The sequence below is a fragment of the Streptomyces clavifer genome (assembly GCF_036345975.1).
Taxonomy (GTDB): domain Bacteria; phylum Actinomycetota; class Actinomycetes; order Streptomycetales; family Streptomycetaceae; genus Streptomyces; species Streptomyces clavifer.
Genome location: NZ_CP107794.1, coordinates 344,620 through 402,290, shown reverse-complemented (window position 1 = coordinate 402,290; position 57,671 = coordinate 344,620). Strand labels below are relative to the sequence as shown.

Sequence of the window (57,671 nt, the reverse complement as noted above, 5' to 3'; positions counted from 1 at the left end):
GGCATGTTCGGCGCAGCCAGGCCGTGGATCTTGTCGAGGAAGAGACTCAGGGCCATGGCCTTGTCGGCCGGGTAACCGTTGTTCATGGCCATGTCGATGGGGGTGCCGGGAGCGGAGCCGTCGTGGGTGCGGACGGCGCCGGGAGCGAGGTAGCGGGCGTTCAGACCGATGGGCGCCACGTCGCCTGCGTTGGGGCCGGAGCGGTGCAGCAGCGCGACGCCCGGAAGAACGGCGTCGCCTGCCGCGACCGGGACGGGAACAGCGTTGCCATGCCAGAACCCGTCCTCGGCCAGGACGGCTTGGTCCGCGCGGCCACGTCGCTGTCCGTGCTCGGTCTCCAGTTCATGCGACAGGTAGCCGAGTTCGTTGGAGCCGGGGCGATGTGCAGGCAGCCGTTCACCACGGTGGTTTCGGTGAGGGCGAGTCAGGCCGGCACCGACGCTGCGGGCTCAACGAGTCACCCCGCCAGATCGCAACACCGGGTTGCGGCACTAGCCTGCGGTGGTGGCCGGGATTGAGTTGAATGAGTTGATCGTTGCTGACGGCGCGGCGCTGCGTGCGTGGCTGCTGGACAACCACACCGCCTCTCCTGGCGTGTGGCTTGTCCTGACGAGGAAGGGCGGCTGCGTTACCACGTTGACCTGGCAGCAGGCGGTCGACGAGGCACTGTGCTTCGGCTGGATCGACGGGCAGGCCCGCAAGCGCGACGAGGAGAGTTCCTGGCGGCGGTTCACCCCGCGTCGGCCCCGCAGCGTCTGGTCCCAGCGCAACGTTGCCAACGTGGCCCGGTTGGAGGCGGCCGGCCTGATGCTGCCCGCCGGCCGGGCCGCTGTGGACGCTGCGAAGGCCGACGGGCGGTGGACGGCCGCCTATGCGCCGTCATCGGAAGCGGAGGTACCGGCCGACCTACGAGCCGCGATCGCCGCCGACCCGGCGGCGCAGGCGATGTTCGAGGTGCTCACCAAGAGCAACCGCTTCGCCCTCATCAGCCGGGTCAATGCCGTCAAGCGGGCCGAGACGCGCACCCGGAAGATCGCCGAGTGCGTGGCGATGCTGGTCCGGCACGAGACAGTCCACCCGCAGCGAGCCAAGCCGACGGACCCGCCGACGTCGTGACCGGGCGTCTGCCGGAACGGACAAAACCGCACTCCGGATCATGGAACCGGGCGTGCTGGAGCGGCGGCTGCGCTGCGAAACGGAGGGCTCCCGGCGTACGCACGACGAAGGCCACCCTCCATGCCCGCAGGAGTGGCCGTCGTTGGGTCAGCATCTTCTAGAGCCGACGCAGCTCGTTTCCCTCCGCATCGAGCGTGACCACGGGGCCGGGCGACCAGATGGAGATGCCACCTTCCAGTACACAATCTCCAGTTCTTGGGCGTCGGCCTCCTCGACACGTGCGGATACGGTCTCGGAGGGCCCGAGCTCATAGAGCTCGTAACACGATCTTGTTGATGTTGGCTGGTGGGGCGTTACCGGTGTGACGATTCGGCCGTTCGTGAGGGTGTGGGTACTCGACCGTGGATCGTGGACGATGAGTTGTGGGCTCTGATCGAGCCGTTACTGCCGCCGTGGCCGGAGCGGTCGCCGGGGCCGAGGCCGGTGTCGGACCGGCTCTGCCTCCAGGGCATCCTGTTCGTCCTCTACAACGACATATCCTGGCAACTTCTGCCCTCCGAGCTGGGGTTCGGCTCGGGGCAGACGTGCTGGCGCCGGCTGGACCGGTGGCAGAAGGCAGGGGTCTTCGACCAGCTGCACCGGGTCCTGCTCGCTGAGCTGAATGCGGCTGGTGAACTCGACTGGTCACGTGCGTGTGTGGACGGTTCCCACATCCGTGCGAAAAAGGGGGAGCCGACACCGGTCCGTCGCCGGTCGACCGGCGGAAGACGGGCAGCAAACACCACCTGATCTGCGACGGACGCGGCGTCCCGCTCAAGGTCATCACGACCGCGGCCAACGTCAACGACGTCACCCAGACCCTCGCCCTGGTCGACGGGATCCCTCCCGTCTCGGGCCGTCCCGGCCGCCCCCGCCGACGGCCCGACGCCCTGCTCGGCGACTCCAACGCACACCGCGACGAGCTCCGTCACCGGCGGATCCTGCCCGTCATCTCCCGCAAGGGATCACCCAACATCAAGGGCATCGGCAAGCTCCGCTACGTCGTGGAGCAGACCTTCGCCCTGCTCCACCACTCACTTCAAACGCCTTGCAGTCCGCTGGGAACGCCGGACTGAACTCCACGACGCCTTCGTTTCCCTCGCCTGCAACCTCATCTGCTGGAGACGACTCAAGAAGGCCCGATCATGATCGTGTTACGAGCTCATAGGTCTCCCCATTTGGCCGGCACCTCCGAGACCTGTCGCGAGGTTTTCCGACTCGCAGGGGCATCAATTTGGAAAAGGATCCTTGAAGGCTTATTTCCTCGTACGTAACCTCCGCTGTAGCACGAACCGGATCATCACATCCTTAATCATCCCCTTGCGCCCATACCTCACCTGAGTTAGGAAAAGGCTTACTAAGCGTAGTTTCATTGACGGCAATGCGTGCGAAAACTGGACCGCACCCCGCTTGTTCAAGCCAAAGTTTCCATGCGCACTCATGCACTGTGGGATGCGTCACAGACATGATCGTCGACTGTGAATAACTTGTTCCTTCTGGCCGACAATTGCGTGAGGGTCTCGAGGTTCTGGTTGCACGTCCATAGAAAGGCTACCTATCTCCATGAGTGCAACGATCTGAAACGGGCTGTCAGTTGTCGTCATAACTTGAATAGCAAATTCTGCACCGACGGCTGCGGCTTCGGATGACGGATCGCCCTTGACAAAAGGAGCCCCTGTAACCGCATATGTGGCGGGCGTGGACGTCACCGGAAGGGTGCCCGCCGAAACGATAAAAACCATCGCGGTCGCCTGCGGCAACAGCATGGGTGCCGACGGCATCGGCATACGGGAAAAATTCCGAGGACACCAATCCGGTAATCCGATCAATCCCGCACTGCAAAGCCGTCCTTGCAATCTGATTCGCATCGTCCGGTCCAGTAGGTTGCTGTGAATGCTGACAAATCGTTCGTCGTGACCGGTTCGATTCCCCATTTCCCGCACATATCGAAGAATCGAAGGAGCGGATTGCCACCATGGTTGACGAAATGGTACTTCAAGCCCAAAAGTGGGTTAACGCGACGTACAAGAGTGTCGCCGGCTACAACGCCGTGACGGAGGACGGGAAGACCGGATGGAGCACCATGTACTCCCTGACACGGGCGTTGCAGCATGAACTCGGAATCACAGTGCTCTCCAACGCCTTTGGTCCCACGACTTTGTCTACGTTAGCCGCTAGGGGGGATATCAAGGTCGGCGAGCCGAACAAGAACATAGTCAAGATCATCCAGTGTGGCCTTTGGTGTAAGGGTTACACCGGCGGTGCCATCGACGGGGAGATGTCCAACGCCACTCTGTTCGGCTTCAAGACAATGATGGAAGACATCGATCTTCCGCCGGAAAAAATCGGACCCTTCCTTCCGGCCAAGGTCTTCAAGGCCCTGCTCACCATGGATGCCTATAAATTCCAGTCCGGCGGATTGGAGCAGATCCGCCTCATGCAGCGGTGGCTCAACCGCATGTACTGGGAGAAGTCGACCTTTTTTATCGGGCCGTGTGATGGGTTCTTCTCCCGTGACGTGCAGCAGGCCCTGATGAAGGGAATCCAGTATGAGTCAGGAATTCCCGAGGGCTCGGCCAATGGCGTTTTTGGTCCCGCCACTGAAGCGAGCCTACGAAACCATGTGCTCGCCGAAGGAGACTCTGGGACCTGGGTGCAGCTTTTCTCCGCCGCTTGTGTGGGAAATGGTCCCTCCAACACAAGTGGCGACATCGCTAGCTTCAGCTACGAATTCGGCCCGAAGCTCGCTAGCTGGGTGAGGAAATTCCAAAGCTTCTCCGCGATTGGCGAGACGGGCAAGGCGGACTTTGACACATGGGCTCAATTGCTGGTTTCTTACGGCAACCCCGACAGGTTTGCCGACTGCTGTGACACCCGCTTCACCATCACCTCCTCCCGGGCGAAGGCTCTCTACGCTGCTAAATTCCGCGCAGTAGGTCGCTACCTTGACGAGCCGGCCGGGAGCACCCTGAACAAGGAGATACAGCCCGGAGAGCTGGACGCGATCTTCTCCGCCGGCCTGAACGTCATCCCGATCTGGCAGTACGATGCGCGGAAACTTGCAGACTTCTCGTATCCCAATGGGTTCTCGCACGGGCGCAAAGCTCACGAGCGGGCCGAAGGCTATGGATTCAATCGGAGTACTGTGATCTACTTCGCGGTTGACTACGATGCCACGCAAGCGGATATGGATAAGATCGTCGACTACTTCATCGGCGTGAACGACGCCCTGAAGAGCAACGGCAGCAAGTACATCACTGGCGTGTACGGTTCGCGGAACGTTTGCGCAAGCGTGTCCGCGGGCGCCTATGTTCCGTACGCGTACGTCTCTGGTATGTCCTACGGGTTCTCCGGCAACCTCGGATTCCCGCTCCCGCAAAACTGGACGTTCAACCAGATCAAGGAGTTCGACTTTTCTGCGGGTGCTGACACCTTCGCGCTTGACCGTGTGGCACGTCGCCCCGGCTCCGACTTCGGGCAGAGCTCAGTCAACCAGTCGGGAAGTGCATCAGTCGATGAGTTCATGACGTACGTCCAGAAGGTCTATGACGCCGCCGTCGCGTATGGAAAAGGCAACGCGAATGAACTGTCCCTGCAGTTCATGCGCTGGGACAAGTACACCGACTCTCGCTGGGCGGCGCTTTTCGGTGATGTGGACAGTGCGTTCTTTCAGTTCGCGCGCGACCGGGGACTCGGCCGCTCGCGGGATCTGGCGTACCTCGACCCGTCGATGGGTGGCACTATCAACCCGGACCACCTGATTGCCAGTGCCGCAGGATATTTCCTCAAGGGGAATGTGGGAGTCGGCAATGCGAATCGCGCCGATCTCGCCAGTTGGGGTGGGGACCTGCTCACGTTCTACGGCGAATGGAGTCGTTCGGACAATGCATCCCCGCTGGACTTCTGCCAAAAGACGCTGGCTAGGCCCGACGTTGCGTCCACGTTCTCACTCGAGGACCTGATCGAGGACATTGACGGGTTCACGGTAGCGACAGCGCTGAAGGCGGGCAGCACAAACATCGTCACCGAACTTAGGAAAATTTTGCTCGGTGGTGGTCACATGACGCGTTTCAGTGACTTCAAAGCGACCAGGTTCGGCAACACCACCGACGGCGTCAAGAAGACGGCAAAGGCATTTCTCGAGGACCAGATCGACGATACTTTGCTGTCAAAGACGCGTACACTGCTGATTCAGCGGAACTGCCCGCTCCTCAAAGAGCCCTGGAACGAGCCCGACTCTATAATGGACGAGTTCTACCGAGGATTCGCAGAAGTTCTGCAGCGTCTCATCGACCAGGAAGTGACCCGCTGAAGCAGGTGTCTCGGGCGGCGGGCTGCAGCTGTTGTCCAGACTCTAACGGAAGCGTATTTACGCCAAGCATGCGCATTCTGCACCACAGCTAGGATGACAGTAGAGGCACACGGTCGTACCCGTCGAAAACGGCAGGCCGGGTGACTTTCCCTGCCATGGTGAAGCACATGGCGCGGGAGACCGAAAAACTACTTTGCTCCGCGTGTCTGCGGAAGCGGATCAGGAGAATGGGACGCAATGCCGACGCCTTTGATGGGCCTGCTCCTACTCATTAGTGTGGCGGCTGTGCCGGCCTGCATCCTGGTGATCGTTCTCATGCTGAGAAACCCGCCCCGCTCGCTGTCCAGGATCTGTGCGGTTCTCGCCCTGATCTTTGGTTTTTCGGCTACGGCCGTGTACTGCTACGGCTGGTTCTCCGTCACCCTGGGGGGGCCGTTCCCGGAGCTGTGCGAGGACAGGCACACGTCCGGCGCCCAGTTGGCGAGCCTGAAGCAGGATTTCTGGCCCCTCCGCAACGCCTGTATCTATGCCGACGGCTCGACGGTGGAGCACGTTTCCTCATCGATCAACGTGTTCGTCTACGTGCTGGCCGGTCTTGCCGTCGCCATGGCCTGTGCCGCGTTCCTGTACCGGCGGGCACGAAACATTCCCGAAGGGACCTCATGACCACCGAACTTTCGCGTCGCACCATACTCAAGCAACTCACAGGCGTCGTCGCTGGAGTCGCCCTGATCTCCGGCGGCGACGCACTCTTGGCTCCCGCCACCGCTGTCGCCGCGGATACCACGTGGCGCCAATCGTATTCTGCGAACGGCTGGAGCATCTCGACCGCCCGCGCTTCGTTCACCAGTAACTGCGACATCCAGGGAACCGGCCTGACCGTCGTCCTGCGTGAAGGAGACACCGCAACGGTCCTGGCCTACCTGGCACAGCGCTTCCACTACGACGTCGCCCGGCTGGAGAGCGAGCGCGGCGAGATCGTCGGATACCGCGCCCGTCACGAGGTCAGGGCGGAATTCGAGTCCAACCACCTGTCAGGAACCGCTCTCGCGCTGTATCCGGAAAGCTTCCCGCTGGGAGCCACGGGCAACTTCTACCCGTACCAGGTGACGGCGATCCGCGACATCCTGGCGGAACTCAGAGGCGTCGTGAAGTGGGGCGGTGACATGAGGCCGGCCATGGAATCCATGTTCTACATCGACGTGCCGCCGGAGTCGCAGCAACTTAAGCAGGTCGCAGCGACGCTCCGAGAATGGCAAATCACTCCGAGTAAGGGCGCTGGGACTCAAAACGTCGAGGACCCCAAGCGCATCAAGGCGTCGAAGGCACTCACGAAGAGGCAGAAAAGCTAGGCGTTCTGTCCACAGAAGTTGGTTGCGGTGACAGTGAGCTGTTTCCAACCCTCCCCCGTCAGGTTGGAAACAGCTCAGTTGGGGCGCACCGGATGAACCGCGCGGCGCTGTCCTACCTAAGAGCTCGTAACACGATCTTGTTGATGTTGGCTGGTGGGGCGTTACCGGTGTGACGATTCGGCCGTTCGTGAGGGTGTGGGTACTCGACCGTGGATCGTGGACGATGAGTTGTGGGCTCTGATCGAGCCGTTACTGCCGCCGTGGCCGGAGCGGTCGCCGGGGCCGAGGCCGGTGTCGGACCGGCTCTGCCTCCAGGGCATCCTGTTCGTCCTCTACAACGACATAGCCTGGCAACTTCTGCCCTCCGAGCTGGTTCGGCTCGGGGCAGACGTGCTGGCGCCGGCTGGACCGGTGGCAGAAGGCAGGGGTCTTCGACCAGCTGCACCGGGTCCTGCTCGCTGAGCTGAATGCGGCTGGTGAACTCGACTGGTCACGTGCGTGTGTGGACGGTTCCCACATCCGCGCGAAAAAGGGGGAGCCGACACCGGTCCGTCGCCGGTCGACCGGCGGAAGACGGGCAGCAAACACCACCTGATCTGCGACGGACGCGGCGTCCCGCTCAAGGTCATCACGACCGCGGCCAACGTCAACGACGTCACCCAGACCCTCGCCCTGGTCGACGGGATCCCTCCCGTCTCGGGCCGTCCCGGCCGCCCCCGGAGAGGCGCGTCCCGCCGCACCTATTTCAATTACGCGAACAGTCGATCCACTTCTTTTCCGCCTTGATCAATAACGATGACATCCCCGTATATCCAAACCGAAACGCCTCCAACCCAGTAGGTGATCTCTATTTCATCAATCCTGGATGAGGAGAATTCAAGGAACATGAATTCTTCTGGCTCTAGCTCATAGCTAACCCCAAGCGGCTCGACCATCAGCGTGAAGCCGACCGTCCGGTCAGCTGCGACCTTGATCCTGCTCATGCGTCATCCCTCGATCTAGCCGTCATGACCGTACGCGTCAATAATTCGCTGGAGCAGCTTGACGCGACCTGCAGCACTCGGGTTCTGAGGACGGAGTGCATCAGCATTTACATAGAACTTGCGAAGCCTAAGCGCGTCGGAAAGTGAGGCTTGACCACGAAGCGTCTCCGCACTCGGAGACTCACTCAGGGCTTTCGTGACGCCGTCCGGCGAACCTCCCCAGATATTCCTGCCAACACTCGCGGCCGTCGGACCTCCATCCAACGGCCTAGTGCCATTTGTCCCGGGCATTGGCACGGATCCGTCAGAATTTACGTCGGGCTTAAAGCAGTTCGCATTGTGAACGAGTACCGGGGTCTCGCCCGCCAGCACATAGTACGTATGCAGGTCCGCGACCGTCAGGTTGTGCACCGTGGCGGGCTGGCGAACGTGCGCGACGTCCGTGATGCGGACGCTCTTCCCTGCGGCCGTGCGCAGCTTCTGGCCGGCCGTCAGCTCGCCCGCGTCGACCCAGCGGTCGAGGTCGGGGACCCAGAACGGGTGGCCGTCGGTCGCGGTTACCTGCACCGGCTCGTCGTCGAGCGTGACGGTCACCAGGTCCTTCAGGCCGTCGCCCGTGATCTCGGCGGTGACCTTCCTGGCCACGGTCCGGCCGGTTGCCGGGTCAGTCGCCAGGACTTCGTCGCCGATCCGGACGTCCTCGATGGCCCTGGTGGTGCCGTCCGATCGGCACCGCGCCCAGGCCGCCACCCGCCTAGCCGCTGGGCTGTTGATATCAGTGGCGGCCTCGTCGCTGCAGCCAGCACATCTACGAGCCGCTGCCGGACCACCTTGCTGAACGGGCTGCGGCTTGTGTTCCGTCGGACCTACGATGGATATTCGTTCTGTTCCGGGAGGCACCCGTGGCACCGCACCGCCCCGACTATCCCCCGAAGACCCCACCGCCGCCAAAGAAGCCGGTTGAAGCTCCCCGCCCAGCCCCGACGACTCAGCCAGAACCGACGAATGCCGTGGAGTCTCTGTGTTCGAAGCAGGAGGATGAGCAGGGCGCGACGAGCCCGGTCGCTATCCGCGGCCGCCGCGCCCGCAACTGGCCTTATGAGGCCAGTGAAACCGTCGCCGGCCGCGCGGGGCGCGTAGCCGAGGACGCCGTGACCCGATGGGGATACAAGGTCACGGGGCATCAGGTTCAGGCGGTAGTGGAGCTTCTGTTCCGTGCGGCAGCGGAGGACGGAGGCCGACGGCTTTCCGTGCACTTGGCGGACGACGAGGATCATGGCCAGGTTCTCATGCTCGTGATCAGCCACCTGCAGGGCATGCCTGCTGGCGACGACGACCAAGTCCTGAGAGAAGCACAGCATATGCGTGCGCTGGCCTCTCTCGGGCCCCGCGACGTGGGTGTCGAGACCACAAGCGAGAGTCGGCGTTGGTGGGCCGGGCTCGATCTGCCTCGTCCTGGTGTCCCGTGTTCACTGGGCAGCATGCCAGCTCGGGCGATCTCCCGAGGGCCCCGAAAGATGGAACGGCCCCCCGTCAGCACCTGATCCCAGCCCTGCTACGGCGTATCCACTTCGGTACCTCTCGTTCCTGCTGTTTCGTCCTGGCCGCCCGCCATGGCGACGGGCACCTTGCCGAAGGGGTCTCGCTGCGCGTCCCGGGCCGGACGTACGTACACCTTTCGCGAAATCGGTGACTCCTTGACCCAGCCGCCGTGAGCGACCTTCACGCTCGGAGCGACCTCGGGCGGCGGAACAGCGTCAGGATTGGGCCCTGGTGATCGCACTGGTAAGCGCCACGCGAAAGACGCCATTTAGCTCGCGCGCCGATGCCCACGCGCCCCGTAGGGTGGTCTGATGTTCGACCGCCTGGAGATCAAGGTGTTGCCACCGGGGACCCGGTTCCCTGCTCAGTTGCGGTTCTTGGTCGACGGCGAGGACGTGGTCGAGGAAGCGGTCGGCGAGGGTGGCCACGGGCCATACGCGGCTGATGCGCTACAAGCCGACTGCCCCAGCTCTCTTCGGGCGACCGGCGAAGCTCGGCGTCTGGAGCTGGGGGAACCGGACTGCACCGGAGGCTGCTGCGGATCTCTGACAGTGGTCGTCCAGCGGGTCGGGGAGATCGTGCGTTGGTCGGACTGGGAAGTTCCGTGGGCTGCGCACACCCCTGTGCCCCGCCCTCCGCCGGAGCTCCACTTCGACGCGTGTCAGTACGACGCCGAAGTGGCTCGCGCTGAGTCGGACCACGGTTGGCAGATGCACTCGTAGCCCATCGCGTGGTCGATGTGCTCCCGCCGCGTGAAGCTGGGCCGCCGGCCGAGTGGCTGATCCGTCACCGAGGCGTGGAGGTCATCTGCCGGGCCCCAGCCGGTGCATACGCCGAGGGTGGCAGGCGCAGGTCCCCCCAACGCCCTGCAGGTCGCTGACCGGTTCCATCTGTGCCAGGGCCTCGGCCGCCCGCCGCGACTGCCTACGCAGCCGTCACCCAGCGGAACACTACTGGAGTCAGTGGCTGTTGTTGCTCCGATCTTGAGCGGTGTCGCTCTAACGGAAGTCTCAGTATCGGGTGACCATGGTGGGTGCCGGGTATGAGAAATCGGCGTATATGGTCGTCTCGACACAGATCGTCGCTTGAGATTCGCTGTGGTCCCCAAGAGTGTCGCCCCTACTCGGATCGTCGACGCGCGAGATGGACAATGATGTCGGCGGCGATCTCGACTGTCTTGGGAAGAACCCCCGTGATCGCGTCGTACGCCTGCTGTCGCCTCGATTGCGGAAGTTGGAGATACGCCGAGACCGTCGACAGGTAGCCCACGTAGCCAGAGGCGCTCGTCGTCAAGCGCCGCTTGACGACGGACTGCTGAACGTCGAGGAACAACAAAGACCGCTGCAGTTCCGTGCCCGGCCACTGCATTTCCTCGTCAGGATCAGTCCCGTCGGGAGACGGAACCTCGTCGCTTTCCAGGAACGGCGCCCGCGCCGCACGCACACGCTCCGCAACAGCTGGGTCAGCCGGGTGAACCTGGCCACCGAATGAGGCGAACACGCCCTCCGGATTCAGTAGCGCGGCCGCTCTTGACCACCGACCCTCTAGGCGTGTCCAGTGCAGGGCTGCCGCCGCATAGATCAATTCATAGATCTCACCTGGCCGCAGGTCCTCGAACGCGGCCCGCACGGTCGTCACGTTCGCGGGCACGGTCTTGTTCAGCTCGGCGAGCATGGCAGCGTCGGGCTCCGTCGCCGTGACCGCGACGCCATGGTCAGCGAACAGGCGGGTTGCTTTACCTGTCCCCGCACCGATCTCCAGGGCCGTCCGGACCGGCCGGCCCGCGTACGTCATCACCAAGTCGAAGAGCTCCTTGGGATACCCCGGCCGGTACCTTTCGTAGGCTTTTGCGGTTGCGCCGAAGCTCAGTGCACGAGCAGACATGCCGACCATCCTCACACGAGCGGGGCAGACAGCGCTTGGCAGCGCTCAGCGGCTTGGCCGTCCGATCTTGAGGAGCGCCGGTCGAACGGGAGCCTCGATCGGGTGAGTGCAGCGGCCGCCGTGCATGAAAGCAGGGCCTCTTGGTAGCTCGAAGGGTGTCTATCTACGCCAAAGAGCGGTCCGGAGGCCCTGTTCTCGCAGTTCTACGGCATCGCGGGAGCGGGGTCCACTTCGGTCACTCTCGCGTGTGAATGCCTGGCACACCGGTTCGGGAACGCCGCCGACCACAGGGTCCGTGCACGCCGCTACCCGACGGACATGTCCGATGCGAAGTGGACGGTGGCGCGGCTGCTGCTGCCGGTGCCGGGCTGGCTGCGCGGGCGGGGCGGGCAGCCGGAGGCATACTGCCACCGCGCGATACTGGACGCGATCCGCTACCTCGTCGACAACGGAACGAAGTGGCGGGCCATGCCGGCCGACTTCTCGCCGTGGGACCGGGTCTACGCCTTCTTCCGCCGCTGGCGCGACCACGATCTGGTCAAGGAGTTCCACGACCGGCTCCGTCGCAAGGTCCGCGAGCAGGCCGGGCCAGACCCAGAGCCGAGCGCGGGCGTGAGCGACTCTCCCAGTCCATCAAGGCGGACGCCGTCGTCGGCCATGACAGCCGAAGCTTCGACGGCGGCAAACTGATTAACGGCCGCAAGCGGCACGCCGTGGTCGACACCCTCGGCCTGTTGCTGGGGGTGATGGTCACCGCCGCGGACATCGGCGACCGCGCCGCCGGGCAGGACCTGCTCGCCCAGGTCGCCGCCGCGCACCACCGGCTCGCTCTAGTCTGGGCCGACGGCGGCTACACCGGCAGCCTCGTCGAGTACAGCCCCGCCGCCCTCGCCCTGGTCCTCGCCATCGCAAACGCAGTGACGACATGCGCGGCTTCGTCGTGCTGCCCAAGCGGTGGATCGTGGAGCGGTTCTTCGCCCACCTGATGCGAAGCCGCCGCCTCGTGCGCGACTTCGAACGGTCCACCGGTAGCGCGGAAGCGATGGTCTACTGGTCGATGACCCTGCTCATGACCCGCCGCCTGGCCCGGCCACGGGGCTCGTGTGCGTCTGGTAATGCGCGATCCGCGCCGCCGCCTGGATGTCATTCACGAGCGCAGTTCCTGCCGTTCGGGGAGCCGGGGCGCAGTCGAGTTGCCCTCGCGCGGTGGTGCGTCGACTCCGGTGGTGGATTCGTCCGCGACGAGAACGTTGATCTCGTCGGCGAAGTCGGGCCCCGGCAGCGGGAGGTCTACGTCCGGTTCGTCAGTGACGTAGCCGACGGCAACGGCAGTTGGCACGTAGTGCATCAGCGCGTCGACGATCTCAGTTCGTGGACGGCTGGTCCTGCGCAGGAGGTGCCTGAAGACGCGAAGGACGGTTGAGGTGCTGGTGTCGAGGTTCCTGATCGTCTCCGGGGTGGTCAGGGAGTGCTGAATCCGCTTAGTCGTCGTTTTTCCGGGCCCTCTGTCGCCCGGGTGGTGGCCGGCTTCCGGGGCGGCATCGACCTCTGTCTGTTGGTGCCACCAGGCGGCTACCTCGCTCTCCCCCAGGGACAGGTGGTGCAGGTAGAGGCAGTAGGAGGCGGCTCTGTCCCCGGCCCCAGCGGCGTACTGCCACCAGGAGCGGGCCCCGTCGTCGGCGTCTGCGAGCTGGAGAATGCAGCCAAGCACACGGGCCCCGTCCGGTTCCGGAACCTGTTCGGTAAGGAACTCGCGCAGCGCCGTAGCCGGCGCACTGGAGACGAGCGCCTCGCACAGGGCCTGGAGGTCGCGATCAGCGACGGCACTGGCCCGGTCCTCCTCCTCTCTGCGAGCGGGATGAGTTCCAGATACGGTGCCGGCTGCTGGGGCAGTCCGGACGGTGAGCGGCATCTGCGGAACGATGTCGCGCGGGGTTCGTGGCTCGTCGATGAGCCGTGCTCGGGAGAGGAGTTCATCGATCGGGGTCACGTGGGGTTCCCTTCAGAATCTTGCTCGGTACACAGGGCGGTTTCCAGGGTGTGCTTGGCATGCCGCTCGTCGGAGCGCACGGACGCGATCGGAACGCCGAGCACGTCGGCTACCTCGGACGGTTCCATGCCGCGCAGATGCCGGAGCACCATCACGTCCAGTTGGTGATCGGGTAGCCAGCTCATCGTGGCGAAGAGGGCGACGCTCTCTTCGATCTGTGCAAACTTTTCGTCGCTGGTCGTCGCGGCACGCAGCGCGATGGTGTCGAAGGCTGCGTCGGAGAGTTCGGGGCGGCCGTCGACATGCCGGGCGCGGGTCATGACCGTGCGGCGCAGAACCGGCCATGCATACTTCACGACGTCTGAGCTGGCCAGAGCGTCGTTCCAGCCCAGCCACAGGATGTCAAAGGTGTCCCGCACTGCTCGGACGGCCTGTTCGCGAGGGCTCAGGAAGACGGTGGCGTAGGCGAGGTAGGCGTCGGCCTGGAGCTCGGTGAAGGCGCCATGGTCCAGCGGGGGGTCTTCTGCCGACAAGACTTGTTTCTCCACACACCTCTCGATCCACTCCGGTTTCTTCCGCGCCTCACGGGCCGCCGATGTCCACAGGCGCCGCATCGGCCAGGTGGGTACGCCTAGCAGCGACAGCAGGCTGTGCGTGATCTCCCAACGCGGATACAGGCCCGTCCCCCGCAGCAGCTCGGAGATCTTCGATTTTGCCCAGCCCGTCTGTGCACTCATGTCGCTGATGGTCATGCCGCTGGCAAGGAAGCTGCTGCGCAGCGGCTCGAGCCATGCCCGGTGGGTGCTGCCGACGCTCTCAGCGATGGGTCCCAGTTTGCGGCCCGGTTTCCCGGAGGGGCCGCCTGTGGGCTGCTGAGGCGGTACGAAGTGTGGGGTCACCCGGCGTGCCCCTCGTCCCGGTTGGCGGCCGGCGGCTCGGCGCAGGTACGGCCTGAATCCGAGCGGGCGGTATGGACGATCTGTTGCACGACGAGCGCGAGCGACGGGACCAGCGTCGCCACTGCTGCGATGTGTCCGAGTGCGGCCATGACCGCGCTCCACGCCAGGACCGCCATCAGCGCGATGACGATAAGTACTTGTTCTCGGGGCATCGGAGCCCTTCCCTCTGTGTCCTTATGTGTTGTCCGGAACTCCCGGTGGCGGTGCCGAATCGCCGCTCGGAAGTTGGACCAGCATGAAGGGACACCAGTCGATCACGCCACGTGATCATGAATTCGCGGAACAATGGCACACCACTGAACGTCTCTCGTACGGCTGCGTATTGGCGTCTCACTCGCACTGGAGTCGCACATATTCGCCCACTGATGCTCTTTCAGGGCGAAGTTCCGGGATTCTCTTGCAATTGCGCGCTGAACATCCGCCAATGGAACAACGGCGCCCACAGCGTCGGACCTTCCCGTCCGGAAGGACGTGCCCCCGTGCCGAGACCCACCTGGGGACACACCACCGCTCTCGCGCGGCCGCCGAAAGGGGCCGGGCGAGAGCGGCTCGCACGCTGGGCGACCCCGCAGTCCTGCCGACCGGCCTCGGCCACAACGGAATCTCTGCGCCGCAGTGGGGCGTTGAGTTCCGCACAGGCCGCCCCGGGGTACCGCGGCCCTCACATCCGCACGGGCAGCCTGATCAGCGGTTTCCGCCACGTCGTGGGCAGAGGGGTGACCCCCTTACTCTTCGATTGGTCCTGGCCGCGAGGCCGCGTCCTGGCGGATACGACCGGGGTTGACCTCCGCAACCGAGGTCACGCCCAGGAGCTACATCACCACCCGCATCTCGGCGTGCAGGATCTCGATGGCGCGTTCCACGCCCTACTGCCCACACGGGCCAGTTCCGGGCAACTCCCCCTGGCCCCAGAAAGCACCCGGAAAGCAGAAGGCCGCCGCCGGCTGCACGCCGAGATCGGTGAGGGCCTGCGCGTACGTGTCCGGCGACCACCGGTTGCGCACACTGACCCGGGTCAACGCGAAGACGTCGGCCGCCCTGGCACTCCTCACACTCTGTGGGCGCTGTACCTACTCCGGCCCATCGCGATGAGCGCGACTACCTTCGGCGTGGTCCCTGGGATCGGAGCCCTGGGCGCCGCGGCCAGGACGCTGGCCACCCCGTCAATCGCGGCGCGGTACGGGCCCGGACCCATGATGCTCGCCGCGCTCGCGATCTCCCCGCTCACAACAGATCCCTCTGCCTCTCGCTTCTCCAGGCCTCGCCTGCCAGTTCGGCATCGGCGGTGCCTTGTTCCTTCAGCTTGCCTGTGCCTCGGTCGCCGGGACAACGCAGGTCCATTCGCCAGTTCGTCACTGCCGACAGCATGCAAGCCTGCACGCAGGCCGCGGGCAGCTGGCTCGCCTCCGGTGCGCGGCCGGTAGCCGCGCTCCTCGCCGACCGACTCGGCACCTGGTTCGGCGTGCGCCCACGGTGATCGTCGACACCTGCCTCCTCGTCATCTTCGGGAAGTGAGAGCTTCCAGTCCACGACCTTGAGGATCGTGGGGCGGTCGAGCCCCAGCTCACGCAGGGTTCGCACGAAGGCCAGGCGTGCGACGGCGTCGGTAGTCGACGTCAAGCTTGGTGCGGCGGTGTGGCCGGGACATCCCCGCCGGGGCCTGGCGGGTCGGACTCAGCCAGCGCAGTGCGGCCGGTTACGGCGCGGACTCCCGAACGGTCAGCCGGGTCGGCAGGATCAAAGGGCTGAAGTCCTGCCAGTTGATCGCGCTGACAAGTATCCGTGCCCTCTTGTGCCCCAGCGCCCTGACCGGCTGACGCACGGTGGTCAGCTGCGGGTTGGCGTGCCGAGCCCCGGCCAGTTCGTCGTAACCGATCACCGAGGGGCTGCTTGAACGGCTGGCGTGATCTCTGTGTGATCAACGACGCGACTCGGGTCCTCTTGCGTCATCGAGTGCCGGCTGCTGACAGGGCAGAGCGCTCCATCTGGCCGAAGGCTTCTTCTCATGGCCGACTTGAAGGCTCCCGCCAGGGCCCCTGATTGGACGCAGTTGGTAGCGCTTCCAGTTTTTGGTTGATTCGTGTCACCTCGACGTGAAGGGAGAGTTGCGCGGGGTCCCTTGACAGTCTGAATCGCTGCCCACACGATACCGGTCACGCCCTCACAAGGCGGGACTCTGGTGGGAGCGCTCCCAAGTCAACGGTCTGGGTGTGCATCCCACCCAAGCCCGGGGTTGCCCGGGACGTCGCACTACCGCACTTCCTCCGCGCCGCACGCTCTAGACGAGAGCCGGCCTGCGGAGCACCGGCGCTGGCTCCGGGCCGTCGACGCCGATCCCGTACCGGAGCTCGCCGCTCTTCACAGTCCTTGCCACCCCTTGGTCAGCGAGATCGCGGGTTCATCAGTTGCGGTGGTCATGGCGGCGTGGGCGGAGGTGCATGTCGGCGGTGTGGGGTGCGGTGATGGTGGTGTCGTCGGGGACGATACGGGCGGCGAGGGTGACGCCGCTGGCGATGCGGCAGCGGCGCCCCAGGGCGATGCCGGGGCCGAGGCTGATGGTGTTGCCGCTCTGGCAGTCGTCGCCGATGACCGCCCCGAACTCATCGAAAAGATGTCAGCATGAGCGGCGGCAATGCAATCCGGCGGTCAGGGGCGTTTTCCGGTTCCGGGAGAGCCGTCTGGCGTGCACTCCTGTGTGACCTGGTGACCTGGGTCGGACGCTCGTTGCTGGTGAGGGCACAAGAGTGCATTGCGCCCCCTCTCCAGCGACTTGTGATCATTCGGTCGTGGTACCGACCGATCACCGCCGGTGCTCCACGCCGCTGACGCTCGCTCAGGTCCGTACATTCGCCAAAGCCCTCTGTGCTCAGGGACGCTGTCGGCCCCGGCTCTGAGAGCAGTACCAGGCTCGGGTGGAGTCGTTTACTGGGGATGATCGGTGCGCGTACTTCTTCCAGCCGTTGTCCGGATCCTGAGGCAGTCCTTCCCGCCGTCAAGGCGGCTCGTCGCCCGCCCGGCTCCGCGAGTGGGCGCCGACAGGCATGAGCCGTGGTGGTCCTGAGCCTCTTGGCCGTGGCTGCATGTGCGGGCGCCGCTGCGGGCCTTTGGGGTGGTTGGTCGGCGGGGGGCGACGTGTCAAAGACCGAAGCTGCCCACGCGGAAATCTATATAGTCAGCCACTTCGACGCGGGAGGCACATCTGAAGCTGCTGTCACGCCGACGGGCCGGTAGACACCGGGGCGACTGTGATAGCCGGCCTTGGCCTGGCCGCGCGTCTGGCCCGCGCCGACTGGGTCCTGTCCGTTGCCTCGTACTGGGGCAGGTGGGATTTTCCTGTTGCGCTTCGGAAGGAGGGCCGGCGCTCTGGTTCATGCCGTACTGGCCTGCGGGGAGAAGCAGCCCGTGCGGACCGCCCGCCGACTCGTGCCGGAACTGGTGGGTGAGCAGGGTGTACTGCGCGTAGAGGCCACAGGGTCGGCATGAACGGGGGTTGAAAGCGGTGGACTGCGCCGAAAGTAATCTGCCGCAGGCGGAATCGCTGACGGTGCCTCTGGTGTTCTTGATGCTGGTGTTCGCGTTCCGCTCAGTTGTGGCGGCTGCTGCTGGTGGTGGCCGTGCGTCTTTGGTGATCACCCTGGCGCTGCTGCGGGCGCTCACCTCGATGGTTGGGCTGTCGACGTTCTCGCCGAACCTGACGACGGCACTGGGATTCGGGCTGGTGGTCAACCAGGTCAGCTTCGTGTTTTCTTCTCGTTCGGGAACTCGGTCATCAGCAGGTGCTGGATCGTGCCGGCGAGCGCGAGCACGAGGCTGGCCGAGTCGGCGTCGACGGGCAGCCGGCCGACTCTCTGTTCTGCTTGCAGGTGCTGGATCTTGGTGCGGCGGCTCACTGCACGTCCTTCGCGGCGCGGTTCCAGGCGGTGTCACGCAGCAGGCGGAGGCCGTTGAGGCCGACGATGACGGTCGAGCCCTCGTGGCCGAGAACTCCGAGCGGAAGAGGCAGGTGGCCCACCAGATCCCAGATGACCAGGCCGGAGATGAACACACCGGCGATCACCAGGTTCTGCACCACCAGGCGGCGGGCCGCTCGCGAAAGGGCAATGACCTGGGGAACGGTCGCGAGGTCGTCGCGGACGATGACGGCGTCGGCGGTCTCCAGGGCGAGGTCGGATCCGGCGCGGCCCATGGCAATGCCTGTGTGGGCGGCGGCCAGGGCGGGAGCGTCGTTGACACCGTCGCCGATGACCAGCACCTTGCGCCCTCGCGCCTCCAGGCGCCGTACGGCCTCGACCTTGTCCTGGGGCAGGAGGCCGGCGTGGACCTCGTCGCCGGTGATGCCGACCTCGGCGGCCAGGCGAGCGGCGGCACGGGGGTTGTCTCCGGTCACCAGCATCGGAATGCTGCCGGTCAGCGTGGTCAGGGCGGCGACGGTCGCTGCGGCGTCGGGACGCAGCCGGTCGGCGATCCCCAGCACGCCGACCGGAGCACCGTCACGCAGGACCAGGACGGCCGTGCGCCCGCCGTCCTCCAGCTCGGCCGCCAGCTCGGCAGCACGGGCCGAGAGGGAGTCGTCGTTGCCGTCGAGGAGGTGGGCCGGTGCGCCGACCGCGATCGTGTGGCCGTCGACGGTGGCGGTGACACCGACGCCGGGGGTGGAGGCGAAGTTCCGCATGCCTGCGATGGCCAGGCCGCGGGTGCGGGCGGCGTCGACGACGGCGCGGGCCAGGGGGTGTTCGCTGGGGTGCTCGGCGGCGGCAGCGAGCGCCAGCAGGGTGTCCTCGTCCAGTCCGGGGCCTTCCAGGTACAGGGGGCGGATGTCGGCGACGCGGGGGGTGCCCTCGGTGAGAGTGCCGGTCTTGTCGAGCGCGACCGCGTCGACCTGCCCGAGGCGCTCCATGACGACGGCGGACTTCACCAGGACGCCATGGCGCCCCGCGTTGGCGATCGCCGACAGCAGCGGCGGCATCGTCGCCAAGACCACCGCGCACGGCGAAGCCACGATCATGAAGGTCATCGCCCGCAGCAGCGAGCCGGTGAGGTCCGCGCCGAACGCGAGCGGGATCAGGAAGACGGCCAGGGTCGCGAAAACCATGCCGAGGCTGTACCGCTGCTCGACCTTCTCGATGAACAGCTGGGTAGGCGCCTTGGTTTCGGAGGCTTCCTCTACCATGGCCACGATCCGGGCGATCACCGAGTCGGAGGCATCCCGCTCGACCTTGATCCGCAGGGCGCCGGTCCCGTTCAGGGTGCCGGCGAAGACCTCGTCACCGGTCTCCTTCGCGACCGGCAGCGGCTCCCCGGTGATGGTGGCCTGATCGACCTCACTGGCTCCGTCCAGCACCCGGCCGTCCGCGCCGACCCGCTCGCCGGGCCGGACCAGGATGGTGTCGCCGACCACCAGGTCCTCGGTCGGGACGCTCTCCTCGATCCCGTCATCGGCCAGCCGGGACGCGGTGGTGGGGGCGAGGTCGAGCAGCCCGCGGACCGCGTCCTGGGTGCGGGCCGTGGCCAGGGCTTCCAGGGCGCCGGACGTAGCGAAGATGACGATCAGCAGCGCGCCGTCCATCACCTGCCCGATCGATGCCGCGCCGATCGCGGCCACGATCATCAGCAGATCGACATCCAACGTCTTTTCCCGCAGCGCCGCCAGCCCGGCCCAGGCCGGCTCCCAGCCGCCGGTGAGGTAGGCAGCGGCATAGAGAAGTCCCCACATCCAGGCGGGAGCGCCGGCCAGCTGGAGCGGCAACGCGATCAGGAACAGCACCAGCGCTGCAGCGGCCCACCGCGCCTCGGCCAGGGCGAACACCCGGGTACGGCGCTTCGGCGCCATACCCGGGACGGCCGGTGCAGCCCGTTCGGGCCGCTGGTTCAGTTCAGAAGGCATGACGAAGGAACCCCTCCAGGACGGAAGCGCAGCGACACGACCACCATACAGGAACACATGAACAGGTCTTCATGTATAGAAGGTAGAATGGATGTCATGGGTCACGGAGCCGACGACAAGAACCACGCCACCTCTCGCGAGCGCCTGGACGCAGCTGGGGCCACCGACGTAGCCGCCACCCTCCAGGCCCTGGCCACGCCTTCGCGGCTGTACATCCTGGCCCGCCTCCAGGAAGGGCCCTGCGCGGTCGGCGACCTCGCCGAAGCCGTGGACATGGAAGCCTCCGCCTGCTCCCACCAGCTCCGCCTGCTGCGCAACCTTGGGCTCGTCACCGGTGAGCGCCGGGGCCGTTCCATCGTCTACGCCCTCCACGACAATCATGTCGCGGAGCTTTTGGAGCAGGCCCTCTTCCACGTCGAGCACCTGCGGCTCGGACTGCGCGACACTCCCGCCGCCGAACGGACGCAGGCCCCGGCCCGTCGGTAGACCCTGAAGGCCCAGCCATCGCAGCGGCCGACGACACCGTCTCCGAGTAGACCATCGAGGAGCTGACGACCCAGCTCGTCGACGCCTACGGCCAGGTGGATGGACTGGTGAACAACGCCGGCAACGCCTTCTCCAAGCCGCTTGAGCACACGGTCGAGGGCTGCGACAAGCTGATGCACATCAACACTCCGTTGTGCTGGTCACCCCCCAGCGTGTTGCCCCGGAGACGGTGAAGACCGGGGCGGATCCGTCGTCAACGTGTTCTCGATCGGCGCCCTGACACCTCTCCCAACACCGGCATCGACTTCGCACCGAAGGCCGCCACCTCGAACTCACCCGCTCCTTCGCGATGGAGTACGCGCCCCACAATCTTCGAACCAACACCCTGTGTCCGAGGCTCATCCACGCGCCGACAACGGCCCAGCACCAGATGGGTTTCCCCACACCCACCTGATCCACGAGCACCTCACACCGGCCGAAGGGGACGCGGGCGCCCAGAAATTGCCTGCGCATGGGCGCGGGACCCAGATCCCGTTCCTGAAAACGATTATCATCATGTTACGGTCGTCGCACGCTCAACCATTGACCCGCCCTTTACCCGGAGTGACCCGTGCGCGTGCCGTCCCGCCCCCTGCTCCTCCCCGCGGTCCTCGCCGCCTCCGCCCTGCTCACCGGCTGTTTCGCGTCCACGGAGGCCACCGGCACCGGCGCAGGTGAGCGCCTCCGCGTCGCGATGATGCAGCCGCCACGCTCGGGCCTTTCCCCGCTCTCCGACGACGCGTTCAAGCTGTCCCGTTGGTCCACGGCGGAGACGCTCGTGAGACTGAACGCGGACGGCGACGCCGAGCCCGCGCTGGCCACCGGGTGGAAGCAGTCCGGCCGGAGCTGGACCTTCACCCTCCGCAAGGACGTCACTTTTCACGACGGCACCGAGCTGACCGCCGAGGCCGTCGTCCGCTCCCTCGTCAAGGCAACGGATGCCTCCCCCAAGCCCCGCATTCTCGACGGCGTCGAGCTGACCGTGAAGGAAGGGGACCCCGGCACCGTGATCGTCAAGACCGCCGAGGAGGACCCCTTGGTCCCGCAGCGGCTCAGCTCCCCTCAGCTATCGATTCTCGCGGCGAAGGCATATAAGGGGAGGACGGTGAATCCGGTCGGCGCCGGCACCGGCCCCTTCGAGCTGACCAAGGTTAGCGGCACCTCTTCCGCCGCCCTCGACCGCTACGACGACTACTGGGGTGGCACGGCCAAGGCTCCCGGCATCGACGTGACGTTCGTGCCCGACGGCACCGCCCGCGCCGCCGCCCTACGCAGCGGCGAGGCCGACATCGTCGAGGCGGTCCCCGTCTCACAGGCCGCACTGCTGGACAAGGACCTGATCACCGAGGTCCCGATGCCGCGCACCAACACGCTGTACCTCAACACGGAGAAGGGCGCCTTCAAGGACCCGGCGCTGCGGGCGGCGGCCCGGGAGACGATCGACGCCGAATCGATCGTGAAGGGCGTGTACGAGGGGCGGGCCGACGTGGCCGAGGGGCTGCTCGGGCCCGCGCTGCCGTGGGCGGCCGACCTGCGCGAGCCGGCGCGCGGTGCGAAGTCGGGTGATCCGGCGGGCAAGAGCATCACCATCGGTACGTTCACCGACCGGGCGGAACTGCCCGAGGTGGCCGCCGCCCTGCAGCAGCAGCTGCAGAAGGCGGGGTTCCGGGTGAAGCTGGAGGTCCGCGAGTACGCCAATATCGAGTCCGATGCCCTGGCGGGCGCGTTCGACGCTTTCATCCTCTCCCGGGCCACCGTCCTCGATTCCGGCGACCCGGCCGCGTACCTGTACAGCGACTTCGCCTCCGACGGTTCGTTCAACATCTCCCAGCTCGCCGATCCGGCCGTGGACAAGGCCCTGAGCAAGGCGGGCGCGACGCCGACAGGTGACGCCCGCCGCCGAGCCGTCGTCGATGCCGAGGCCGCCGTACTCGCCACCGACGCGGCCGTGCCGATGCTCCACGAGCGCGTGATCCAGGGCGACGCCGCCGACGTGGTCGGCGCGGCCCACGACCCGCGCGAGCGGGAACTGGTCACGCTAGACACCCACGTCAAGTGAGGCCGACCGCAGCGGGGGTGACCCGCGCCGTCGCCCTCGCCGCCGCACTGGCCGCCGTCGGCCTGCTGCCCTGGCTCTCCGGCCGGGACCCGGCCCTGACCGTGCTGCGCGCGCGGTCCGCCGAACAGGAGCCGACCGAGGAGGCCCTGTCCGCGATCCGCCAGGACCTCGGCCTGGACGCGGGCCCGCTCTCCCTGCTGGGCGACTGGGCCACCGGGCTCCTGGGCGGCGACTTCGGCACCTCCTGGGTGTCGGGTACGGACATCCTCCCGTCCGTCGTCTCCGGACTCCAGGTGTCGCTGGGCCTGATGGCCACCGCTCTGACCATGGCCCTGCTGCTGGCTGTGGCGCTGGTGGCACCCGTACTGGTGCGGGGGCGGGGGTCGGCAGGAGCGTTCGCCGCGATGGCCGCCGCCGTGCCGGAGTTCCTCCTGGCCACCGTGGCGTTGCTGGTGTGCGGAGTGTGGATGGGGTGGCTGCCGACGTCCGGGTGGCAGGGTCCGGAGTACCTGGTCCTGCCCGCCCTCGCGCTCGGCGTCCCTGCGGGCGGCCTGCTCGGGCGGCTCGTCGCGGACGCGCTGCCCGCCGTACTGGCCGAACGATGGGTGGAGCTGTGGCGGGGAGCGGGAGTGAGCCGGACCCGTGTCGCCCTCGCCGCGCTGCGTCGCGTACTGCCGCCGCTGGTACCGCAGTTCGGGATGGTCGCTGTCGGCCTGACGGGCGGCGCGGTCGCCGTGGAGACCGTCTTCGCGGTGCCCGGCATCGGACGTACCGCGCTGGGCGCGGCCAAGTCCCAGGATCTGCCGCTGCTCCAGGGGGCCGTCCTCGCCCTGCTCGCACTGGGCCTGATCACCGGAGCGCTGGCCGCCCTCGTGCGACGCCGGCTGCTGGGTCCCGCCCTGCGTGACGCCGGGCTCTCGCTGCCACCGGCCCGCCCTGTCCGGGCACACCCGGCGATTCCGGCCGCCCTCGGCACTCTCCTGCTGGCCGCGATCGGCTGGGGCCTGTTCCGCGACCCGTACGCGGTCGACACCACGGCTCGGCTGGCCCCGCCCTCGTGGTCGAACCCGATGGGTACCGACGGGCTGGGTCGCGACGTGCTGGCCCGGCTCGGTCACGGGGCCGCCTCCACGGTCGGCACGGCGGTGGCCGTGTGCCTGCTGAGCCTGGTGGTCGCCCTGGCACTCGGCTTCGTGCCCGGCATTGCGTCGGGCGCTGCGGACATCGCCAACGCGCTGCCGCCGGTGATCGTCGGCATCCTGGTCGCGGCGGCCGCCGGCCCCGGCACCGGCGGAGCGGCCCTGGCGGTCGCGCTGATCTCCTGGCCGCCCCTGGCCGCGCATGCGGCGGCGCTGGTACAGGAGGTCCGGGCGTCGGCGTTCCTGACCGCCCAACGCGCCATAGGCGCACCGCCGCTGTGGATTCTCACCCGGCACGTCCTGCCGTCCGTCGCCGCCCCGGTCGCCCGCCATGCCCTGCTGCGGCTGCCCGGCATCGCCCTCGCCCTGGCATCCCTGGGGTTCCTCGGCCTCGGCGCCCAGCCGCCCGCCCCCGAGTGGGGTCTTCTCCTCGACGAGTCCCGCGCCTACGTGGAACGCGCCCCTTGGGCGGCCCTCGCGCCTGCCGCCGCACTGGCCCTGCTGGCGGGACTGGCCGTGTCGGGCGCGGCATACGCGCAAGGCCGGGGAGACCGGCGCACGACCGGCCGCACTGTACGGAAGGAGACCGCCCATGCCGTCTGAAGCACTACTGTCGGTCCGTGACCTGCGGATCTCGTTCGGCCAGGTCGAGGCGGTGCGCGGACTGACCTTCGACGTACTCCCGCACGAGGTGTTCGCCATCGTCGGGGAGTCGGGGGCGGGCAAGTCCCTCACCGCCCGGGCACTGCTCGGCATGGTGCCGCGCGGCGCGACCGTCGGCGGCAGCGTGCGCCTGCGGGACAACGCCGACCTCGCCGCCGAACGCGGGCGCCGGATCACCCTCGTCCCCCAGGACGCCCTGTCCGCCCTCTCCCCCGTCCACCCGGTCGGCGACCAGCTCGCCGCCGCCGTACGGTCGGTACGGCACCTGTCCCGCAGACAGGCGCACGCCCGGGCCGTGGCGGCACTGGACCGGGTCGGCATCCCGGACGCCGCGCGCCGGGCACGGGCCTACCCCCATGAGTACTCGGGCGGAATGCGACAGCGCGCGGTGATCGCCATGGCAACGGTCAACGAGCCCGACGTCGTCGTCGCCGATGAACCGACCACAGCACTGGACGAGGAGCGCCGCGAGCAGGTCCTGCGGGTGCTCGCCGAGCAGCGCGAAGCGGTCGGCGCCGCACTGGTCCTCATCACCCACGACCTGGACGTCGTACGGGCCCACGCGGACCGGGTGCTGGTGATGTACGCGGGGCGGGCGGCCGAACTCGGCCCGGTACGGCAGGTACTCGGCCGTCCACGCGCCCCGTACACGGCTGGCCTGCTGGCCTCGCTCCCGCAGGACGGCCCCCGTCGCCGCCGGCTGCCGGTGCTCCGCGGCACCCCGCCCGCGCCCGACGCCCTCGGGCCGGGCTGCGCCTTCGCGCCGCGCTGCCCGCTGGCGACGGACCCGTGCCACGACCGCGAACCCGCCCTCCAGGCCGTGGACGACCGCTTGGTCGCCTGCCACCATGCCGCCGACGTGCCCGACCCTCTACGGAAGTTCGTATGAGCTATCCCCTGCTGGACGTCCGCGACCTCGTCGTCCGCTACGGCCCGGTCACCGCCGTGGACCACGTCACGTTCACACTGGACGCCGGTGAGACCCTCGCTCTCAACGGCCCCTCCGGGTGCGGCAAGTCCTCCACCGCCCTCACGGTGCTCCAGCTACGCCGGCCCGACGCCGGGACCGTCCGGTTCCAGGGGCGGGAGCTGACGTCTATGACGGAACGCGAACTGCGTCCGCTGCGCCCACGCATGCAACCGGTCTTCCAGGACCCCTACGGCTCCCTCAGCCCCCGCCACCGCATCCGCGACGCAGTGTCCGAGCCACTGAAGGTGCACGGCAGATGGAACCCGGCCCACGGACACGCCCGCGTGGCCGAGCTGCTCGACCGGGTTGGCCTCGACCCCTCGTGCGGGGACCGGCGACCGCACGAACTCTCCGGCGGCCAGTGCCAGCGTGCAGGAATCGCCCGCGCCCTCGCCTCCGATCCGCAGCTGCTCGTCCTCGACGAACCTGTGTCGGCACTCGACGCCTCCGTGCGGGCCGGCGTGCTGAACCTGCTCGCTGACCTCCAGGACGAACTGGGCCTCGGCTACCTGTTCATCTGCCACGACCGGCCAGTCGTACGGCACTTCGCAGACCGGGTGATCGAGATGCGGGACGGGCGCACCGTCCACCCATGAGGATCGCGTTGAGGCTCATGGGTGGGCAGCGGCGGCGACGAGCAAATCGTTGCCATCTGCTCACACTCCACCGGGCTTCGCGAAACGCAGCCGGGTCCGTCCGTGCGCCAACAGGGGACGGCGCTCGAACGGCAGCTCTCCGTATCGGCTTGCCTGCTGCAACGCAACCATCGCAAGAGTCCGCAGCTCTTCGTAATTGAATTCTCGCGCCGGCCCGCCCACGGTCCCTTCACCATGCGGCAGTCCCTGAACTATGGCGAGGTCATCGCGCTGCACTCTTCACCGGGATCCTCATCACCACGCTGGTGGCCTGGAATGTGATCCATAGCCCCTTGTCGCCCCCGGTTACGCCAGCTATGCCCCACCACCATCGTGACCTCGACCGGTCACGCCTGCCGCACAAGCGTGCCTCGAGTCGGTTTACGGCCCGCGCTTCACAGAAGACCCGCGGGATGTGTGCTGCCTCACCTCAGCCGTCGCACTACCCGACAGTCAGGCCGGGATGTGAACGAGGCAGCGGTTGAGCGCACTTTCGGAGCGTCCGGACAGTTCCTCCCAAGTGCCTTCCTCGGTGACCCGTCCGGCGTCAAGGACCGCGATGCGGTCACACCGGCGGATGGTGGCGCGGCGATGGGTGATGACAACGGTCGTGCGCCCCTCCTGATGCAGCGCCGTGGCGAGTTCGGCGTCACTGGTGTTGTCCAGGCGGGCGGTGGACTCGTCCAGTATCAGGACTCTCGGCTGTGTCAGGAGCGCGGGGGCGAGGGCGATGCGGGCTCGCTGGCCTCCGGAGAGGGTGGCGCCGCGCCCTCCGACCAGGGTGTCCATCGGGGCGATTCGGTCGACGCCGCACAGACGTGCCGTTTCGGCGAGGAGGTCGTCGTCGGCGTCGGCGCGGTGAGGCGAAGGTTGTCGGCGAGGGTGCCGTGGAAGAGAGGTGTCTCCTGTCCCACCAGCGCGGCGGACCGGCGAAGTTCGGCATCATCCACCTCGCTTACGTCGATGGGGGCCCCGTCCGCGGGTATCAGCTGTACCGCTCCGGCGGCTGGGTCCCGGAAGCGCGCCAGGATATGGGCGCACGTCGACTTCCCGGCGCCCGAAGCGCCGACCAGGGCGAGCGTCTGCCCGGCTGGAACGGTCGGGTCGACGCCGTCCAGCACGGGACCGCCGCCGTAGTCGAATCTCACCCCCTGCAGCCGGACGCCCAGGGGGCCGGCCCGGGGGAAGAGAGCGGGGCGAGAGCGGCGGCGGAGCGAGGGCTGGATCCTTGACCGCAGTGCCCACGCGGGAGGCGGCAGCACGCAGGGACACGGCCTGGCTCAGGGACCGGGCCGACTCCGCGACAGGGCCGAGGACGGCGAGGGCGAGGGCCATCGCTGCCGGCGCCCACGCCCTGTGCAGCCGCCCCGAGGTCACGGACTGCGCCACCGCGGTTACCACACCGAGGACGGCCACCACGATGAGAAGGTCACGGACCGAGGCGGCCAGGGCCTCCCGGGTGGCTTCGACGCGTTGGGCGTCGCCCACCCGCCGTCCGCGTTCCGCCAGTCGGCTTCGTCGGTCGTCGAGGGCGCCGAAGGCGAGCAGTTCACGCAGTCCGTCGACAGTCTCGACGGCGTCGGCCGACAGCTCGGCGCCGGCCTGCCGGGTGCGGGCACCACGCCTCGCGCGCCCACGTGCCTCGGCGAAGGGGGTTTCGGTGAGCAGCGCTGCGATCGGCAGCACGGCAGCCAGCAGCCACGGCTCCACCGTAGCGAGGACCGCCGTGCGGCGGTGAAGACCGTTCCCGAAGCAAGGAGCTGCCGCGTCCGGCCACCAGTTCCAGTCCGGCGCACACGACGGCCAAAGCCGACAGTGCTACGAAACGCCACCTCACCGTGCTTCCTCCGTACCAGTCGTCTCGCCGGGCAGTGGCACAGTGCCGCGGGCGCCGGGCTCCTCCTGGCTGTCGTTCCCCCGCCCTCCGGCATGAGGTGCCTCGACGTCCGGACGAGGGGTGTCGGTACGCGGTCCAGGCACCAGCGTGCGCACCGCCCCCGCACCGGTTCGACTGCCCTCGGTCATCCGGTCGCGGCGCCGGGAACGCATCAGGGCGATCCCCGCGGGCACTCCCAGCAAGGCCGTCCAGGCACCGGCCGGCGTCTCCACCGGCGCCAGTGCCAGACGCGCCGGGACGTCGGCGACCGCCACGACCACGGCACCCCACACGGCGGACCAGGGAAGCCAACGCACCGCACCTGCACGAGGGTTGAACCATCGCGCCAGGTGCGGGGCGAGAAACCCCACCCATGCGACGGGTCCGCATACGGCCGTCACGGGTGCGATCAGCACGACGGCGAGGCCAGCGCGGCCAGCCGCGCCCGCCGGGCACGCACACCCAGCGCCTCGGCATCCTCGTCGCCCAGACGCATGACCAAGAGCACAGGCGACAGGCGCACAGAGCACGAGGGCGGGAGCCGCGACGAGCAGCCACGGCCACAGCCCCGTGACGTCCTCCCAGGTCCGGGCGGAGAGAGAACCCAACAGATACCGGTAGATGAGCTGAAGGTCCAACTGATCCGCCATGACCATCAGGACGAGCAGCGCGGCCTGCAACGCGGCGGCCACCGCGGCGCCGGTCAGCAGCACTGCGGACGGGCTACGCCCCAGCCCGTCGGCACGACCGGCCTGGGCAAGAACATCGAGCCTTGGTCGGACCTGTTGACAGTCGTCGACCTCGCGACCGGAGAGGCCGCACGGGTACGCACACGCGCCGGGGAACCGGGGGTGACGGTCCTTGGCGGTGGTGACCCGCTCGTCGTCCTGCGGCACCGGCAACCCGGCGCGCTGGCCGCACACCGGTTCGCGGATCTCCTCGCGGCTCGGCCCGGCTGCCCCACCGTCACGCCTGACATGGTCCTGCCACTGCCTGACGACGGCCACGGTGACGCCCAGGACCCCGACTCAGGCCGCGTGTTCGCCGCCACGAGCGAGGGAGTACATCCAGCACGCAGGATGGCTGACGGATTGGCGGCCGAGGCGGTGATTCCGTGGGAGTCACCAGCCCGAGGCTGGTACCTGCGCCTCGACACTCACCGACGGGCATTGTGGAGCACGCTACGCGGCGGCCACCCGGAGCCGTTGCGGTGGCCGGACTGGACGAACCAGGCGTGGCGCCACGACTTGGTGACGGGGCGCACGCACCTCACGGACCTCGGCCCGGGCCTGGTCTTCCGGCTGGCCCTCGCCCGTGATCACACGGTCTTCACCCACATCCATCCCGACGGTGACGAACTGGTTCTCCTGTGCGCCGACGAAACCCTGCGCCGCGTCCCCCTCCCCGCCATGGACGGTGCGCCGTCTCGCGGCGGCACTCCCTGGGAAGGCGTCCAACGCCGAGCGGTGGCCGCCTCGCCCGGCTCCGACTGGGTCGCCGTCACACGGGGCGGCCACGGCGAGGTGCACATCTTCGACGCCGGACGGATCACGAGGCGACCCGCCTGAAGACGAGTACACCCCTGCAACATGGAGGCCACGCGATGTTGCATAGCTGGAACGACGGCACCGACGGCGACCCCGTGAGGCGTTGAAGGGGCACTCAAGGTGGCGCACCCCTGTCAGCGCACGGACCACGCTTCACCAGCCGCGGGAGACAGCGGGAGCAGTGTCACCCGCACTACCGGCGCCACGTGCCGCCGTGCCGGCGCCGGACACCCAGCACAGAGTGCAAGGGGAGCAACCACTCCCGCCCGCACGGCTGAAAGACCCCCGGTTCCGGCCGTCCACCCTTTCGCCCATGGTGCAACGGGAACAGTGTGCGCAAGGAGCAACCTCAACCGCGAGAGGACGCCGGAGGGGGCGACCGCAAGTCGGCGAGGAGTACGCCGCCCTCGGGAGGAATCACCGACGGAGAAACAGCGTCATACCAACCGAGCCATTTGATATTGACTATCATTTTCATATAGCGTTCGTTGCCTACGCCGACCCAGGAGGTCTCCATGGCAGTCCCGAAGCGGAAGATGTCCCGCAGCAACACCCGTCACCGCCGCGCCCAGTGGAAGGCCACGACGCCTCAGCTCGTGCCGGTCACCGTCGACGGCTCCGTCTACCAGGTGCCGCAGCGGCTGGTGAAGGCATACGAGCGCGGCCTCCTGCACCCCGAGGACTGATCCTTCATGGCGCAGGACCTGCTGCCCGTCACTGTGCTCTCCGGCTTTCTGGGAGCCGGCAAGACCACACTGCTCAACCATGTCCTCGGCAACCGTGAGGGCCTGCGAGTCGCAGTGATCGTCAACGACATGAGCGAAATCAACATCGATGCGGCGCTGGTGCGCGGAGGTGAGGCAGCACTCTCACGCACCGAGGAACGCCTGGTCGAGATGACCAACGGATGCATCTGCTGCACCCTCCGCGACGATCTCCTCGAGGAAGTGGACCGGCTCGCCCGTGAAGGGCGCTACGACTACCTGCTGATCGAGTCCAGCGGCATCTCGAAACCGATGCCGGTGGCCGCCACCTTCTCCTTCCCCCGCGACGACGGGGCGACGCTGGGCGACCTAGCCCGGCTCGACACCATGGTCACAGTGGTCGACGCGGCCAACTTCCTGCCGGAACTGGCTGGAGGTGACGGCCTTGCCGAGCGTGGACTCGACCAGTACGAGGATGACGAGCGCACGGTCAGCGACCTGCTCATGGACCAGATCGAGTTTGCCGACGTCATCGTGCTCAACAAGCTCGACCTTGCGGACGGACGAGAGCGTGAGCAGCTCAACGCCGCGCTCACCCGCCTCAACCCTGCGGCCCGGATCGTGCCCGTCAGCCGTGGGCGCGTCGAACTGTCCGAGGTCCTCGGTACCGGCCTCTTCGACCTGGAACGGGCCCAGCAGGCTCCCGGATGGGTGCGGGAGCTGAACGGGGACCATATGCCGGAGACTGAGGAGTACGGAATCTCCAGCATGGTCTTCCGTTCGGACCGCCCCTTCCATCCCGACCGCTTGTGGACGTTCGTCACCGACGGGCTCGACAGCGGCCGGTACGGACGGGTTCTGCGCTCCAAGGGCTTCTTCTGGCTGTCCAGTCGGCCGAATGTAACCGGTCTCTGGTCGCAGGCAGGCTCCGTGGCCCGCTTCGAGCCGTCCGGCGCACGTGACTCCATGACCACGCAGGGTCAGGAACTGGTCTTCATCGGTACGGATCTGCGCGCGGAGACACTCCACGAAGCGTTGTCCGCATGCCTGATGTCCGAGGGTGAGGCGCGGCCCGCGGCCGACCACTTCCCCGAATGGGACACGTACGGCATCGACGACTCGCGTGAGCACGAGCACCCGGACGCCTTGGCAGCGCACCCCTGAACTCCGGGCCGGGCGGTGGTCGCAGCCACGGCATCGTCTGGTCCGGCCCATACCGCATACAAGTGGGCCCCGTCGACCATGACATCGGTCGACGGGGTCCATTTGCGCCTGACTGCAGGACTCCCCTCCATCAGTGAGCCGTCACCCGAGCAACGGGTCGGGCACCGCCGCCCCCGCATCCCTGCCCTGCCCTGCGCCGGCTCACGACCGGTCAGCAAAACCTCGTCGAGTGCCAGTCGGGTGGCTGCTCATCGAGATCCACTCCGGTGAGGACGGGACGATCTCGTTGCGCCGCTCCCCGTAACAGTCGTGCCAGAACCACGACGCGAGGGTGCGTCTCTGAGGTGTGGCGGCCTGCCAAGCGCGCGTTTCCTCCGGCTCCAGCCACCTGCCCGCCTCTCGCAGGTCCAGGTGTGCGCCTGCGGAGCGCCAGGTGACCACGGAATCGGGACGGCTGGAAAGCCACAGATGGCCTCGGCTGCGTGTGACTCCCCTCATGACCTTGGCGAGGGCGTCGGCCAGGCGTTGCGGGTGGACGGGACGGCGGGCGCGCCACCGCACAGACTCGACGGAGGGCTCGAGGTGGGTGGATCCGCGCCGGATGCCGGGGATCACCATGGAATCCAGGCGCACCAGCCACTGTTCACCGAAGTCGGCCGACAGCGGGTACGCATAAGGTGCTTCTCGTCGGCGGACGGGTCGAAAAGCAGAGCGGTACCGTTGATCTGCTCGACCAGGGACGCCACACCTGATGCGTACCCGCTGTCGGCGTCCTTCGCGCGGGCACGTAGAGCACATCGGCGGACTCGACCTGCCGTGCAGCAGCCTCGGCCTGCGTGAGCGGAGCCGTGCGGTCCCAGCCGTTCCACAGGCGAACGGCCTGGTGTACGCAACCGATGTCAGCCATGAACGGCGCCGGGTCGACACCCACCAGGACCGGCGCCGCGCGTAGTGGTCCCCGAGGGAGGTCGCACCGCTTCGGGTTCGCCACAACTCCACGAGAAAGGCCAGGATGTCCAGGTTTTCGGGGAGAGCGAGAATGACATGGTCGCTTCCTGCGGTCCGGCGGAGCGACAGCAGGTCCTGCCGGAGGATCACGGCCGGGCTCCCCGTGGCAGCCTTGGGAGCGATCGTCTCGGTACACGGATCGCCTCCGGAGAGGAAGCGCTGGACCGAGGGACGTTCTTCACGCGTCCATGGACTGACACCGCCAGGGTGACTGCGTCCGTTGACAGCCGCACGAGTCCGTCAACGGCTCTCCCTCGTACGGCCGGCGTGTTGCCCGTGACAACACTGAGCAGCCCCTTGGACAGGTGGGTTCCCATTCAAGTGAGGTGGCGCGACGACGGGGCGATGCCCCTTGGAAGGGTGGCGCTATCAGGGCCGGGCAGGCCTACATAAGCCCTTCTCAGCCCGCATCGCCTAACGCACAACCGGGGCAGGTGCCCGTCGCGGCGACAGCGTGCCGCACGTCCTCGAACCCGTGACGAGGCCCGAGCTGCGCGACCCAGTCCTCCAGCACCTGGCAGAAGAACGCGACGCCGGCTCCGCAGACCCGGCACGTCAAGTGGTGCTCATGGACCGGAGGTAGGTACCGGTACGCCTTCGCCCCGCTGCGCGTGTATACCGCTTCGAGCCTCCCTTCCGCGTCTGCGGCAGCCAGCGCCCGGTACACCGTGGTGAGGCCGATACGGATTCCCTGCTGCGTCATCGACGCGTGAAGGCTCTGAGCACGTACAAACCCTCCGTTCCTTCGGAGGGCGTCCAGTACTTCAGGCCGTCGATCTGCTGCGTGGCGACGTCTGGGTCGATCGGGAACGGCAGCCGACGAATCGCTGGCCATCGTCGCCTCCTTACGTGCAAGTAGGTGCAGTTGCTGGTCAATCAGCCTTCGGAGTCGACCCACGTACGGGCCGTCTCAAAAGGAGGGCCGGCACCAGGAAGGAGAAGCCCAGCACCGGCCGCGGCAAACGCCTGGGGGCCCGGCATACCGCCTGGCGCTCCTTCAGGCCAGTTGGCCCGACCCCGCCGTCGGTGGATCTGGGGCATCCGCCGTCGGCGGTGCGGTCGGGCCCGCCGCCATGTCGGCTTCCGCCCCTCACATTATCCGAGATGGTAATCATTTCCAATTAGTTCGACGAGCGCCTGGCGCAGGCCGAGATAGTCGCCGTCGACATGGACCCGCTGCTGCTGGCACTGGCCCGCGCCCGTCATCCGGACGCCGCACGGTACGTCGAAGCGGTGATCGGCGAGGAGGGCTGGACGAGCGCCCTCGCACTTCAGGGGCCGATCGACGCGGTCGTGTCCGCCACCGCGCTTCACTACCTCCCCGAAGGCATACTGCGGAGCACCTACGCCGAGCTGAGGACCCTCCTGCGGCCCGGCGGGATACTGATCAACGCGGACCACCTGTCGCAGGGCGGGGCCGGGTTCGCAGAGATCGCAGAGTTCGTAGGCGTCCGCCGGGTCGAACGCCGTCATGCCTTCGACCACGAGGACTGGGAGACATGGTGGTCCGCCATCAAAAACGAGCCCGAGCTGACGGGGCTGCGCGCCGAGCGCCGCAAGCCAGGCCTCGTCCACGCCGACTGCGCCGTCACGCTCGGTCGGTACATCGAGTTGCTGGCCGAAGCGGGCTTCGGTCATGCCACTCCTGTCTGGCAGGTGGGCAACAGCTACGTCCTCGTCGCCATCCGGCAGTAGGCGCACGGAGGGCAGGGGCAATACTGCCTCTGCCCTCCGGTAAAGTACGGTACGGCCGTCACCCCTCGGCGTACCTGAGATGGGGAGCTACGCTGCGCAGCTTCTCGCACGTCTCCTCGATCTCCCGTGCGGGAACGGACTGGCCGGTGACGCCGGCGCCCGCACGGAGCCAGGCCCTGTCCCCCTCCCCCAGCAGCGTCCGAAGGACCAGGGCCGCGTCAAGTGAACCGTCCGTGCCCCCTCGGAAGACCGCGCCGCCGTACAGTCCCCGGGGGCCCTCCTCGTAGCGCACCAGTGCGCTCAGCGCAGCCCTCTTCCGTGAGCCCGTGGCGGTGATCGCGGGAAAGAGCGAGGCGAAGGCCGCCCATGGGCCGGTGCCGGAACGGAGCCGTCCCGTGACACGCGAGGCGAGATGCTGCACCGAACCACGTGGCCTGACCGCCATGAATTCCTCGACCACGACGGACCCGGGGCGGCAGACCGCCTCCATCTCGTCACACGCGAGGCGCACGGAAACAGCGTGCTCGTGGATCTCCTTCGGGTCCGTGAGCAGTTCATCCCGCCGTCGGTCGTTCTCCTCCGGGTCAGGTCCCAGAGCGCGGGTGCCCGCGAGCGGCTGCGTGCTTACCCGGCCATCCTGCCGGACCTCCAGCACCGTTTCGGGGCTGAATCCGGTGGCCTTGCGCCCGCCGAGGTCGATGAGGAACGAACGGGCGGGAGTGTTGGCCCGTCGGCCGGCGAGGTAGGTCGCTGCGAAATCCGCAACCGGCCCGGCGGGCAGCGCAACCGCACGCGAGACTACGGCCTTCTCCAGCAGTCCCGCCCGGATGTCCGCGACGGTGCGGGCAACCGCTTCTCCGTAGGCTGCGGTGCCGTCGGTGATGAGGTGTTCGGCCCGGTCCGGTGCCACCCCGACGGAGGCGGGCCGGGTGGCGGAAGCAGGGGACTCAGCGAGCAGTTCGCCGACTTTCCGGGCCCACGCCTCGTCGACGGCCCGTATCTCGGCCCGGCCAGGCGTGAGGGACACCTCGACACAGGGGACCAGCGCGTGCAGCAGGGGGCGTGTACCGGCCGCCGCCGGGTCGCCGTGCAGGATGTGTGCGAGCTCGAAGGCGGACCAGCCGTAGAAGCGGCGGTCCTGATGGCCGGCGTCGCCCAGGGCGTCGAGTGCGGCGGCGAACACCTCCAGCGGTCGCTTGCCCGCCTCGGCGGTCCAGGTCCGTCCGTCCGCCCTTGCGGTGACGCTCACAGCGGACGCCGTGAGCGTCACCGCGGAGCCTGCGGCGAAGTACCAGGAGCCCTCCTGTTCGTACACAGCGGACTCGTCGTCCAGTCCCGCGTCCGTGAGGCGCACGGCTGCGGCCGACGGGTCCTCGTAGGGCATTTCCATGCTGCTCGTACATCGGAGCTCGGGTACGGATCTCCCCCATTCCTCCCAGTCGTACGGAGAGCCTGTCGTCATGCTGGTGTGCCTTTCCTGTGGTGTTCCGCTCGTCGTCAGGGCGCGGACGGTGGTCATGGCGTCGTCTCCAGCCGCCAGCCGTGGGCCTGGGTGCGCTGTTCCCAGAAGGAGGCGTAGGTGCCGCCCGCTGTGACCAGCTCGCTGTGGGTGCCGCGCTCGGTGATCCCGCCGTCCTCCAGCACCAGGATCTGATCAGCAGTGACGACCGTGCTGAGCCGGTGGGCGATGACCAGCAGGGTCTTCTCGGCGGCGAGCGTGCGGACCGTCTCGGCGAGCAGGGCCTCGTTCTCCTGATCGAGCGCGGCGGTGGCCTCGTCGAGGATGAGTATCGGGGTGTCCCTGAGGAGGGCACGGGCGATGGACACGCGCTGGCGCTGACCGCCGGAGAGCGCGATGCCGCCCTCCCCCACCCTGGTGGCCCAGCCGTCGGGCAGTTCCTCGATCACACGGTCGAGCCCGGAGAGCCTTGCGGCCCCGGCCAACCGCTCGTAGTCTCCGTCCGGCGCACCGATCCGGACGTTGTCCTCGATCGTGCCCTCGAACAGATAGACGTCCTGGAAGACCAGGGAGACATGAGCGGCGAGCACCTCGGGTGCGATCTGCCGTACGTCGACTCCCCCGATCCGGACGGTGCCGCCCGTGGTGTCCCAGAAGCGGGCAAGCAGCCTGGCGACTGTGGTCTTGCCTGCCCCGGAGGGACCGACGAGAGCGGTCATGCTGCGTGCCGGAAGCCGGAAGCTCACACCGCCGAGCACGGGGCGCGTGGTTCGCGCCTGTTCCTGGGTCGCATCCTTCTCCGCGTAACGGAACTCGACCCCCTCGAACTCCACCTCGGCCCCTTGGGGTACCTGCGGCTCGGCGGGTTGCGGGAACGGCCGCTCGTCCAGGACGGCGCCGAGCCGCTCCAGACTGTTACGGGCGATCCGCATCCCCGCGCCCACGTCTGCCGCCCCGGAGAGGCTGTCGATCAGACGGACCGTCAGGACGAGGAGCGCCAGCAGGGTGGGGACCGTCAGCGAATTGTCCAGGTGCCAGGACACGCCCAGTGCGAGCAGCAGGGCGAACACCAACCGAGCGGCAAAGGCGAAGGAGACCAGGCCGGGCAGGCCGCGGACGATCAGTCGGCGGTCGGCCCGCGACTCCGCGACCAGGGCGTCGTCCATAGCCCCGTAGCCTTCGGTGGTCCGGCCGAAGGCCCGCAGGACGGGCTGGTTCTGCGCGAACTCCACTACACGGTCCGAGGCTTCGCCGATCGCACCGTCCCGGCCCTCGTCCAGGCGACGCATGACGGCGGTGCTCGCCGTGTGTACGGCCAGCAGCACGGGGGCGCAGACGAGCAGCACGAGCGCCGTCCGCCGGTCGAAGAAGAAGGTCGCGATCACCAGGGTGACCGGGGTCAGCAGCGAGCCGACGAAGGGCCTCAGCAGGTGGGCGGGCATGTTCATCACCTGGATGACGTTCTGCCCGGCGAGGCGGCTGAACTCGGCGGCCCGTCCCGCGGTGAACCAGCCGAGGGGCAGGTCCAGTGCCCGCGTCGCGAGGCGACGGTGCAGGACCCGGGAGAGCTGCGAACCGACGGTGAAGCCGCCCTTGAGGGCGGCGCCCTGCAGGGCCGCGTAGCCGAGAGAGATGACGACGAGGGCGGTCAGCCATGGCCACACACCGTCCGGGTGGTCGCCGAGCAGAGCACGCAGCGTGGGCACCAGCAGGGCGAAGGCGACGCCTTGGAGGACGGCCGCGGTACAGAGGAGGACGAGCAGGGTGTTCAGGGGACGTGAGCCCTCGCGCCCCAGGACCTTGTACAGCTGGCGGATCATCGTGAGCTTCCCTCTCGGATGTCGTCCTGGGTTCCGTCCGTGTGCAGGGCGGCGGAGACCCGGCCGGGCGTGGCGAACTGTGGCTCCTCCCGCTGGGCTTCCCATAGTCGGGCGTACCGGCCGCCCCTGGTCACCAGGTCCTCATGGCGGCCCTGCTCGGTGATGCGTCCGCCTTCCAGGACCACGATTCGGTCGGCGGTGCGGACCGTTTCCAGCCGGTGTGCGATGACCAGAAGCGTGCGGCCTCGCGCCAGTTCGGACAGCGCGTCCTGGATCAGCGCCTCGGAGTGCGGATCGGCGTAGGCGGTGGCCTCGTCCAGGACGAGGACGGGGGCGTCGGCGAGCAGTGCCCGTGCGATGGACAGGCGTTGGGCCTCTCCACCGGAGAAGGTGACGTCCGTGCCGGCCTCGGTGGCGTACCCGTCGGGCAGGGCCATGATCCGGTCGTGTATGCGTGCGGAGCGGGCGCACCGCTCGACCTCCTCGTCGGTGGCGCCGGGCCGGCCGAGACGGATGTTGTCGGCGACGCTCGCCCGGAGCAGTCGCACGTCTTGGAGGACGAAGCCGATACGGCGGTAGAGCTCACCGGCGGGGATATCCCGGATGTCGGCGCCGCCGATGGAGACCGTGCCTGCCGTGACGTCGTGGAAGCGGGGCAGCAGCGAAGCCAGGGTCGACTTGCCGGACCCGGAGAGGCCGACGAGCGCGGTGACGGTGCCGGGGGCGAGATCCAGGTGGATGTCGCTGAGCGCGTCGGTGCGGCCGTCGTAGGAGAAGGACACTCCGCGCAGGGAGACACCGTTGTGCTCGGGCACGCTCGGTGTCCCTGAGTCGGGCAGGACGGGCGTGTCCAGCAGTGCGGAGATACGGACGGCTGCCGCCTGGCCGGCCCGGATCTGCTGGATGCGGGGGCCGACCACGCCCATAGGGGCGGCGACGGCCGGGCCGAGCAGCAGGAAGGGCACGAGTTCGGCACCGGTCGTCCAGCCGTTGGTCACGGACACCGCGCCCGCCACGGCCAGCAGGAGGAGCACCACGGCCGGGGAGACGATGAGCACTGCGGCGGTCGAGGTGGCGAGCGTCGCGCGGACCCACCGGGAGAAGAAGTCGGCGAAGCCGTCGGTCGCGCCCAGAAAGCGTTCGTACGCTGTGCGCCCGCGGCCGAACGTCTTGAGGACGGCGATGCCACCGGCGAACTCGACGGCCGCGGAGGAGATGCGGCTGAGCGCGGCTCCGTACTCGGCCATCTGCGCCCCCGCTCCGGACATGGCCCTGCTGAACAGGAACACGCCGAGGGCCAGCGGCAGGACGCTAATCAGGGCCAGGCTCGGGTCAATGGTGAACAGGTAGACCAGGGCGAGCACCGGGGCGGTGAGGACGCCGACGACATCGAGGAGTGTGTGGGCCACCAGGGTGTGCAGGGCCCGTACGTCGTCCTGGACCGCCTGCTTGACCTGGCCGGTTCCCCTCGTGGTGATCCAGCCGAGGGGCAGTCGCCCGATGTGCTGGGCGAGGCGTCGGCGGAGTGCGAGCTGGAGGTCGTTGTCCGCGAGGTGGCTGACGGCGCCGGCCGCCGAACCGCACAGCAGGGCGAGCAGACCCGCCGCGCAGGCGAGTGCGACCAGCGGCCAGAGGTCGTCGCCGCCGACCTGGGAGCCGTCGGTGAGACGGTCCGCGATGCGGGAGACGGCGATGAACGGGACGACTCCGGCGAGGGAGGCGACCGTCTGGAGACCGACTGCGAGGGCGAGGCGCCCCCGGGCACCGCTCAGGAGGGTACGCAGCGCGGGCTGCGGGGTGGAGGGGGGTGTGGGGTCCGGACCGTAGCCGGACGGGTGCGGCTTCACTTGACGAGGACTCCGATCTCGGGGATGGCCTGTCCGCCGGCCTCGGTGATGCGGCGGCTGGTCATGCCCGCTTCGGCGGCGAGCCGGGCGACGTCGAAGGTGTGCCAGACGTAGCTGTCGGTCACCTCGCGCACGGTGCGGCCGTCGGACAGGACCTTCCAGGTGGTGGTGAACCGCATGGCGTCGCCCTCGGTGGGCTCGCCGCCGATCCACCACTCGTACGTCTGGCGTCCGATGGTCTCCCTGAGGGACATCACCGGCGGAATGACGCGTGGGGAGGAGACGCCCATCAGTTCCACGACGATGGGTGCGCCGTCCGGCAGGCAGGCGGCGAGCCGCTTCCAGAGAGCCACCCGCTCGGGGACCGTGAGGTGGCCCGCGACGCCGAAGATGACTACGGCGGACAGTTTTTCGGGCAGGGGCAAGTCCTGGGCCGCTCCGTCCACCACGGTGACGCGGCGGCGTAGATCGGGATTGCGGGCGACCCGTGAGGTGAGCATGGCGCGCATCGTTGCGGAAGGCTCCGCCACGATGATCTCCGCCTGCGGCAGTGCTGATGCGATGACCTCGGTCACGCGTCCGGTGCCCCCGCCGATCTCCAGCACGGGGCCGTATGAGGTGTCGACACCTTCGAGGACACGCCTGAGCGGTGGTCCGCTGCTGGCGGTGTGCCGGGTGGCGACCATTTCGTAGAACTCGGCCGAGGTCGAGTAGTAGTCGATCAAAGGATTCTCCAGGAGAACGGACGGGGACGCGGCGGCCGGCTCACGGCGTGCTCGGCCACATGTGTCCGCCCGTGGTCAGTGAGGGGTCCATCCGCCGCAGGACGGTGGCGACGACCTCCCGGCGCCGGGGGGTGAGGTAGAAGTGGTCGCCGGGGAAGGTGCGCACCTCGGTACGGGCGGTCGTGAGATCCGCCCAGCCTCCGGCCCGCTCGCTGATGCGCTCCTGGCCTAGTTCCGGGTCCTCGCTGCCGGTCAGTACGTGGACCGGGCAGTCCAGTCGCGGGCGGACGGAGGGACGGTAGGTCTCGATGAGCCGGTAGTCGTCGCGTACGGTGCCGAGGACCAGGGCACGGAGGCCCGGATCGTCGAGCACCTCGCTGCTGGTGCCGCCCAGCCGTCGCAGTTCGGCGCAGAGCACGTCGTCGTCCTGGCGGTGTACGTCACCGACCACGGCCGTACCGGGGGCGGCGCGGCCGGAGACGAACAGGCGGCGCGGGGCCGCTGCCCCGCGGCCGTTCAGCTCGTGGGCCAGTTCCCAGGCGACGGCTGATCCCATGCTGTGCCCGAAGAGGGCGTACGGCCGGTCGAGCAGGGGCGACAGGACGTCCGCGAGGGCGGTGACCAACTCATCCATGCTCGCGGTGGCGGGGTCTTCGTAGCGGTCCTCGCGGCCGGGGTACTGGATGGCGAGCAGTTCGACCTCAGGGGGCAGCAGTGCCGCCCAGGGGCGGTAGAAGCCCGCGCTGCCGCCCGCGTGCGGAAGGCAGATCAGCCGGAGGCGGGGGGCGGTCCCGTCGCTCCAGCGCCTGATCCACGGGCTGTGGGAGGCGTTCGGGAGTGAGAGGGAGGAGGCGGTCACCAGGTCACCATCAGCTCTTCGAGTCCGAAGGTGGCCGAGTCATGCTTGAACGTGACCTCCTCGCGGTCACCCGCGAGACGCAGGGTCGGAACCCGGCGCAGGAGTGTCTCCAGGGCGATTTCCAGCTCCAGCCGGGCCAGATGTTGCCCGATGCACTGGTGGACGCCGTAGCCGAACGCGATGTGGTGGTTCTCCGGCCGGTGGAAGTCGACCTGTTCCGGGTGCTCGAACTGCTCGGGGTCGTGGTTGGCCCCGGCGAGGAGTCCGATGACACCGTCGTCGGCGGGTATCACCCGGCTGGAGAGCTCGATGTCCTCGGCGGCCACCCGCAGCGGGATGGAGTCGGCGATGGACATGACGCGCAGCAGTTCGTCGACGGCGCGGGGCATGAGCGTGGGGTCGGCCAGCAGTTCCTCCTTCAGGTCGGGCCGGTCCAGGAGCAGCAGCGTGCTGAGGGCGATCATGTTCGTACTGGTCTCGCGGCCGGCGTTGATGGTGATGCCGACGGCGGAGAGCAGTTCGTTCAGGGTGACGTTTCCGGTGTTCAGGTGATCGGTGACGAGCTTGGAGAGCAGGTCGTCGCCGGGTTCCTTCTGGCGTTCGGCCACCAGCTCGGCGATGAGGCCGAAGAGACCGCCGAGGGCTTCGGAGACCTGCTCGGCGGTGCTGTGGCGGGAGCCGGAGATCCGGGTGACATCCCGGAAGAATTCGAGGTTCTTCCGGGGAATGCCGAGCAGTTCGCAGATCACCGATGTGGAGACGGCGTTGGCGTACGCGGAGACGAAGTCGACCGGCTGCTCGGCGGCGAGCATGTCGTCCACGAGTTCGTCCACGCGGGCCTGTACGGCGGGCCGCATGGCGCGTACGCGCCGGACGGTGAACTCCGGGAGGAGCATGCGGCGGTAGCGGGTGTGCTCGGGGGCGTCCGTGCGGATGAAGGGGCGGAATTTGGCCCCGGCCTCCTGCTCCCCCTCGCCGAGCGCCGGGAAGTTGGGGCGGCGGATGTCCGCGCTGGCGCGTGGATCGGAGAGCAGGGCGCGCACGTCGTCGTAGCGGGACACCACCCATGCCTCGCGCTTGGTGGGGAGCGTCACGCGGGTCACCGGATCGTCGGTGCGCAGGGTGTCGTACTCGGCGGGCGCGGCAAAGGGGCAGCCTCGCTGGATCGGGAAGTCGCGGGGCCGGCCGGCTTCGGACAGCCCGCTCCCGCCGGGGGTGCTGGAGCCGGGAGGGGTGGAAGTGTTCATCGGTGGTCCTCGGTAGGCGTAGACGGAGACGAGTGGGGGTGGGCGGCGGGTACCGGGCCTGGCTCGTGGGTGAGTACGGCCAGCGGCGGCGCACCGGGCCGGGTGGGCAGGGCGCGTACGGTCATGCCGGACTCGGCGGCGACGTCGCTGAGACCGAAGGGGTGCCAGCGGTACGAGTCGTGCACCTCGCGCACCACACCGGGTTCGTCGTCGCGGTGGACGCGCCAGGTGGTGTGCAAGCGCATCGCGACCGGGTCCGTCTCGTCCGGCGCCCCGGAGAACGACCATTCGTATCGGTGCTGTCCGGCACGAGCGGTGGCGAGCCTCGTCTCGGGCAGAGTCAGCAGCGCGTCGAATCCCATGAGTTCCACGACGACGAATCCGCCGGGGGCCAGCCGTTGTCTCAGCCTCTCCCAGAGCCTGCGGCGCTCTGCGGCGCCGAGGTGGCCGAGGACCCCGCAGAGGAGGACGGCGCCGATGCGGTCGGGCAGTTCGCAGTCAGGAGCGGCGTCGGCCGTGATGGTGACCCGGGAGCGCAGGTCCAGATCGCTGAAGACCCGACTGGTCAGTACGGCGCGCATGCCGACGGCCGGTTCGCAGGCGAGGATCTCCACGTCGGGCCTGGCGCGAGCGACGGCTTCGGTCAGGAGTCCGGTTCCCGCGCCGATGTCGAGCACAGGGCCGTCACCGAGTTCGGCGTCGGCGAACAGGGCGGCGACGGCGGAGGCACTCGCGGTCGCGGTGTGCTGTGCCGCGACGAGGTCGAAGAACTCCGCCGAGGGAGTGTAGGAAGCCGTTTCTCCGGAGTGCTCAGGCGGAGCGGCCCGTCGAGTGGTGAACGCGGCCGGCTCGGGGTCCGGGAACACGTCGCCGGCCGAAAGGGGGCGCGGAGTCCCGGGCCTGACGATCTCGGGCGGCCCCAGCCGGGCCGCGAGGTCGGACCAGATGCGGCAGACCGCGAGGTCGTACTGCCCCGCTCGAAGCGCGTCTCCACCACGCACCGCCGCGTCGCGCAGGCCGTCGAGGGCGCTGCCGATCGCCTGCGGCCACAGGTCGGTGAACACGTTCCGGAAGGTGCCGGTGGTGCCGACGATCGCGGTGGTGCCGAGACCGAGACTTCCCGTGCCCGGGCCATCGAGGCGAAACCGGCGGTCCTCGTCCCTGGTGATGTGCAGCCGCGGACTCCACAGGACCGGTCCGTGAGTGTCGGCCAGTGCGAGGACGCCTCCCTCGGTACCGATGGAGAGCCGGTGCCAGTGCAGTGCGTGGTTGTCCCGGTCGGACGGATCGAGCTGGTGGTGCACCCGCAAGGTGACAGGTACGCCGCCGATCATGCCCTGCAGGGTGCGGAACGGCTGCGGACCGATGTCCGGGGGCAGCGCGGCCGGGTCGGCGAAGCGCCAGGGGCGCAGGGTTCCCAGCGCCTGACCGAGGATGTCCACCATCGGGTGCAGCAGGTGGACGGGCGTGGCCGCGTCCACGAACAGCGGCTTCTGCTGGGTGGTGAGCCTGCGGGCCGCTCCGATGAAGGAGCGGACGGGGCCCACGTGCGGATAGTGGGTGTTGATGCGGTACTGCACTCCACGGCGACGTGCGTGTCTCAGGCAGTCCGTCAGTTCCGTGAGGTGCACGGGGTGTTCCTGAAGTACGTGGATGCCGCGGTCCATCAGTGCCCTGGCCAGCTCCGTTCCCTCTCCGCCGGAGATCGAGGAGCTGACCGCCACGCACGCGGCGTCGATGTCGTCCGGGAGCTGATCGACGTCCGTGAAGAAGGGCACGCCGGTGCTTTCCGCGTACGCCCTTGAGGCGGCGGAGCCCCGGCTGAGGATGCCGGCCAGGACGTATCCGGGCCGCCTGCGAACGGCTTCGGCGTAGAAGCGGCCGAAGTTGGTGCCGCAGACGAGGACGCGGAAGGGTGCTGCGGCGGTCACAGGACCCCCTCCTCGTCCGGCTCGGTGTCCGCCGGTGCGGCGGTGCCGGTGAGCCGCAGCTCGCCGGCACCGCCCGTACGCAGGTGGCGGACCACGGCATCGGGGTCGAGCACGTCGCACGCGAAGTGGACACCGGGGGGCACCACGGCGTTCAGGACCGCGTCGACCGCCAGCGCGCCGACGGCGGCCGTCAGCCGGTAGCTGCTGGCGGCGCGCAGCGTCAGTCCGGCCGTCGCGGGCCGTCCTGACGCGGCCCCGGCCAGTTCGAAGTCCATGACGTAGTAGGGCTTGCGCCCGGCCAGGTCGAGGTCGGCTGCGAGGATCAGGCGGCGTGCCAGCTCGTCCGGGTCGGCGCCCTCAGCAAGGTGGCCCGGCAGGAGGCTGAGCAGGGAGCGCACCTGGGCACCCGGGTGGACGTTGTACCAGTCGAGCCGGTCGAGCCCCAGGTCGTTCGCGAGGCGTTCGCTCTCCCCACTCAGGTAGGGCTGCACAGCGACCCTGCCGGGGAATCCTGCCCGTTCGGTGTCCTCGGCGGTACGCAACGCGCGTGTGACGCGACGGCCGCCCCGGACGGCCGCGAGCGGCTCGCCGTAGGCGGCGCCGTCCGCGCCCCCGGAGGTGAGCGAGAGCATGAGGTCCTGCGCCACCGTGGGTGAGCAGGTCTCCAGGCCGCCGCAGTGCGCCGTCAGACCGGTGGGCCGGTCGAGGCCCTGCCGGGCCAGCCAGCGCGGCAGCAGGCTGGACAGGCCGGGCAGCGCCCCCGCCGACAGGACCACGGACCGGCCGTCCTGGCCGGGGTCGCCGTCCTTGAGCAGGTCCTCGGCGGCCGGGTCGTCCCCGGCGACGTCCACGCAGTGTGCTCCGGCAGCGAGAGCGGCCGAGGCGACGGTGGCCCGGAGCCGGTAGGTGGGGCCGACGCAGTTGAGGACGACGTCGCAACCGTCGACGAAGGCGATCAGGCCGCCCGCGGTCTCGGCGTCCGCTCTGACGGTCTCGTCACGGCCATGTGGGTCCTGCTCAGCGATCGCACGGAGCGCCGACGGGGTGCGACCGCCCAGCCGCAGTCCCCCGTGGCCGAGTGCCCGCAGCTCGCGCACGGCGGCCCGGCCCACGGCTCCGGAAGCGCCCAGGACACCGATGAGAGGTCTTTTCGTCATCGGGTGATCGCTCCCTGGGTCAGCTCACTGAGGGTCTTGAGGATGGTGGCGGCGTGTTCGACGGACAGACAGCTGTAGTGGTCTCCGCCGATGTCGACGATGTCCAGCTCGCCCAGTGCCAGTTCGTGCCAGTACGTGGTGACGGCGTCCTTGCTTCCGGGGAAGGGATACGCACCGTCGTGACGCAGGAAGGTGATGTCGCCCGCGTACGGCTCGGCGTCGTAGCGGGTGATGGCGAAGACGCTCTGCCGGAAGGCGAGGAACAGCCGTGTCATGTGCTCGGGTTCGTAGGTGCCCGCGGATGCCGGGACGGCCTCGCACATCCGCGCTATGCGGGTCGCGCGGGGCACCTCGGCCAGGGCCCGGAAGCGGTCCGCGACGTCGGCGAACTCGGCAGGGAGCGCGGCGAGCCCGCCGTCGGGCAGGACCCCGGGGCTGCCGGCCAGGACGGCATCGGCTGCCGCGGCCACCCGGTACTGGTCGCCGGGGAAACCCAGCGCGGCGGGGTCGATGCCCATCATGACGGCGAAGGAGTACTCGGAGAGCAACTCGTCGTCCAGACGGAAGCGCGGGCTGTGGCTGCTGATGACCGTGAGGCTCTCCACCTCGGCCCCGGACTCCGCCAGGTTGCGGGCCACTTCGGTGGCAATCAGTCCGCCCAGGCAGTAACCCACGACGTGGAAGCGGCGTCGGCCGCCCGCTGTCAGGGCGCGTGCGTAGTCGGCGGCGAGCTGCTCGATGAGTCCCTCGGGCGGGGAGGCGAGGAAGCCGTTCAGGTCGGGGACCTCCACGCCGACCACCTCGGCGAGTCCTGGGGAGCGTCGCCTGATCTCGGTGATCAGCGCCCGGTACGGCATGATCGTGGCGGTTCCGGCGTGCACGAGCACCGTTGTCGGCTCATCGGCCGACCGCGCACCGTGCAGGTGGATGACGGGATCGGTCCGTATCGCGGTCCCGTTCCCCAGTGCTTCCTCCTCGCTGGACAGTCCCCGCAGGAAGCCGGCGAGTCCGGCCACCGTGGGGCGGCGGAGCATGTGCCGCAGGACGACTTCCCATTCGAGTTCGGCGGCCTGCGGTACGCGGTCGCGCAGTTGGGCCACCATGCGGGCGACCAGCAGGGAGTCCCCGCCCAGGGCGAAGAAGTCGTCGTTCCTGGTGACGCGCTCGACCGACAGGAGCTCTGCCCAAAGCCCGGCCAGGCTGGTCTCGAGGTCGTCCATCGGCCGCTCGTCCACCACGGGCCGGGTGGTCTCCCGGGGCAGCCAGGTCCGCAACAGTGACCGGTCGGTCTTGCCGTTGGCAGTGCGGGGCAGGGTGTCGACCACCTGCCAGACGGTGGGAAGCATGTACTCGGGCAGCCGCGTGGCGGCGCTGCGCGAAAGCTCGCCCACAGGTACGTGGTGCCGGTCGCCCTTCACCGTGGCGATGAACACCTCCTGCCCGGTGGCGGCCAGCGGGTCCTCCGGCTCCGGCAGTGACACCACGTCCGTCACCTCGTGCCGGTCGAGGAGCTCCCGCCACTGCGAGTGGGTGAGGAAGGACTGGCCGGTGTGTGCGCGTACGTCGGTCCAGGTGTGTCCGGCGACCTCAAGGAACTCCATGGAGACCAGCAGAGGGCAGTTCTCGTCACGGGTGTTTTCGACGAACACGAGCTGTCCGCCGGGAACCAGCAGTTCTCGCAGCCGGCCCACTGCCGCATCGGCGTCGGCGGCGGCGTGCAGGGTGTTGGCGCACACCACGACGTCGAAGGTGTTGGGTACGAGGCCCTGCTCTCGCGGGTCCTCGTCTACGTCGAATCGCTGGTACCGCACCCAGGCGTGGTCCGCGAAGCGTTCGCGTGCCTCGTTGAGGAAGAAGGCCGACGCATCCGTGAAGAGGTAGTCCACCCCGTACTCGGCGAGTACGGGCACCAGTTCGCCCGTGGTGCCGCCGACGCCTCCGCCCACTTCCAGCACCCGCAGCCGGTCCTCGCCGGTGTGTGCGGCGGCGATCTCGGCCAGTGCGGCGACGACGGCACGGTTGAGGTGGCGGATGGCGAGGTTGTCGCGGTAGGCGGCGTCCGCCGCCTCCAGCGCCGCGCCGGGGAAAAGGAGCTCCCTGATCCCTGTGTCTCCGGCGATCAGCTCCGGCAGCCGGTCGGCGCAGGTGCGCATGACGGTGAGCAGCTCGGTGCTCCACCCAACCTCGCGTTCCAGTTCGGCGGCGCGCCGCCACCTCCGTTCCAGCTCGGCCCCGGGGATGGCAGCGAGGCCCCTATAGGTGTCATCGGCGTCGCGGTGCGTCAGCTGCCCCCGGCCGGCCAGCGCGCGCAGCCAGCGCCGCACGATGTGACGGTGGCGGGGGGTCGAGCGCAGGGCGGTGCCCACCTCGTCCGCCGAGTGTGCGGCGCCGTCCCCGAAGAGCCCGGCCGCCAGGAGCACGCGCGTCATTTCTGCGAGCGCGACGTCGTCGAGAGCGCCGAGGAAGGCCGTCAACTGCGCGGGGTCGACGGCTTCGGACGCTGCGCGTACGGCTTCGGCCGCCGCCTTGTGGACGCCTTCGGTGGCCTGCCTCGCCGGCTCGTCGCCTTCGCTGCGGGCCGTCTCGACGAAAGCGGCGAGGCGCCTTCCCCCGGAGCCGGAGTCGTCGACGACGACCGCGCCGGCGGCCACGGCCGGGTGTGCTTGGACGGCTGCTTCGACCTCGGCGAGTTCGACCCGGTAGCCGCGGATCTTCACCTGGGCGTCCTCGCGGCCGAGGAACTCGATGGTTCCGTCGGGGAGGTAGCGTCCGAGGTCGCCCGTGCGATAGATCCGTTCACCGCTGGCGGGGTGCTCGAGGAACCGCTCTGCGGTGCGTGCTTCGTCACCGAGGTAGCCCATGGCGACGCCGGCTCCGGCGATGTACAGCTCACCCGGGACCCATTCGGGCCGTGGGCGCAGCTGCTGGTCGAGCACGGCGAAACTCTGGTTGGTCAGGGGCTTGCCGTAGGGGATGCTCGGGCGTGCGGTGTCCACTTCGCCGACGGGGTGCGCGATGGACCAGATGGAGCCTTCGGTCGCGCCGCCGAGGGAGATGACTTCCAGGCCCGGCAGGACGGCACGGGCCTCGTCGGGCAGGGCGACCGGGACCCAGTCGCCGGAGATGAGGGCCAGCCTCAGGGTGCTGTCGTCGTCGGCGGCTGGCTCGGCGCGGAGCCAGTCGCACAGCATGTGCAGCTGTCCGGGCACGGAGTTCCAGACGGTGACGCCGAAGTCTTGGACTAGTTCGGCCCAGTGCGAGGGGTCGCCGCGCCGCTCGGCCTGGGGCAGGACGAGTGTCGCGCCCACCGACAGGGGGCCGAACAGGTCGTAGACGGAGAGGTCGAAGCTCAGCCCCGCGATGCCGAGGACGCGGTCCTGGTCGTTGATGGCGTACCGGCGGTTGATGTCCTCGACGGTGTTGAGGGCGGCGCGGTGGCTGATCATCACGCCCTTGGGCGTGCCGGTTGAGCCCGACGTGTAGATGACGTAGGCGAGTTCGTCGGGGTGGCGGGGTACGTGGGGCGTCGTGGCCGGGAGGTCCTCCGGCAGCAGGTCGACGGCCGAGGCGGACACGTTCGGGGGGAGGTCGTCGGTCTCGGCGAGCCAGGACTGCGTCAGGACCGTGCGGACAGCGGCATCCGCCAGGATCGTGTCCCGGCGGGCCGGCGGCTGTGCCGTGTCGACAGGGAGGTACGCGCCGCCCGCGATGAGTACCCCGAGCACGGCGACCGCCTGTTCCCACCCCTTGTCCATCCAGATGGCCACCGGCTCACCCGGCCGCAGCCCGGACTCCTCCAGCGTGCCGGCCAAGGCGCTCGCGCGGTGGACGAGCTGCCGGTACGACAGGGCCAGCTCGGGTGTCCGGACCGCGATCGCGTCCGGTGTGGCCTTCGCCTGGGTGAGCACGGGTGCGTGGAGCAGGGTGTCCGGCAGCGGCCCTTCGGTCGCGTTCACCTCGGACCTGCGGGCGGTCTGGGACACCGGGAGTTCGACGTGGGCCGGCTCGTCCCAGGCCGCCTCACCGTCGGCGCCTTCGCCCGATAGAAGGCGTATGAGGGCGGTGTAGGCGGCGAACATGTCCTCGGCGACCGAGCCGCTGAGTGCCCCCTCCCGAATGTCCCACGACAGGGTCAGCGCGTCACCTCGCCGCATGACCTGGCAGTCGAGCCACACCTGCGGCGTCTGGGTGACGGCATACGTCACCTCCGGGGGCACCCCGCCCGATGCCGCACCGGAGCTGAGGGCACTGGTGAAGACGACCGGCATGAGGACCGGCGCGCCGGTTCTGCGGGAAAGCTCGGCCAGCACCTCGGATCCGGTGAACAGGGGGTGGCTCAGGTCTTCGAGGAGCTGGCCGCCGAGGGTCTGGGTCCGTTCGGCGAAGGACACCGGGGCGTCGAGGTCGACGGCCAGCAGTTCGAGGGAGGTGAAGTCACCGACGAGCCGGCCTATGTCCTCGTGCAGCGGGGGGCGGTCCACCGTCGGCACGTTGAGGGTGAACCGGGTGGTGCGTGACCAGCGGCCGACTGTCTCGGCGTAAGCGGTGAGCAGTGCGGCGGACACAGTCAGTCCTCGTCGTGCCGCCCGTTCGGTGAAGCGTTCCCTGGCGGAGGAGGGGAGCAGGTACTCGAGCCTGGCGAAGCTCGCGGCGTCACCGGTCGCGGCTTCGCGGCCGGTGACCGTGGCGCCCTCCACCTTCGGCTCCCAGGTTTCCGAGAGAGGAAGTTCGGGAGCGGGCGGAAGTGTGTCGAGCCGGTCCGTCCAGTACGCCCGGTCCCGGGTGTACTCGGCGCCTTCGGCGAGGGCACGCCGGGCCAGGACGTAGTCGCGGAAGGAGATCCGGGGTGCCTCGGACAATGCGGAGCCGCGGTAACGGGTCTGGAACTCGGCGAGGAGGATCCGCAGGCTGGCGTGGTCGACGGTGAGCATGTCGAAGGACAGGTGAAGCACGGCACGCGTGCCGGTCAGGCTCACGTGCACGTCGAACAGCGGCCAGTGGTCGGTGGGCTTCCGCCGTACGGACATCCGCGCCCGGGTGCGCGCGACGGCCGCGTCGGCCTCGCTCACGTCGGCGATGGCAACCAGGTCGTCGACGGTCACGTCCGGTGCGGGGACGTCGGGCAGCACCCGCTGGTAGCCGTCGCTGTGGATGACGGCGCGCAGCATGTCGTGCCGCTGGACCAACTCGCCCCACACGGTGGCGACGCGCTCCACGTCGAGCTCGGCGTACTCCAGTTCGACGTAGGCATGGCAGCCGACGCCGCCGTAGGCGTAGGCATCGGTGCGGCCGATGAGGTAGGCCGCCTGGATGTCCGTCAGCGGAAAGGGATCGTGGCGCCCGGCTTCGTCGCTCCGCAGGACGGTGTCGTCAGCTTGCAGGTGGTGCAGGATCGCTGCCTTGTGCGTGCGCAGTTCGGTCCGGATTTCGTCCGTGAGCCGGCCCTGCGGTGCGCGGAAGCGTAGTTGTCCGTCCTGAGCCCAGAGGTGCACGCCCTCGTCGGCGCAGCGGGCCAGAAGTTCAGCGGGGTTCACAGTTCTCCAGTTTCGTAAGCGGTCGAGTCGGCAAGCGTGCGGGTGATGTCCGCGCCGAGGGCGGCGATGGTCGGAGCGGCGTAGATGCGCCGGGCGGGCACGGAGACCCCGAGCCGGCGTTCGACCGCGCCGACCAGGCGGAGCGCGGAGAGGCTGTCTCCGCCGAGCGTGAAGAAGTTGGCGTTGCGGTCCGGTGCGTGGCCGGGCACGTACTCCTGCCACAGCTCCGCGAGGACCGTCTCGACCTCGCCCCGCGGCGGCTCGGCACCGGTGGCGGTGGTCTCCTGCTCGGCCGTGCGGACCAGGGTGTTCCGGTCCACCTTCCCGTTGCCGGTCAACGGCAGGGCCGGCAACGGGAGCAGCCGGGACGGCACGGCGTAGGCGGCCAGCCGCTCGGCGAGCCAGGCGGGGAGAACAGCGATGACGTCGTCGGCGGCGGTGACCTCCCGCGGCACGACGAAGGCGACGAGACGCTTGGCTGTGCGCTCCCCCACCGCGACCACCGCGGCACGTACCACGTCCGGGTGTGCTTCGAGGGCGGCCTCGATCTCACCGGCCTCGATGCGGTGGCCCGCGATCTTCAGCTGGCTGTCGAGGCGGCCGAGGAATTCCAGTGTTCCGTCGTCCCGGTACCGTCCGAGGTCTCCCGTGCGGTACCAGCGCCGGCCGTCCCGCACGACGAACTTCTCCGCTGTGCGGTCCGGGTCCGACAGGTAGCCGCGGGCCAGTCCCAGGCCGCCGATCCACAGCTCTCCGGGGGTCCAGTCCGGGCAGTCACGCCCCGCCAGGTCGACGACCCGGTAGTCCTGCCCGGTCAGGGGCCGTCCGTACGGGATGGATACCCATCGGGGGTCCACCTCGTCGACGGTCAATGTGTTCGACCAGATGGATGCCTCCGTGGCTCCGCCCATGGCCACGAACGCGCAGGGGCGTGCGGTCCGTTCCTTCAGCCGGCCGGGGAGGTCGAGCCCGATCCAGTCCCCGGAGACCAGCGCTGTGCGCAGGCCCCGGATGCCGCCGTTACCTGGCGCACGCCGTTCGTCGGCGTCCACCAGAAGGTCGAGGAGAGCGGGAACGGTGTTCCACACCGTCACGTCATGGCAGGCCACCAGGCGGGGCCAGTGCGCCGGTTCGCGGCGCAACTCCTCGGTGGGCAGCAGCAGGGATCCGCCGACGGACAACAACCCGAAGATGTCGTACACGGACAGGTCGAAGTCCAGGGCCGACAGGGCGAACACGCGGTCGTCCGGACCGATGCCATGGCGGGTCCCGATGTCGGCGACGGTGTTCCAGGCGGCGGCGTGGGTGATCTCGACACCCTTGGGCTCACCTGTGGAACCCGACGTGAAGATGACGTAGGCGAGCGCGTCGTGGTGGATCTCTCGGGGGGCCGACAGCGGCGGAAACGCCTGCGTGTCCGGAAATGACAACACGTGGGGTGCCGTCGTGTTCTCCTCCTGGCCGGACAGGGCGGGCCAGCTCCCCACCACAAGCCGGAAACCGGCTGTGGCGCGTACCCGTTCCAGCCGAGCGGCGGGCTGTTCGGGACCGAGCGGCACATAAGCGGCACCGGCCGCGACCACACCCAGGACGGCGGCGATCTGATCCGGGCCCTTGGGCAGGGTGACGGCGACCAGGTCGCCCTCCCCCACCCCGGCGGCCACCAGAGCAGCAGCCGTACGCAGTGCCTGCTCTGCCAGCGGGCCGTAACCGGTCGTCGCACCGTCCGGGGTGACGAGAGCTGTGCGGCCGGGGCTGTTACCGGCGTGCACGAAGAAGGCTTCATGCAGGGCAGCGGGTACCGGCTGGTCCCGTCGGGCCTCCAGCACCGCCGCGCGGCGCCGCTCCCGCTGCGCTGCGGGCAGCGGATCGGGCAGGGGTGACGCCCAGTCGCTCTTCACCAGGTGGCGCAGCAGCCGGGTGTGGGCGGTGAACATGGCGTCGAGGACGCCGTCGGCGAAGAGTTCCTCCACCGCGTCCCAGGTGACGACGAGTGCTCCGGACTCCTCGGTGACCTGGTTGTCCAGACAGACCTGGGGGGACTGCGAGATGCCCCAGATCTTCGCCGGGAAGCCGCTGCCTGGATCCGCCAGGGCCGCGTCGCCGACCCCCACCGCGCTGGTGAACACAACGGGGGCGGCGGACTCCACCGTCCCCGCGCGGCGGCCGAACTCCCGCAGCAGCCAGTCGATCGGCACGTCCCTGTGGTCGAGGTCCTCGGCCTGACGCCGTTGGAGAGCTAGGGCGGAAGCCGGCCAGCCCTCGTCCTCCCGGCGGTATCCCGCCAGGGACAGCGAGGTGAAGTCACCCAGCACCCGATGGATATGCGGGTGCGCGTCACGCCGGTTGAACAGCGTGAGAGTGACGGTGACGGCGTCGGTTCCGCTCCAGGCCGCCAGCACCTCGCAGTACACAGCGAGCAGCACGGTGGACGGCGTCAGGCCATGGCGGGCGGCGGCCTCCTTGAGTGTCCGCCAGTCCGCCGGGTCCAGCCGCAGCCGGCGCCGGGTGAAGGAGGGAGCACCGATGGTCGCCGGATCGCGGTCGAAGGGCAGCGAAGGGCTCGGGGGCAGTTCGTCCAGACGGCCCTGCCAGTGCGCGCGGGCACGCTCGGTGGCATCGGGCTCGGAGGGCAGTTGGGTGAGGTAGTCGCGGAACGACACGTCCACCGGGGGAAGCGGACGCTCCGGGTCGGCGTAGAGGGCGTTGAGCTCGGCGTAGAGCGTGGTGATGGACAGCGCGTCGAGGACGAGGTAGTCCAGGCCGATGCCGAGACGGGTCCTGGTCGTGCCGGTGGCGTCCGGGTAGCGCACCGCCTCGACCGCGAACAGGGGCCAGCGGGCGGGGTCACGCACCTGGTGGGACAGGCGTGCTCGCAGGCGGGCCAGGGCCTCGGATGCTTCTTCGAGGCCCATGTCCTCGACGGAGATGCGTAGGGCCGGGACATCGCGCAGGACGCGCTGGGTACCGTCGGTGACGACGGCCCGCAGCATGCCGTGCCGGTTGACGAGCGCCTGCCAGGCCCGCTCCATCCGGTCGAGGTCGACATCCGTGCCGTCGAACTCGCTGTAGTGCCAGGTACCGACGCCGCCCAGGGTGAAGCCCGGGTCACGGCCGGTGTGGTAGGCGGCCTGGACATCGGTCAGGGGAAACGGCTCGTGGGCGTGAGTGGGGTCGGGCACCAGGGCCTCCCCCAGGCCCTCCTCGTCGGCCGCCGTAGCGGGGCGCAACGTCGCACAGAAGTCACGGAGGACAGGGTGGGTGAACAACGCGGCGACGCGCGCGCCGGTGAGTCCGGCCGCGCGCAGCCGGCCGATCATGCGGGTGGCGACGAGCGAGTCACCGCCTAGCTGGAAGAAGCTGCTGTCCCGACCGATGCCGTCGACGCCGAGGAGAGCCGACCACTCACGCGCGACCGCGGTCTCCACCGGGCCGAGCGGCGCTCGTGTCCGGGCGGACCCCTCACCCGCCGCCGCCTCGGCCAGCGCATGGCGTACCGCGGCTCGGTCGAGCTTGCCGTTGGCGGTCAGGGGCAGATCGGCCAGGGCCAGGATCTGGTCCGGAACCATGTAGGACGGCAACCGTTCGGCCACCCGGTCACGGACCGTGTCCGCGCTGGGCGTGGCACCCTGGCCGGAGACGGCGGCGGCGAGCCGCCGGACCGGGGTCTCCAGGACCGTGGCAACCGCGTGCAAGACGGTCGGATCGGCCTCCAGGGCCGACTCCACTTCGCCCAGTTCGATGCGGTGACCGCCGATCTTGACCTGGTGGTCGGCGCGTCCGAGGAACTCCAGGATGCCGTCGGGCCTATAGCGGGCGAGGTCGCCGCTGCGGTACCAGTGTTCGCCGTCGTGCTCGACGAAGCGTTCGGCCGTGCGCTCGGGGTCCGATCGGTATCCGGCCGCCACCCCTCGCCCGCCGACCCACAGTTCCCCCGGGACGAAGTCCGGGCAGTCCCGTCCTCGGCCGTCGACCACGCGCGCCCTGGTGTTCCGCAGAGGCAGACCGTAAGGGACCGATTTCCAAGCAGGTTCGGGGACGTCCACCTCGAAGACGGTCGAGTGCACCGCCGCTTCCGTCATGCCTCCGAGTGCCACGAAGCGGCAGCCGGGAACGAGGGAACGCAGGCGGTCGGGCTGGTCGAGACCGACCCAGTCCCCGCCGAGCAGGACCATACGCAGTGAGTCTCCGAGACCCGTGTCCTCACCCGCCGTCATCAGCAGGTCCAGCAGGGCCGGAACACACTGCACCAGGGTCACCCGGTGGGTGCGTACGAGCCGGGCCCAGTGGTGGGCGTCCCTGCGGTGCTCCTGACCGACCGCGACCACCTGACCGCCGAGGGAAAGGGGGGTGAAGATGTCCCATGTGGCAAGGTCGAAGTCCAGGGCGGAGATCGCGAGTGTGCGGTCATCCGGTCCGAGCCCGAGTTCGTCCTCCATCGCCTCGATGGTGTTGACGACGGCACGGTGCGGGATCTCGACGCCTTTGGGCAGCCCGGTGGATCCGGAGGTGAAGAGCACGTAGGCGGGCAGTTGGGCGTCCGGTTGAGCCACCGGCCCGGGGGTCTCCTCCAAGGCGTCCTCCAGGAGGAGGACGGGGGCGGACGAGTCGTCCGCGCTCAGGTGGCGGTGCGCCCGGTCGGTGAGTACGGCGGACGGGTCGGCGACCGCGTGGATGCGCGCACGCCGCACAGCGGGTTGCTCCACTCCCACAGGTGCGTACGCGGCACCGGCGGCCAGCACGCCGAGTACGGCGGTGATCTGGTCGGCGCCCTTGGGAAGGGTCACCGTCACGGTGTCGCCCTCGCGCACGCCGTGGCGGCGCAGGAGGGAAGCCACTTGCCGTGCTTCACGCGCGAGTTGACCGTATGTGCGACTGTCGCCGTTCTCGCGCACGACGGCGGGCCGTGCCGGCTCGGCTTCGGCGAGGCGGAAGAAGCGGGTGTGCAGGGCGCGGACCGGTTGGGGCGTGGGCGGCAGCACCGCGACCGCGCGCCGGGACAGGACGTCGGGGCCGAGCAGGGCGCCCACGGGGCGGGTCCAGGCAGAGGGATCTGTGACGAGACCGGTGATCAGCCGCTGGTACGCGTCGAAGGCCGCTTCGGGGACGCCCGGCTCGAACAGACCGTCGCGTACGTCCCAGTTGAGGAGGAAACCGCCGTCGAGCTCGGTGACCTGCGCGTCCAGGAAGACCTGAGGGCCCTGCGAGATGATCCAGACGGGTCGGCCGAACGACTTCTGGACGTCCTGTTCGAAGATCTCACCGAGTCCGATGGCGCTGGTGTAGACGACCGGTGCGAGCACGGGGGCACCTTCGAGGCGTGCGAGATCGCGCAGGACCTCCACACCGCTGTAGGAGCTGTGGGAGATGCCGGCCTGGAGCCCTACCTGTACCTGTCGTGCCTGGCGGACGAAGGGCAGCGGGGCGCTCATGTCCGCGTCGAGCAGGACCGAACTGCTGAAGTCGCCTACAAGATTCGCCACTTCGGGGGTGAACATCTCGCGGTCGAAGAGCGGGAGGTTGAGCAGGAACCGCTGGCTGCCGCTCCATGCGGCGATGACTTCGGCGAACGCGGTGGCAAGAGCTGCGGCGGGGGTCACACCGTGGCGTCGGGCACGGCTGATCAGCGCGGCCTTGGCCTCCGGGTCGAGCCAGTGGTGCAGGCGCCGGGAATGAGTGAGCGAGGCGTCACCGGCCTGTACGGGAGTGAGCGGATCGACGGTGGTCGGCAGTCTTGGTGCGCCGGGCAGTTCGCCCAGCCGTTCCCGCCACCAGGCCGCGTCCTGTTCGCGCTCGGGCCCTCGTCTGCGTTCACGTTCGGCGAGGTACTGCCGGTAATCGAGGCCGAGTTCGACGGGCATCGCGCCGGGGGATTCGTAGAAGTCCCGGAGATCGGACAGCAGGACCCGCAGGCTCAGCGCGTCCCCGGCCATCATGTCGAGGTCGATCTGCAGCCGTGTCCCAGCGCCCGGAAGCAGGCACAGGGCGACACGGAAGACGTCGCCGGCCGCGAGGTCCCCGCATGCGTGGGTGTTGTGTTCACGCATACGCTCCAGCTCCGTGCCGGCCTCGTCGGCGGTCAGGGAACGCAGGTCATGGACCGTGAGGCCGGCGTGCGCCCCGCCGTAACTCTGGCGCCCCTCCTCGTCGAAGACCGCCCGCAACATGCCATGACGCCGTACGAGCGTCTTCAGTGCGGTGTCCAGGCGGGCCGGGTCGAGTTCGCCGCCGTCCAACTCGACGTAGAAGTGGGCGTCGACACCACCGAGAGGCTGACCCTCCTGGCGGCCGATCCAGTAGGCGTGCTGCATGGTCGCCAAGGGGAACGGTCCGGACTCTTCCGCAAGCGCGACAGCGGGCGGCACGGGCCGCCCACCGGAGGATGCGCCGTCACGGGCCTTCTCCTCGATCAGGCGCGTCCAGGCGTTCAGGGTGGGCTCGCTGGTGAGCTCCTTGAAGGTGACGACACTGCCGCCCCGGCGCCACTCGCCGGCGAGTGCCATCAACATCAGGGAGTCCAAACCGAGTTCGTAGAGGTCTCGGTCGCCGTCCAGCTCCTGGGGAGCCATCTGTAGCGCGCGTGCCACCGCCTCGCGCACCGCGCTCGGCACGTGGGCGGCACGGTCTACCGGCCCGCCTCGCGAAGCCTGCGCGCCGGGGGCTGGTTCATCGCTCACTGATGGGGGGTCCTTCCAGACAAGGGGGGCCAGTGCTCGCCGGCCATGATCGGCGGCTTCGACGCGAGGTCGGCCATCTACTTGGAAATGATTATCATTTCTGAAGACGTATCTTAACCATCCGAACCCCTGTGCGCCAGCACCTGACGCAGAGTGACGAAAGGCAAGGTCCATGAACGAGACACAACCCACCCGGCCAACAGCCGAATCGGAGCGCTACCGCAACGCCGGCCACTGGGAAGGAGTGACCTTCGGCTCCTCCCTGCGCCGCTGGGCCGCCACCCGCCCCGGAAGCGTCGCGCTGGTCGACGGCGACCGCCGGTGGACCTACGCGGAGCTGGACCGCGAGGCGGACCGCGTCGCGCGCGG

Annotated in this window: 39 protein-coding genes and 6 pseudogenes (1 of these 45 running past the window's edge); 19 read left to right on the top strand and 26 right to left on the bottom strand. The window is 68.8% G+C overall.

Going from position 1 to position 57,671, the window contains the following annotated elements:
• Nucleotides 1-191 precede the first annotated feature (191 nt).
• Nucleotides 192-341: pseudogene (locus OG927_RS36160) on the bottom strand (hypothetical protein); the annotation flags it as partial.
• A gap of 163 nt (nt 342-504) precedes the next feature.
• Here OG927_RS36160 and OG927_RS35480 point away from each other — a divergent pair.
• On the top strand, nt 505-1,116 hold the full coding sequence (locus tag OG927_RS35480) for a YdeI/OmpD-associated family protein (protein ID WP_330321596.1): 612 nt from the start codon (nt 505-507) through the stop codon (nt 1,114-1,116).
• 387 nt (nt 1,117-1,503) lie between these two features.
• Nucleotides 1,504-2,304: pseudogene (locus OG927_RS35475) on the top strand (IS5 family transposase).
• Between the two features lie 308 nt (nt 2,305-2,612).
• On the opposite strand, the gene OG927_RS35470 reads toward OG927_RS35475, so the two are convergent.
• Complete coding sequence (locus OG927_RS35470) at nt 2,613-2,921, bottom strand: hypothetical protein (RefSeq protein ID WP_330321595.1); 309 nt, start codon at nt 2,919-2,921, stop codon at nt 2,613-2,615.
• Nucleotides 2,922-3,130: 209 nt separating this feature from the next.
• On the opposite strand from OG927_RS35470, the gene OG927_RS35465 reads away from it, so the two are divergent.
• From OG927_RS35465 to OG927_RS35450, 4 genes and pseudogenes are all read left to right on the top strand, one after another.
• Nucleotides 3,131-5,467: a glycoside hydrolase domain-containing protein gene (locus OG927_RS35465; protein ID WP_330321594.1), complete on the top strand. Its 2,337-nt coding sequence runs from the start codon at nt 3,131-3,133 to the stop codon at nt 5,465-5,467.
• Nucleotides 5,468-5,704: 237 nt separating this feature from the next.
• Entirely contained in the window at nt 5,705-6,133 is a 429-nt protein-coding gene (locus tag OG927_RS35460) for a hypothetical protein (protein ID WP_330321593.1), read from the top strand.
• Nucleotides 6,130-6,819: a hypothetical protein gene (locus OG927_RS35455; RefSeq protein ID WP_330321592.1), complete on the top strand. Its 690-nt coding sequence runs from the start codon at nt 6,130-6,132 to the stop codon at nt 6,817-6,819. The genes OG927_RS35460 and OG927_RS35455 overlap by 4 nt, the downstream gene beginning before the upstream one ends.
• A gap of 195 nt (nt 6,820-7,014) precedes the next feature.
• Nucleotides 7,015-7,536 (top strand): annotated as a pseudogene (locus OG927_RS35450) (IS5 family transposase); the annotation flags it as partial.
• Between the two features lie 32 nt (nt 7,537-7,568).
• On the opposite strand, the gene OG927_RS35445 reads toward OG927_RS35450, so the two are convergent.
• The 3 genes from OG927_RS35445 to OG927_RS35435 form a co-directional block, all read right to left on the bottom strand.
• Nucleotides 7,569-7,802 carry a hypothetical protein gene (locus tag OG927_RS35445; protein WP_124283466.1) on the bottom strand — a complete coding sequence of 78 codons (234 nt, stop codon included), beginning with the start codon at nt 7,800-7,802 and terminating at the stop codon, nt 7,569-7,571.
• 15 nt (nt 7,803-7,817) lie between these two features.
• Nucleotides 7,818-8,552, bottom strand: a complete 735-nt coding sequence (locus OG927_RS36155; protein WP_392929753.1) for a polymorphic toxin-type HINT domain-containing protein — start codon at nt 8,550-8,552, stop codon at nt 7,818-7,820.
• A 1,911-nt stretch (nt 8,553-10,463) separates the two neighbouring features.
• Nucleotides 10,464-11,228, bottom strand: a complete 765-nt coding sequence (locus OG927_RS35435; protein WP_330321591.1) for a class I SAM-dependent methyltransferase — start codon at nt 11,226-11,228, stop codon at nt 10,464-10,466.
• 318 nt (nt 11,229-11,546) lie between these two features.
• On the opposite strand from OG927_RS35435, the gene OG927_RS35430 reads away from it, so the two are divergent.
• Together OG927_RS35430 and OG927_RS35425 are read left to right on the top strand one after the other, a co-directional pair.
• A complete protein-coding gene (locus tag OG927_RS35430; protein ID WP_330321590.1) occupies nt 11,547-11,918 on the top strand; it encodes a transposase in 372 nt (123 codons plus the stop codon).
• Nucleotides 11,919-11,941: 23 nt separating this feature from the next.
• Nucleotides 11,942-12,214: a transposase gene (locus tag OG927_RS35425; RefSeq protein WP_330321589.1), complete on the top strand. Its 273-nt coding sequence runs from the start codon at nt 11,942-11,944 to the stop codon at nt 12,212-12,214.
• A gap of 161 nt (nt 12,215-12,375) precedes the next feature.
• Here OG927_RS35425 and OG927_RS35420 read toward each other — a convergent pair whose 3' ends face one another.
• The 5 genes and pseudogenes from OG927_RS35420 to OG927_RS35400 form a co-directional block, all read right to left on the bottom strand.
• Nucleotides 12,376-13,218 (bottom strand): hypothetical protein, encoded by an 843-nt coding sequence (locus OG927_RS35420; protein ID WP_330321588.1) that lies wholly within the window; start codon nt 13,216-13,218, stop codon nt 12,376-12,378.
• Nucleotides 13,215-13,970, bottom strand: coding sequence for a sigma-70 family RNA polymerase sigma factor (locus tag OG927_RS35415; protein WP_330321587.1), 756 nt, complete (start codon nt 13,968-13,970; stop codon nt 13,215-13,217). The genes OG927_RS35420 and OG927_RS35415 overlap by 4 nt, the downstream gene beginning before the upstream one ends.
• Nucleotides 13,971-14,113: 143 nt before the next feature.
• Nucleotides 14,114-14,329: a hypothetical protein gene (locus OG927_RS35410; RefSeq protein ID WP_330321586.1), complete on the bottom strand. Its 216-nt coding sequence runs from the start codon at nt 14,327-14,329 to the stop codon at nt 14,114-14,116.
• 1,351 nt (nt 14,330-15,680) lie between these two features.
• Nucleotides 15,681-15,782: pseudogene (locus OG927_RS35405) on the bottom strand (MerR family transcriptional regulator); the annotation flags it as partial.
• Between the two features lie 91 nt (nt 15,783-15,873).
• Nucleotides 15,874-16,056 carry a substrate-binding domain-containing protein gene (locus OG927_RS35400; RefSeq protein ID WP_330321585.1) on the bottom strand — a complete coding sequence of 61 codons (183 nt, stop codon included), beginning with the start codon at nt 16,054-16,056 and terminating at the stop codon, nt 15,874-15,876.
• Between the two features lie 498 nt (nt 16,057-16,554).
• On the opposite strand from OG927_RS35400, the gene OG927_RS35395 reads away from it, so the two are divergent.
• Nucleotides 16,555-16,800, top strand: a complete 246-nt coding sequence (locus OG927_RS35395; RefSeq protein ID WP_330321584.1) for a hypothetical protein — start codon at nt 16,555-16,557, stop codon at nt 16,798-16,800.
• Between the two features lie 1,108 nt (nt 16,801-17,908).
• On the opposite strand, the gene OG927_RS35390 is transcribed toward OG927_RS35395, so the two are convergent.
• Both OG927_RS35390 and OG927_RS35385 read right to left on the bottom strand, forming a co-directional pair.
• Nucleotides 17,909-18,067 (bottom strand): hypothetical protein, encoded by a 159-nt coding sequence (locus tag OG927_RS35390; protein WP_330321583.1) that lies wholly within the window; start codon nt 18,065-18,067, stop codon nt 17,909-17,911.
• On the bottom strand, nt 18,064-20,061 hold the full coding sequence (locus OG927_RS35385) for a heavy metal translocating P-type ATPase (protein ID WP_330321582.1): 1,998 nt from the start codon (nt 20,059-20,061) through the stop codon (nt 18,064-18,066). The genes OG927_RS35390 and OG927_RS35385 overlap by 4 nt, the downstream gene beginning before the upstream one ends.
• Nucleotides 20,062-20,157: 96 nt before the next feature.
• Here OG927_RS35385 and OG927_RS35380 point away from each other — a divergent pair, with 96 nt between their 5' ends.
• The 5 genes from OG927_RS35380 (at nt 20,158) to OG927_RS35360 (ending at nt 26,013) form a co-directional block, all read left to right on the top strand.
• Nucleotides 20,158-20,547, top strand: a complete 390-nt coding sequence (locus OG927_RS35380) for an ArsR/SmtB family transcription factor (protein ID WP_330321581.1) — start codon at nt 20,158-20,160, stop codon at nt 20,545-20,547.
• Nucleotides 20,548-21,157: 610 nt separating this feature from the next.
• On the top strand, nt 21,158-22,645 hold the full coding sequence (locus tag OG927_RS35375) for an ABC transporter substrate-binding protein (RefSeq protein ID WP_330321580.1): 1,488 nt from the start codon (nt 21,158-21,160) through the stop codon (nt 22,643-22,645).
• Entirely contained in the window at nt 22,642-24,387 is a 1,746-nt protein-coding gene (locus tag OG927_RS35370) for an ABC transporter permease subunit (RefSeq protein WP_330321579.1), read from the top strand. The genes OG927_RS35375 and OG927_RS35370 overlap by 4 nt, the downstream gene beginning before the upstream one ends.
• Entirely contained in the window at nt 24,377-25,336 is a 960-nt protein-coding gene (locus OG927_RS35365) for an ABC transporter ATP-binding protein (RefSeq protein ID WP_330321578.1), read from the top strand. Before OG927_RS35370 ends, OG927_RS35365 begins: the two co-directional genes overlap by 11 nt.
• Nucleotides 25,333-26,013, top strand: a complete 681-nt coding sequence (locus tag OG927_RS35360) for a dipeptide/oligopeptide/nickel ABC transporter ATP-binding protein (protein WP_330321577.1) — start codon at nt 25,333-25,335, stop codon at nt 26,011-26,013. Before OG927_RS35365 ends, OG927_RS35360 begins: the two co-directional genes overlap by 4 nt.
• 492 nt (nt 26,014-26,505) lie before the next feature.
• On the opposite strand, the pseudogene OG927_RS35355 reads toward OG927_RS35360, so the two are convergent.
• Nucleotides 26,506-27,815 (bottom strand): annotated as a pseudogene (locus OG927_RS35355) (ABC transporter ATP-binding protein); the annotation flags it as partial.
• Between the two features lie 70 nt (nt 27,816-27,885).
• Nucleotides 27,886-28,620, bottom strand: coding sequence for an iron chelate uptake ABC transporter family permease subunit (locus OG927_RS35350; protein ID WP_330321576.1), 735 nt, complete (start codon nt 28,618-28,620; stop codon nt 27,886-27,888).
• A gap of 51 nt (nt 28,621-28,671) precedes the next feature.
• Between OG927_RS35350 and OG927_RS35345 the strand changes: the two are divergent.
• The 3 genes and pseudogenes from OG927_RS35345 to OG927_RS35335 all read left to right on the top strand — a co-directional run.
• A pseudogene (locus OG927_RS35345) lies at nt 28,672-29,582 on the top strand (hypothetical protein); the annotation flags it as partial.
• Between the two features lie 408 nt (nt 29,583-29,990).
• Nucleotides 29,991-30,161, top strand: a complete 171-nt coding sequence (gene rpmF / locus OG927_RS35340; protein WP_033300568.1) for a 50S ribosomal protein L32 — start codon at nt 29,991-29,993, stop codon at nt 30,159-30,161.
• Nucleotides 30,162-30,167: 6 nt separating this feature from the next.
• On the top strand, nt 30,168-31,343 hold the full coding sequence (locus OG927_RS35335; protein ID WP_330321575.1) for a GTP-binding protein: 1,176 nt from the start codon (nt 30,168-30,170) through the stop codon (nt 31,341-31,343).
• A gap of 201 nt (nt 31,344-31,544) precedes the next feature.
• Here OG927_RS35335 and OG927_RS35330 read toward each other — a convergent pair whose 3' ends face one another.
• Together OG927_RS35330 and OG927_RS36150 are read right to left on the bottom strand one after the other, a co-directional pair.
• Nucleotides 31,545-31,961 carry a CobW C-terminal domain-containing protein gene (locus OG927_RS35330; RefSeq protein WP_330321626.1) on the bottom strand — a complete coding sequence of 139 codons (417 nt, stop codon included), beginning with the start codon at nt 31,959-31,961 and terminating at the stop codon, nt 31,545-31,547.
• A 790-nt stretch (nt 31,962-32,751) separates the two neighbouring features.
• Nucleotides 32,752-33,186 (bottom strand): Fur family transcriptional regulator, encoded by a 435-nt coding sequence (locus OG927_RS36150; RefSeq protein WP_209471548.1) that lies wholly within the window; start codon nt 33,184-33,186, stop codon nt 32,752-32,754.
• Between the two features lie 302 nt (nt 33,187-33,488).
• On the opposite strand from OG927_RS36150, the gene OG927_RS35325 reads away from it, so the two are divergent.
• Entirely contained in the window at nt 33,489-34,046 is a 558-nt protein-coding gene (locus tag OG927_RS35325; protein ID WP_330321625.1) for a class I SAM-dependent methyltransferase, read from the top strand.
• Between the two features lie 58 nt (nt 34,047-34,104).
• On the opposite strand, the gene OG927_RS35320 is transcribed toward OG927_RS35325, so the two are convergent.
• From OG927_RS35320 to OG927_RS35275, 10 genes are read right to left on the bottom strand one after another with little or no spacing between them, the layout of a single operon-like run.
• Complete coding sequence (locus OG927_RS35320) at nt 34,105-35,508, bottom strand: salicylate synthase (protein WP_330321574.1); 1,404 nt, start codon at nt 35,506-35,508, stop codon at nt 34,105-34,107.
• 53 nt (nt 35,509-35,561) lie between these two features.
• Nucleotides 35,562-37,325, bottom strand: a complete 1,764-nt coding sequence (locus OG927_RS35315; protein ID WP_209471551.1) for an ABC transporter ATP-binding protein — start codon at nt 37,323-37,325, stop codon at nt 35,562-35,564.
• Nucleotides 37,322-39,172, bottom strand: a complete 1,851-nt coding sequence (locus OG927_RS35310) for an ABC transporter ATP-binding protein (protein WP_330321573.1) — start codon at nt 39,170-39,172, stop codon at nt 37,322-37,324. The genes OG927_RS35315 and OG927_RS35310 overlap by 4 nt, the downstream gene beginning before the upstream one ends.
• Nucleotides 39,169-39,897 carry a class I SAM-dependent methyltransferase gene (locus OG927_RS35305; RefSeq protein WP_209471819.1) on the bottom strand — a complete coding sequence of 243 codons (729 nt, stop codon included), beginning with the start codon at nt 39,895-39,897 and terminating at the stop codon, nt 39,169-39,171. Before OG927_RS35305 ends, OG927_RS35310 begins: the two co-directional genes overlap by 4 nt.
• Before the next feature lie 40 nt (nt 39,898-39,937).
• Nucleotides 39,938-40,756 (bottom strand): thioesterase II family protein, encoded by an 819-nt coding sequence (locus OG927_RS35300; RefSeq protein ID WP_330321572.1) that lies wholly within the window; start codon nt 40,754-40,756, stop codon nt 39,938-39,940.
• Entirely contained in the window at nt 40,753-42,003 is a 1,251-nt protein-coding gene (locus tag OG927_RS35295; RefSeq protein WP_330321571.1) for a cytochrome P450, read from the bottom strand. Before OG927_RS35295 ends, OG927_RS35300 begins: the two co-directional genes overlap by 4 nt.
• On the bottom strand, nt 42,000-43,934 hold the full coding sequence (locus OG927_RS35290; protein ID WP_330321570.1) for a Gfo/Idh/MocA family oxidoreductase: 1,935 nt from the start codon (nt 43,932-43,934) through the stop codon (nt 42,000-42,002). The genes OG927_RS35295 and OG927_RS35290 overlap by 4 nt, the downstream gene beginning before the upstream one ends.
• Complete coding sequence (locus OG927_RS35285) at nt 43,931-45,091, bottom strand: saccharopine dehydrogenase NADP-binding domain-containing protein (RefSeq protein WP_330321569.1); 1,161 nt, start codon at nt 45,089-45,091, stop codon at nt 43,931-43,933. Before OG927_RS35285 ends, OG927_RS35290 begins: the two co-directional genes overlap by 4 nt.
• Nucleotides 45,088-50,625, bottom strand: coding sequence for a non-ribosomal peptide synthetase (locus OG927_RS35280; RefSeq protein WP_330321568.1), 5,538 nt, complete (start codon nt 50,623-50,625; stop codon nt 45,088-45,090). The genes OG927_RS35285 and OG927_RS35280 overlap by 4 nt, the downstream gene beginning before the upstream one ends.
• On the bottom strand, nt 50,622-57,194 hold the full coding sequence (locus OG927_RS35275; protein ID WP_392929820.1) for an amino acid adenylation domain-containing protein: 6,573 nt from the start codon (nt 57,192-57,194) through the stop codon (nt 50,622-50,624). The genes OG927_RS35280 and OG927_RS35275 overlap by 4 nt, the downstream gene beginning before the upstream one ends.
• A 280-nt stretch (nt 57,195-57,474) precedes the next feature.
• Here OG927_RS35275 and OG927_RS35270 point away from each other — a divergent pair, with 280 nt between their 5' ends.
• Nucleotides 57,475-57,671, top strand: the 5' portion of a protein-coding gene (locus OG927_RS35270) for a (2,3-dihydroxybenzoyl)adenylate synthase (protein ID WP_330321567.1). It continues 1,438 nt past the right edge of the window; only the first 197 of its 1,635 coding nucleotides appear in the window; the start codon lies at nt 57,475-57,477; its stop codon lies off the right edge, out of view.

Bases quoted from the DNA above. Each gene is read 5' to 3' on its own strand.
- OG927_RS35415 (WP_330321587.1), bottom strand. From the start codon at position 13,970: ATGACCATCAGCGACATGAGTGCACAGACGGGCTGGGCAAAATCGAAG.
- OG927_RS36150 (WP_209471548.1), bottom strand. From the start codon at position 33,186: ATGGCCAGCGATTCGTCGGCTGCCGTTCCCGATCGACCCAGACGTCGC.
- OG927_RS35335 (WP_330321575.1), top strand. From the start codon at position 30,168: ATGGCGCAGGACCTGCTGCCCGTCACTGTGCTCTCCGGCTTTCTGGGA.
- OG927_RS35320 (WP_330321574.1), bottom strand. From the start codon at position 35,508: ATGACGACAGGCTCTCCGTACGACTGGGAGGAATGGGGGAGATCCGTA.
- OG927_RS35410 (WP_330321586.1), bottom strand. From the start codon at position 14,329: ATGCCCCGAGAACAAGTACTTATCGTCATCGCGCTGATGGCGGTCCTG.
- OG927_RS35365 (WP_330321578.1), top strand. From the start codon at position 24,377: ATGCCGTCTGAAGCACTACTGTCGGTCCGTGACCTGCGGATCTCGTTC.
- OG927_RS35275 (WP_392929820.1), bottom strand. From the start codon at position 57,194: ATGGCTCCCCAGGAGCTGGACGGCGACCGAGACCTCTACGAACTCGGT.
- OG927_RS35470 (WP_330321595.1), bottom strand. From the start codon at position 2,921: ATGCTGTTGCCGCAGGCGACCGCGATGGTTTTTATCGTTTCGGCGGGC.
- OG927_RS35380 (WP_330321581.1), top strand. From the start codon at position 20,158: ATGGGTCACGGAGCCGACGACAAGAACCACGCCACCTCTCGCGAGCGC.
- OG927_RS35315 (WP_209471551.1), bottom strand. From the start codon at position 37,325: ATGATCCGCCAGCTGTACAAGGTCCTGGGGCGCGAGGGCTCACGTCCC.
- OG927_RS35445 (WP_124283466.1), bottom strand. From the start codon at position 7,802: ATGAGCAGGATCAAGGTCGCAGCTGACCGGACGGTCGGCTTCACGCTG.
- OG927_RS35330 (WP_330321626.1), bottom strand. From the start codon at position 31,961: ATGGTGATCCCCGGCATCCGGCGCGGATCCACCCACCTCGAGCCCTCC.
- OG927_RS35285 (WP_330321569.1), bottom strand. From the start codon at position 45,091: ATGACGAAAAGACCTCTCATCGGTGTCCTGGGCGCTTCCGGAGCCGTG.
- OG927_RS35465 (WP_330321594.1), top strand. From the start codon at position 3,131: ATGGTTGACGAAATGGTACTTCAAGCCCAAAAGTGGGTTAACGCGACG.
- OG927_RS35385 (WP_330321582.1), bottom strand. From the start codon at position 20,061: ATGCCTTCTGAACTGAACCAGCGGCCCGAACGGGCTGCACCGGCCGTC.
- OG927_RS35455 (WP_330321592.1), top strand. From the start codon at position 6,130: ATGACCACCGAACTTTCGCGTCGCACCATACTCAAGCAACTCACAGGC.
- OG927_RS35460 (WP_330321593.1), top strand. From the start codon at position 5,705: ATGCCGACGCCTTTGATGGGCCTGCTCCTACTCATTAGTGTGGCGGCT.
- OG927_RS35430 (WP_330321590.1), top strand. From the start codon at position 11,547: ATGTCCGATGCGAAGTGGACGGTGGCGCGGCTGCTGCTGCCGGTGCCG.
- OG927_RS35295 (WP_330321571.1), bottom strand. From the start codon at position 42,003: ATGAACACTTCCACCCCTCCCGGCTCCAGCACCCCCGGCGGGAGCGGG.
- OG927_RS35360 (WP_330321577.1), top strand. From the start codon at position 25,333: ATGAGCTATCCCCTGCTGGACGTCCGCGACCTCGTCGTCCGCTACGGC.
- OG927_RS35435 (WP_330321591.1), bottom strand. From the start codon at position 11,228: ATGTCTGCTCGTGCACTGAGCTTCGGCGCAACCGCAAAAGCCTACGAA.
- rpmF (WP_033300568.1), top strand. From the start codon at position 29,991: ATGGCAGTCCCGAAGCGGAAGATGTCCCGCAGCAACACCCGTCACCGC.